This is a genomic window from Methylobacterium nodulans ORS 2060 (genome assembly GCF_000022085.1).
In the GTDB taxonomy this organism is placed as follows: Bacteria; Pseudomonadota; Alphaproteobacteria; order Rhizobiales; family Beijerinckiaceae; genus Methylobacterium; species Methylobacterium nodulans.
This window is the reverse complement of record NC_011894.1, coordinates 5,587,049-5,642,945: the sequence shown is the minus strand read 5'-3', so window position 1 is coordinate 5,642,945 and position 55,897 is coordinate 5,587,049. Positions and strand designations below refer to the sequence as shown.

Annotated in this window: 49 protein-coding genes and 2 pseudogenes (2 of these 51 cut by a window edge); 19 read left to right on the top strand and 32 right to left on the bottom strand. The window is 71.5% G+C overall.

Annotated features, from left to right (window positions below):
* Together cckA and MNOD_RS26170 are read left to right on the top strand one after the other, a co-directional pair.
* Positions 1–2,381: the 3' portion of a cell cycle histidine kinase CckA gene (gene cckA, locus MNOD_RS26175; RefSeq protein ID WP_043752109.1), read on the top strand. 259 nt of this gene lie to the left of the window's left edge; 2,381 of the gene's 2,640 nt are visible here — the last part of the coding sequence; its start codon lies off the left edge, out of view; the stop codon is at positions 2,379–2,381.
* 71 nt (positions 2,382–2,452) lie between these two features.
* On the top strand, positions 2,453–2,929 hold the full coding sequence (locus MNOD_RS26170; protein ID WP_015931979.1) for a MarR family winged helix-turn-helix transcriptional regulator: 477 nt from the start codon (positions 2,453–2,455) through the stop codon (positions 2,927–2,929).
* A 426-nt stretch (positions 2,930–3,355) separates the two neighbouring features.
* Here MNOD_RS26170 and MNOD_RS26165 read toward each other — a convergent pair whose 3' ends face one another.
* Complete coding sequence (locus tag MNOD_RS26165) at positions 3,356–3,583, bottom strand: hypothetical protein (protein ID WP_043749451.1); 228 nt, start codon at positions 3,581–3,583, stop codon at positions 3,356–3,358.
* Complete coding sequence (locus tag MNOD_RS26160; RefSeq protein ID WP_015931977.1) at positions 3,580–3,762, bottom strand: hypothetical protein; 183 nt, start codon at positions 3,760–3,762, stop codon at positions 3,580–3,582. Before MNOD_RS26160 ends, MNOD_RS26165 begins: the two co-directional genes overlap by 4 nt.
* A 346-nt stretch (positions 3,763–4,108) precedes the next feature.
* On the opposite strand from MNOD_RS26160, the gene MNOD_RS26155 reads away from it, so the two are divergent.
* Positions 4,109–6,751, top strand: coding sequence for a putative bifunctional diguanylate cyclase/phosphodiesterase (locus tag MNOD_RS26155; protein ID WP_015931976.1), 2,643 nt, complete (start codon positions 4,109–4,111; stop codon positions 6,749–6,751).
* A gap of 28 nt (positions 6,752–6,779) precedes the next feature.
* On the opposite strand, the gene MNOD_RS26150 is transcribed toward MNOD_RS26155, so the two are convergent.
* The 9 genes and pseudogenes from MNOD_RS26150 to MNOD_RS26110 all read right to left on the bottom strand — a co-directional run bounded on the left by MNOD_RS26150 (position 6,780) and on the right by MNOD_RS26110 (position 15,150).
* Entirely contained in the window at positions 6,780–7,412 is a 633-nt protein-coding gene (locus tag MNOD_RS26150; RefSeq protein WP_015931975.1) for a TetR/AcrR family transcriptional regulator, read from the bottom strand.
* Positions 7,413–7,506: 94 nt separating this feature from the next.
* Positions 7,507–8,856, bottom strand: coding sequence for a phenylacetate--CoA ligase PaaK (gene paaK, locus MNOD_RS26145; RefSeq protein ID WP_015931974.1), 1,350 nt, complete (start codon positions 8,854–8,856; stop codon positions 7,507–7,509).
* Positions 8,857–8,905: 49 nt separating this feature from the next.
* Complete coding sequence (paaI, locus tag MNOD_RS26140) at positions 8,906–9,352, bottom strand: hydroxyphenylacetyl-CoA thioesterase PaaI (protein ID WP_015931973.1); 447 nt, start codon at positions 9,350–9,352, stop codon at positions 8,906–8,908.
* Positions 9,352–10,143: a 2-(1,2-epoxy-1,2-dihydrophenyl)acetyl-CoA isomerase PaaG gene (paaG, locus tag MNOD_RS26135; RefSeq protein ID WP_015931972.1), complete on the bottom strand. Its 792-nt coding sequence runs from the start codon at positions 10,141–10,143 to the stop codon at positions 9,352–9,354. Before paaG ends, paaI begins: the two co-directional genes overlap by 1 nt.
* A gap of 305 nt (positions 10,144–10,448) precedes the next feature.
* The gene (locus tag MNOD_RS26130; protein ID WP_015931971.1) at positions 10,449–10,868 is read right to left on the bottom strand and encodes a flagellar biosynthesis repressor FlbT; all 420 of its coding nucleotides are present in this window, start codon (positions 10,866–10,868) and stop codon (positions 10,449–10,451) included.
* A 306-nt stretch (positions 10,869–11,174) separates the two neighbouring features.
* Positions 11,175–11,426, bottom strand: a pseudogene (locus MNOD_RS26125) (ATP-binding protein); the annotation flags it as partial.
* 154 nt (positions 11,427–11,580) lie between these two features.
* A complete protein-coding gene (locus tag MNOD_RS26120) occupies positions 11,581–12,330 on the bottom strand; it encodes a helix-turn-helix domain-containing protein (RefSeq protein ID WP_015931970.1) in 750 nt (249 codons plus the stop codon).
* 82 nt (positions 12,331–12,412) lie between these two features.
* A pseudogene (locus MNOD_RS43960) lies at positions 12,413–12,976 on the bottom strand (class GN sortase); the annotation flags it as partial.
* On the bottom strand, positions 12,973–15,150 hold the full coding sequence (locus MNOD_RS26110) for a marine proteobacterial sortase target protein (RefSeq protein ID WP_015931969.1): 2,178 nt from the start codon (positions 15,148–15,150) through the stop codon (positions 12,973–12,975). The pseudogene MNOD_RS43960 and the gene MNOD_RS26110, both read right to left, overlap by 4 nt.
* A gap of 737 nt (positions 15,151–15,887) precedes the next feature.
* Here MNOD_RS26110 and msuE point away from each other — a divergent pair.
* The 4 genes from msuE to MNOD_RS26095 are packed head-to-tail and all read left to right on the top strand — an operon-like array spanning position 15,888 to position 18,267.
* On the top strand, positions 15,888–16,472 hold the full coding sequence (gene msuE, locus MNOD_RS26105; protein WP_015931968.1) for an FMN reductase: 585 nt from the start codon (positions 15,888–15,890) through the stop codon (positions 16,470–16,472).
* A complete protein-coding gene (locus tag MNOD_RS50080) occupies positions 16,469–16,600 on the top strand; it encodes a hypothetical protein (protein ID WP_015931967.1) in 132 nt (43 codons plus the stop codon). The genes msuE and MNOD_RS50080 overlap by 4 nt, the downstream gene beginning before the upstream one ends.
* A gap of 10 nt (positions 16,601–16,610) precedes the next feature.
* Positions 16,611–17,399, top strand: coding sequence for an aliphatic sulfonate ABC transporter permease SsuC (gene ssuC / locus MNOD_RS26100; RefSeq protein ID WP_015931966.1), 789 nt, complete (start codon positions 16,611–16,613; stop codon positions 17,397–17,399).
* 31 nt (positions 17,400–17,430) lie between these two features.
* The gene (locus MNOD_RS26095) at positions 17,431–18,267 is read left to right on the top strand and encodes an ATP-binding cassette domain-containing protein (protein ID WP_015931965.1); all 837 of its coding nucleotides are present in this window, start codon (positions 17,431–17,433) and stop codon (positions 18,265–18,267) included.
* 67 nt (positions 18,268–18,334) lie between these two features.
* On the opposite strand, the gene MNOD_RS26090 is transcribed toward MNOD_RS26095, so the two are convergent.
* Positions 18,335–18,874, bottom strand: coding sequence for a hypothetical protein (locus MNOD_RS26090; protein WP_015931964.1), 540 nt, complete (start codon positions 18,872–18,874; stop codon positions 18,335–18,337).
* Positions 18,875–19,003: 129 nt separating this feature from the next.
* Here MNOD_RS26090 and MNOD_RS26085 point away from each other — a divergent pair, with 129 nt between their 5' ends.
* The 3 genes from MNOD_RS26085 to MNOD_RS26075 all read left to right on the top strand — a co-directional run bounded on the left by MNOD_RS26085 (position 19,004) and on the right by MNOD_RS26075 (position 22,060).
* Positions 19,004–20,386, top strand: a complete 1,383-nt coding sequence (locus MNOD_RS26085) for an aminotransferase (protein WP_015931963.1) — start codon at positions 19,004–19,006, stop codon at positions 20,384–20,386.
* A 369-nt stretch (positions 20,387–20,755) separates the two neighbouring features.
* Positions 20,756–20,902 carry a hypothetical protein gene (locus tag MNOD_RS26080; RefSeq protein ID WP_244424562.1) on the top strand — a complete coding sequence of 49 codons (147 nt, stop codon included), beginning with the start codon at positions 20,756–20,758 and terminating at the stop codon, positions 20,900–20,902.
* 237 nt (positions 20,903–21,139) lie between these two features.
* Positions 21,140–22,060: a metallophosphoesterase gene (locus MNOD_RS26075; protein ID WP_015931961.1), complete on the top strand. Its 921-nt coding sequence runs from the start codon at positions 21,140–21,142 to the stop codon at positions 22,058–22,060.
* 16 nt (positions 22,061–22,076) lie between these two features.
* On the opposite strand, the gene MNOD_RS26070 is transcribed toward MNOD_RS26075, so the two are convergent.
* The 8 genes from MNOD_RS26070 to MNOD_RS26030 all read right to left on the bottom strand — a co-directional run bounded on the left by MNOD_RS26070 (position 22,077) and on the right by MNOD_RS26030 (position 34,779).
* Positions 22,077–23,609, bottom strand: a complete 1,533-nt coding sequence (locus tag MNOD_RS26070; RefSeq protein WP_015931960.1) for an acyl-CoA carboxylase subunit beta — start codon at positions 23,607–23,609, stop codon at positions 22,077–22,079.
* Between the two features lie 284 nt (positions 23,610–23,893).
* Positions 23,894–24,784: a glucose-1-phosphate thymidylyltransferase RfbA gene (gene rfbA / locus MNOD_RS26065; protein ID WP_015931959.1), complete on the bottom strand. Its 891-nt coding sequence runs from the start codon at positions 24,782–24,784 to the stop codon at positions 23,894–23,896.
* Positions 24,781–25,692, bottom strand: a complete 912-nt coding sequence (gene rfbD, locus MNOD_RS26060; RefSeq protein ID WP_015931958.1) for a dTDP-4-dehydrorhamnose reductase — start codon at positions 25,690–25,692, stop codon at positions 24,781–24,783. Before rfbD ends, rfbA begins: the two co-directional genes overlap by 4 nt.
* Before the next feature lie 11 nt (positions 25,693–25,703).
* Positions 25,704–26,753: a dTDP-glucose 4,6-dehydratase gene (gene rfbB / locus MNOD_RS26055; protein WP_015931957.1), complete on the bottom strand. Its 1,050-nt coding sequence runs from the start codon at positions 26,751–26,753 to the stop codon at positions 25,704–25,706.
* Between the two features lie 24 nt (positions 26,754–26,777).
* Positions 26,778–27,332, bottom strand: coding sequence for a dTDP-4-dehydrorhamnose 3,5-epimerase (rfbC, locus tag MNOD_RS26050; RefSeq protein ID WP_015931956.1), 555 nt, complete (start codon positions 27,330–27,332; stop codon positions 26,778–26,780).
* A gap of 271 nt (positions 27,333–27,603) precedes the next feature.
* Positions 27,604–30,264: an alanine--tRNA ligase gene (gene alaS / locus MNOD_RS26045; protein WP_015931955.1), complete on the bottom strand. Its 2,661-nt coding sequence runs from the start codon at positions 30,262–30,264 to the stop codon at positions 27,604–27,606.
* A 762-nt stretch (positions 30,265–31,026) separates the two neighbouring features.
* Complete coding sequence (recA, locus tag MNOD_RS26035; protein ID WP_015931953.1) at positions 31,027–32,118, bottom strand: recombinase RecA; 1,092 nt, start codon at positions 32,116–32,118, stop codon at positions 31,027–31,029.
* A 219-nt stretch (positions 32,119–32,337) separates the two neighbouring features.
* A complete protein-coding gene (locus MNOD_RS26030; RefSeq protein ID WP_015931952.1) occupies positions 32,338–34,779 on the bottom strand; it encodes a caspase family protein in 2,442 nt (813 codons plus the stop codon).
* Between the two features lie 141 nt (positions 34,780–34,920).
* On the opposite strand from MNOD_RS26030, the gene MNOD_RS26025 reads away from it, so the two are divergent.
* Positions 34,921–36,171: a NupC/NupG family nucleoside CNT transporter gene (locus tag MNOD_RS26025; RefSeq protein WP_015931951.1), complete on the top strand. Its 1,251-nt coding sequence runs from the start codon at positions 34,921–34,923 to the stop codon at positions 36,169–36,171.
* Positions 36,172–36,483: 312 nt separating this feature from the next.
* Here the strand turns inward: MNOD_RS26025 and MNOD_RS26020 are convergent, their stop codons facing one another.
* The 3 genes from MNOD_RS26020 to MNOD_RS26010 all read right to left on the bottom strand — a co-directional run bounded on the left by MNOD_RS26020 (position 36,484) and on the right by MNOD_RS26010 (position 40,372).
* Positions 36,484–37,857 (bottom strand): DUF3100 domain-containing protein, encoded by a 1,374-nt coding sequence (locus MNOD_RS26020; RefSeq protein WP_015931950.1) that lies wholly within the window; start codon positions 37,855–37,857, stop codon positions 36,484–36,486.
* Positions 37,858–37,952: 95 nt separating this feature from the next.
* Positions 37,953–39,482: an aldehyde dehydrogenase family protein gene (locus tag MNOD_RS26015; protein ID WP_015931949.1), complete on the bottom strand. Its 1,530-nt coding sequence runs from the start codon at positions 39,480–39,482 to the stop codon at positions 37,953–37,955.
* A 14-nt stretch (positions 39,483–39,496) separates the two neighbouring features.
* Positions 39,497–40,372: an NAD(P)-dependent oxidoreductase gene (locus MNOD_RS26010; RefSeq protein ID WP_015931948.1), complete on the bottom strand. Its 876-nt coding sequence runs from the start codon at positions 40,370–40,372 to the stop codon at positions 39,497–39,499.
* A 146-nt stretch (positions 40,373–40,518) separates the two neighbouring features.
* Here MNOD_RS26010 and MNOD_RS26005 point away from each other — a divergent pair, with 146 nt between their 5' ends.
* The gene (locus MNOD_RS26005) at positions 40,519–41,469 is read left to right on the top strand and encodes a LysR family transcriptional regulator (RefSeq protein ID WP_015931947.1); all 951 of its coding nucleotides are present in this window, start codon (positions 40,519–40,521) and stop codon (positions 41,467–41,469) included.
* Between the two features lie 443 nt (positions 41,470–41,912).
* Here MNOD_RS26005 and MNOD_RS26000 read toward each other — a convergent pair whose 3' ends face one another.
* The 4 genes from MNOD_RS26000 to minC form a co-directional block, all read right to left on the bottom strand.
* Entirely contained in the window at positions 41,913–42,449 is a 537-nt protein-coding gene (locus MNOD_RS26000; protein ID WP_015931946.1) for a hypothetical protein, read from the bottom strand.
* Between the two features lie 33 nt (positions 42,450–42,482).
* Positions 42,483–42,752 (bottom strand): cell division topological specificity factor MinE, encoded by a 270-nt coding sequence (gene minE / locus MNOD_RS25995; protein WP_015931945.1) that lies wholly within the window; start codon positions 42,750–42,752, stop codon positions 42,483–42,485.
* Positions 42,749–43,564 carry a septum site-determining protein MinD gene (minD, locus tag MNOD_RS25990; RefSeq protein WP_015929508.1) on the bottom strand — a complete coding sequence of 272 codons (816 nt, stop codon included), beginning with the start codon at positions 43,562–43,564 and terminating at the stop codon, positions 42,749–42,751. The genes minE and minD overlap by 4 nt, the downstream gene beginning before the upstream one ends.
* Positions 43,565–43,674: 110 nt before the next feature.
* Positions 43,675–44,442, bottom strand: a complete 768-nt coding sequence (gene minC, locus MNOD_RS25985) for a septum site-determining protein MinC (RefSeq protein ID WP_043749433.1) — start codon at positions 44,440–44,442, stop codon at positions 43,675–43,677.
* A 497-nt stretch (positions 44,443–44,939) separates the two neighbouring features.
* Here minC and MNOD_RS48260 point away from each other — a divergent pair, with 497 nt between their 5' ends.
* On the top strand, positions 44,940–45,116 hold the full coding sequence (locus MNOD_RS48260; protein WP_015931943.1) for a hypothetical protein: 177 nt from the start codon (positions 44,940–44,942) through the stop codon (positions 45,114–45,116).
* Between the two features lie 99 nt (positions 45,117–45,215).
* On the opposite strand, the gene ftsH is transcribed toward MNOD_RS48260, so the two are convergent.
* The 5 genes from ftsH to MNOD_RS25960 all read right to left on the bottom strand — a co-directional run bounded on the left by ftsH (position 45,216) and on the right by MNOD_RS25960 (position 51,573).
* Positions 45,216–47,138 carry an ATP-dependent zinc metalloprotease FtsH gene (ftsH, locus tag MNOD_RS25980; protein ID WP_015931942.1) on the bottom strand — a complete coding sequence of 641 codons (1,923 nt, stop codon included), beginning with the start codon at positions 47,136–47,138 and terminating at the stop codon, positions 45,216–45,218.
* A gap of 124 nt (positions 47,139–47,262) precedes the next feature.
* Entirely contained in the window at positions 47,263–48,282 is a 1,020-nt protein-coding gene (gene tilS, locus MNOD_RS25975) for a tRNA lysidine(34) synthetase TilS (RefSeq protein WP_015931941.1), read from the bottom strand.
* Entirely contained in the window at positions 48,279–49,193 is a 915-nt protein-coding gene (ybgF, locus tag MNOD_RS25970; protein ID WP_015931940.1) for a tol-pal system protein YbgF, read from the bottom strand. Before ybgF ends, tilS begins: the two co-directional genes overlap by 4 nt.
* 76 nt (positions 49,194–49,269) lie before the next feature.
* The gene (pal, locus tag MNOD_RS25965) at positions 49,270–49,788 is read right to left on the bottom strand and encodes a peptidoglycan-associated lipoprotein Pal (protein ID WP_015931939.1); all 519 of its coding nucleotides are present in this window, start codon (positions 49,786–49,788) and stop codon (positions 49,270–49,272) included.
* 771 nt (positions 49,789–50,559) lie between these two features.
* Positions 50,560–51,573, bottom strand: coding sequence for a WcbI family polysaccharide biosynthesis putative acetyltransferase (locus MNOD_RS25960; protein WP_157091556.1), 1,014 nt, complete (start codon positions 51,571–51,573; stop codon positions 50,560–50,562).
* Between MNOD_RS25960 and MNOD_RS25955 the strand changes: the two genes are divergently transcribed.
* From MNOD_RS25955 to MNOD_RS25935, 6 genes are all read left to right on the top strand, one after another.
* A complete protein-coding gene (locus tag MNOD_RS25955; protein ID WP_015931937.1) occupies positions 51,563–52,615 on the top strand; it encodes a GSCFA domain-containing protein in 1,053 nt (350 codons plus the stop codon). The genes MNOD_RS25960 and MNOD_RS25955 overlap by 11 nt on opposite strands.
* 84 nt (positions 52,616–52,699) lie before the next feature.
* Positions 52,700–52,873 (top strand): hypothetical protein, encoded by a 174-nt coding sequence (locus tag MNOD_RS48255; protein WP_015931936.1) that lies wholly within the window; start codon positions 52,700–52,702, stop codon positions 52,871–52,873.
* A 191-nt stretch (positions 52,874–53,064) separates the two neighbouring features.
* Positions 53,065–53,451 (top strand): DNA-binding transcriptional response regulator, encoded by a 387-nt coding sequence (locus MNOD_RS25950; RefSeq protein ID WP_015931935.1) that lies wholly within the window; start codon positions 53,065–53,067, stop codon positions 53,449–53,451.
* 150 nt (positions 53,452–53,601) lie between these two features.
* A complete protein-coding gene (locus MNOD_RS25945) occupies positions 53,602–54,045 on the top strand; it encodes a Ros/MucR family transcriptional regulator (RefSeq protein WP_015931934.1) in 444 nt (147 codons plus the stop codon).
* A 526-nt stretch (positions 54,046–54,571) separates the two neighbouring features.
* The gene (locus MNOD_RS25940; RefSeq protein ID WP_015931932.1) at positions 54,572–55,258 is read left to right on the top strand and encodes a response regulator transcription factor; all 687 of its coding nucleotides are present in this window, start codon (positions 54,572–54,574) and stop codon (positions 55,256–55,258) included.
* A protein-coding gene (locus MNOD_RS25935) for a sensor histidine kinase (RefSeq protein WP_015931931.1) crosses the window boundary here: on the top strand, positions 55,255–55,897 show its 5' end (the start). 803 nt of this gene lie beyond the right edge of the window; only the first 643 of its 1,446 coding nucleotides appear in the window; its start codon is at positions 55,255–55,257; its stop codon lies beyond the right edge, outside the window. The genes MNOD_RS25940 and MNOD_RS25935 overlap by 4 nt, the downstream gene beginning before the upstream one ends.

Sequence of the window (55,897 nt, the reverse complement as noted above, 5' to 3'; positions counted from 1 at the left end):
TCACCAAGGCGGTGGTGGACGCCGCCCCCGAGGGCATGATCGCCGTCGAGGACGGCACCCGCCCGATCTACGCCAATGCCGCCTATCTGGCGCTTGCGGGCAGCGACGGCTTCTCGAACCTGCGCCTCGTCGAGCGCGTCTTCGTCGGCAGCCCCGATGTCTCCGAGGCGATCTACCGCCTCGCCCAGGCCGCGCGGGAGGGGCGCAGCCTCTCGGAGGAGATCCGCATGGCGCCCCCGCCCGGCGGCGCGCGGGACTTCGCGTGGTACCGCATCGCGGTCCGCCCCCTGCCGCTGCCCCGCCGGCCGGTGGCGCTTTGGAGCGTGAGCGACATCACCCACGAGCGCGAGCGTCAGGAGAACGTCTTCCAGGAACTCCAGCACGCAATCGACTATCTCGATCACGCCCCGGCGGGCTTCCTCTCGGTCGATCCGCGGGGCGCCGTCGTCTACATGAACGCGACCCTCGCCTCCTGGCTCGGCCACGACCTCGCGCAGGTCGGCTCCGGGGGGTTGCGCCTCTCCGAGATCCTGCCGGCCGCCGTCGGCGAGGTGCTGGTCGCCGGCAAGGGCGAGCCGGGCGAGGTGCGCACGGACCATTTCGACCTCGACCTGCGCCGCCGCAACGGTCATCCGCTGCCCGCCCGAATCTACCACCGGGTCGCCTACGGGCAGGATGGCCGGCCCGGCGCTTCGCGCACCCTGGTGCTCAACCGCTCGGCGGGCGAGGAGGCCGACGAGCCCCAGCGCGCCGCCGAGGTGCGCTTCGCCCGCTTCTTCAACACCAGCCCGATCGCGGTGGCGACCCTCGACCCGGCCGGACGGGTCGTGCGGGCGAACGCCTCCTTCGCGCGCCTGTTCGGGACGCTCCCGCGCACCGGCGAGGGCCGCGAGATCGGCCCCTCGGCCCATGACTGCATCGCCGAGCGCGACCGCCAGACCTTCGACGGCGCCTTCCGGCTCGCGGCCGAGGGGCGCGGGGACGTGGCGCCCGTGGAGGTCGGGGTGGCGGCGCCCGGCAACCGCTCGGCCCGGATCTGGCTCAGCCCCGAGGTCCGCGCCGCGGGCGGTCCCGAGGAGGACGCCGCCCGCGAGGCCGTCATCCTCTACGCCCTCGACACCACCGCCCAGCTCCAGCTGCAGCAGCAGATCAACCAAGCCCAGAAGATGGAGATGGTGGGCCAGCTCGCGGGCGGCATCGCGCACGACTTCAACAACGTCCTGCAGGCGATCATCGGCTACTCGGACCTGCTGCTGGCGAGCCACCGGCCGGTGGACCCGGCCTTCCAGGACATCATGCAGATCAAGCAGAACGCGAACCGGGCCGCGAGCCTGGTGCGCCAGCTGCTCGCCTTCTCGCGCCGCCAGACCCTGCGGCCGGAGGTGATCCATCTCGGGGACGCGCTCTCCGACCTGACCCTGCTCCTCAAGCGCCTCCTCGGCGAGCGGGTCGAGCTCGACCTCAAGCACGGGCGCGACCTCTGGCCGGTCAAGGCCGACGTCAATCAGTTCGAGCAGGTGATCGTGAACCTCGCGGTGAATGCCCGCGACGCCATGCCGAATGGCGGGCGCTTGGCTCTGCGCACCGCCAACGTCACGGCGGAGGCCGCGGGCGCGCTCCAGCTCACCGGGCTGCCGGCCGCCGATTACGTGCTGGTCGAGGTGGCGGATACCGGCACCGGCATGACGCCGGAGATCATGGAGAAGATCTTCGAGCCGTTCTTCACCACCAAGGAGGTGAACAAGGGCACGGGGCTCGGCCTCTCGACGGTCTTCGGCATCGTCAAGCAGTCGGGCGGCTACATCGACGTGAAGTCGACATTGGGCGAGGGCACGGTCTTCGGTATCTACCTGCCGCGCTACGTGCCGGTGCCGGAGGCGGAGACGCCGCCGGCCGATCCGGCGCCGGCGGCATCGGTCGCGGCGGCCGCCGCGCCGGCCGGCTCCACGGCTGCGGCTGCTGCTGCGCCGGCTGCCGAGCCGCCGCGCAAGCCGCCCGCCCCGGACCTCACCGGGCGGGGCACGATCCTGCTCGTCGAGGACGAGGATCCGGTGCGGGCCGTCAATGCGCGGGCGCTCGCGGCACGCGGCTACACGGTGCTCGAAGCGGCCTCGGGCGTCGAGGCGCTCTCGATCATCGGCGAGCGCGACACGCCGGTCGATCTCGTCGTCTCCGACGTGGTGATGCCCGAGATGGACGGCCCGACCCTCCTGCGCGAGCTGCGCAAGCGCCATCCCGAGCTCAAGGTGATCTTCGTCTCCGGCTACGCCGAGGACGCCTTCCAGAAGAACCTGCCGGAGGGCGAGGAATTCAACTTCCTGCCCAAGCCCTTCAGCCTCAAGCAGCTCGTCGAGACGGTGAAGACCACGATGGCCGGATAGGCTTTGCGAAACACGGTGGACGTTGGGCCCGGCGCCCTGGCGCCGAGATGGTTCCGATCTAAACTATCCGCATGGTCTCTTCGCCGCCCTCCGCGCCCGCCTCCGCCGAGCCGGATCCGATGCGGATCTGGTTCCGTTTCGTGCGCCTCAACCGGCGCGTCGCCGCCGCAATTGCCGCGGAGCTGAAGGCGCTCGGGCTCTCGATCCCGCAATTCGACGTGCTCTCGACCCTGTCGGAGCGCGAGGGGCTGACCCAGCAGGATCTCGCCGAGCGGCTCTACGTCACCAAGGGCAACGTGTCGGGGCTGATCGACCGGCTGGTGGAGGCCGGGCTCGTGGAGCGCCGTCCGATCCCTGAGGACCGGCGCTCCCACGCCCTGCATCTCACCCCGGCGGGGGGCGCGCTCGCCCGGACGGGCATGGCCGCCCAGACCGCCTATGTGGCCCGCACCCTCGGGACTCTGTCTCCCGCCGACCTCGCCGATCTCGAACGGGTGGTGCTGGCGTGGCGGGCCGTGGCCCGCGCGGACGGCGAGACGCGGCGCTGACCGGCACGGTCGGCGCGGTCGTGTTCGCGGGCGGCGGCCATCGCTGCGACTGGCCGGGCGGCTTCCGGGGTCGCGCGGGGCGCCCGATCGGTTTGCGGATGGTCGGTTCGGAGACCGTTTCGGCCCGAGCGGCGGCTGCGCGAAGCCGACATCTGCTTGGTGGAGCAAGTAACCGGATGTCGGATGGCGGCTTTCGTCCAATCGGGCCCGCCTCCGGCAAACGCAACACACCTCAGCATGAGGGCCGTTGGGGCCTCCACGACCGTCTTGCGGGACTTCGGAAGGGCGTCCTTGGCGTCATTCGACACCAGCTGCGCCTACGCTGAAGGATGAAGCCTCAGGATGCGCGACGCGGAGTGCCGCATCCCAAGAAGTGAATTCGCGATCGAGGCCATCCCACCTCGCGCGGGCGGGATGGCCGGGATTTCAGTGCGACCGGTCGATCCGGTCCGGGGCCTGCCCCATGTTGCTGTGCCGGTGGTGGGCGTCGCGCTCGCCGCCACCGCCCGAGATGTGCGAACGGGAGTCGTTCGTCGGGCTGCCGGGCTGCGGGCCGTGGTGCTCCTCGTGGAGGGGCTCGGTGGCGTCCTGATGGCTGCTGCCGGGACCGCCATGGTGGCGGTTGGTCTGGGGTGCCTTGCTCGACATGCTCATCGGTCCTGCTGGTATCCCTGGTTGGTGGTGTTCACCTTCGAGTTCCCGGCTTGGCCGATCTTGTCGGGATCCTTGGTCTGGCTGCCGCTCTTGCCGAGTTCCGTCGGGGCGCCCTGGGCGCTGCCGGGCCCCTTGTCGGACTGATTGGCGGGCGGGACGGGGGGAGGCTTGGCGGTCATGCTGTGCGTCCTCTTGGTTGTCGCGGCCAACGTCCCCGGACCGCTGCCAGTTCCACCGCCGGCCCGCCGGCGGCGGAATGTGCCCTCGGGAGGCCGGCCTCTCTCGCACCGCAACCGCCTGCAGCCTCGGCAATACCGGTCTTGTCTTCCGCAACGGAAGATCATGCAGCTATTACGTCCCAGCTTGCATCGAATCTGCTCGTGGCAAATCGGCCCCATGTCTGTCTCTCTCTGCCTTTCTGCGGTGAATCACGCTCGGAATTCGAGATGAGGACAAGATCTTTACGAGGCCTTCAGTCCTGAGGCGGTACCGTGAGATCGGCAGCGTGCAATCGGATGGGGGCTCGTGCCCGAACTGGCGGATAGGAGGGATACGGCCGCCCCGGGCCGGCCCGGCAGCGTGCGATCCCCGGTGCGGCGGGCGCCCGGGCCGTGGCGTCGTCTGTCGCGCGCGGCCCGGCGCCTCTGGCGCCGCCTGCGGCCCGATTCGCAGATCGGCGCGCATCTCGCCGGCACCGTTCTCCTCACCGGCGCTCTCACCTTCGCCATCGTCGGCCTCGTGGCGCTTCAGCGCCTGAACCAGGATGCGGCCGAGCGCGCCCGCGCCGTGTCGCTCCTCTCCCGCGAGCAGGTCGCGCGCAAGCTCGACGGGGAGGCCCGCCTCGCCGACGCGCGCCTCGACGGCCTCTTCGACGAGGCGGCGCGGCAGACGCGGTTCCTGGCGCAGCGCCTCGACATCGTGAAGGCGGTGGGCTCGGCCAACAGCGTCGCCCTGCGGGAACTGCTCGCCCCCGCCGCGGTCACGGGCGACCTCGATGCCCTCGTGGTCACCGACCCCCAGGGGATCGTCACCGGATCGAGCAGCGGACCCGACCTGCTCGCCCTGACGGAGGCTGTCGACGCGGCGGAGATCGACCTGGCCATCCGCGACGTGCTGACGGAGAACAGCCGCGTGCGGCGCCGGGCCGTCAGCCGCATGTTCCAGCTGACCGATCCCCTGCGCATCGCGCTCGGGCTGCCGGACGAGCGCAGGATCGGGCAGATCACCGTCGAGCCGGTCTTCGACGATTTCGGCGATGCGGCCGGCGCGCTGGTCGGCCTGCGCATGCTCGGCCCCTCGGAGGGCACCTTCATCCGCTTCTCGGCGCTCACCAAGGTGGGCGTCGCGGTGCTGGCGGGCGGCCGCAGCGTCTCGGAAGCGGGCGAGCCGGTCGCCGGCCTCGTCCCGCGGACCGATCTCGACGAGGACGGGCTGATCGTCTCGGCCGACGGTGCGCGGGTGGCACGCTGCGTGTCGCATGACGGGTCCCTGGCCGTCTGCGCCCATTCGGACGGGGCCGAGGTCGGGGCCGCGGCGCAGGAGATCATGCGGCTCGGCGTGATGCAGACCCGGTCGCTCTTCGCGTGGTTCCTGCTGCTCGCCGCCTGCTCCCTCGGCCTCCTGGTCCTGGTGGTTCTCGGCGCCGTGCGCCGGGTGACGAGCGGCCTGCCGCAGCTCTCCACCGCCGCGAGCGCGGTGGCGCGCGGGGAGCTCGACGTGCCCTTCCGCGCCTCCGGTCTCGGCGAGGTGAGGAGCCTGGGACGGGCCTTCGAGACGATGCTCGCCAACCTGCGCGAGAGCCTCGGACGGGTGCGCCAGCTCGCCTTCTTCGACCCCGTCACGGGCCTCGCCAACCGGGAGAAGATGCGGATCGACGGCACGGCGGCGCTCGCCGGCCGCCGCCAGGACGTCGCCTTCCTGTTCCTCGACCTCGACCGCTTCAAGTCGGTCAACGACACCTTCGGCCATCGGGCCGGCGACGCACTCCTCTGCCAGCTCGCGCTGCGCCTGGCCGGCTTTCTGGAGGAGCGCCGCCAGACCGGCGCCCTCGGCCATTTCTGGCTCGGGCGGATCGGCGGGGACGAGTTCCTGATCGTCGCGAGCGGGCGGCTGACCTGCGAGGGCTTACGCCGCTGCGGCGAGGATCTCATCGCGGCCGTCAGCGAGACCTACACGATCGGCAGCGCCCACATGGCGGTCGGCGCGAGCATCGGCGTCGCGTTCGCGGAGGAGGGCTGCAGCTACGACGACCTCCTGGTCCGGGCGGACATCGCCATGTACGAGGCCAAGCGCCACGGCCGGGGCACTTGCACCTTCTTCACCGCGGAGGCGGCGCAGCGGGTGCAGGAGCGGCTCGGCATCGAGAGCGACCTGCGCTGCGCCCTCAAGGCCCGCGAGTTCGGCGTGCACTACCAGCCCAAAGTGTCGCTGAGGGACGGGCGGGTGGTCGGCGCCGAGGCGCTGGTGCGCTGGCACCACCCCGAGCGCGGGCCGGTCCCGCCCGGAAAATTCATCCCGGTGGCCGAGGAGGCCGGGCTGATCCCGGATATCGGGCTGTTCGTGCTCGAGCGCGCCCTGGAGGAGATCGGCGCCCTCGTGGCGCGTGGGCACGACCTCGCGGTCGCCGTCAACGTCTCGGTGCTGCAGCTCGAAGACCCGACCTTCGCGCGCACCGTGGAGGATCGCCTCGCGGCGGCCGGGATCCCGCCGCGCTGCCTCGAACTGGAGATCACCGAGACGGTGGCGATGCGCGAGTCCGAGATCATCCAGGGCCACATCGCGCGCCTGCGGATGCTCGGCGTGCGCTTCTCGATCGATGATTTCGGAACCGGCTACTCGAACCTCGCCATGCTTGCCCGCTCGCCGATCGACGCCCTGAAGCTCGACCGCTCGCTCGTCGACGGCGTTGCCGGCAGCAACGAGCAGCAGACCATCGTGCGCACCATCCTGTCGCTCGCCGCCTCGCTCGGCTTCGAGACGGTGGTGGAGGGCGTCGAGACCGATGCGGATCTGCGCTTCCTGATCGCGGAGGGCGCGACGACCGCGCAGGGCTACCTGTTCAGCCCGCCGGTGCCGATCGACACCTTCCGGACCTTCCTGGAGCCGGGCCGGCTTCAGGAGCTGTGGGCCCGGTCCGGCGGTGCGGCGCGGCGGCCGCGCTCGGCGTGATCGCGGCACCGGAATCCGACGGCCGGGATCACCCGACGGCGCGCTGGCCGGGCCGGGCGGATTGCGCCGGGGCGAGGCGCGCCGTCCCGTCGACGACGAGGCGAGTGACGAGGTCGGCATAATCCGCCCGCGTCAGGCCGCCGGTCTCGCGGAACCAGGGATAGTGCCAGTTCACCATGCCGAAGAACGACATGGTGACGGGCGTGAGGAGCCGCGTGCCCTTGAGCTGGGGGGCGATGCCGGTGATCGCGTCGGCGAAGAGGCGCACGAGGTCGCGCTCGATCGCCCGCAGCGCCTCCTGGCGGTCGGGCGGCAGCAGCGCGAGGTCGTTGATCTGCACCTTGTGCCGCGCATCCGCGCCCCGATAGGCCTCCAGCAGCGCGCCGACGAGGCGGCGCAGCCGCGGCTCCGCAGCCAGGCCCGGCTCGTCCGCCGCCCCGACCGCCGCCCGCAGAGCCTCCAGGTGGAGGCGCAGCACGTCGAACAGGATTTCGTCCTTGTCGCGGTAGTAATGGTACAGGTTGGCCTTCGACACGCCGCAGGCCTCGGCGATCCGGCTCATCGAGGCGCGGTCGTAGCCGTGGGCGGCGAAGAGTTCCGCCGAGCGGTCGAGGATGATGCGGCGCTTCTCGTCGTAGTCGCTCGCGCGGGTGCGGGCCATGGGGCGGGTCAGGTCCTGGAGCATCTTCCGACGAAGTGGATCCCGGTTCGTCGCAGAAAATGCGGCACAATCAGAAACCTGGAGCAGGGTCCGTTCACGTTGGGACGGACCCTGCTCCAGGTCGGCGGTCGATCACGCGCTTGGCCTTGCCGAGGGAGCGCTCGATGGTCTCGGGGTCCAGCACCTCCACGGCCGCCGTCACGCCGATCGTCTCCTTGATCAGGTGAGCGAGCCGCGCGCCCGCCTCGCGGCGCAGGCCCGCCTCGTCCGCCTCCGGGCGGACCTCCACGGTGACCGTCATCGCGTCGAGGCGGTCCTCGCGCGTGAGCACGATCTGGTAATGGGCCGAGAGGCCCCCGACCCGCAGGATCGCCTCCTCGATCTGGCTGGGGAAGACGTTGACCCCGCGCAGGATCATCATGTCGTCGCTGCGGCCGGTGACCTTGTCCATGCGCCGCATCGCCCGCGCCGTGCCGGGCAGGAGCCGGGTGAGGTCGCGGGTGCGGTAGCGGATCACCGGCATCGCCTCCTTGGTGAGGGAGGTGAGGACGAGCTCGCCCGTCTCGCCGTCCGGCCGCACCGCGCCCGTGCCGGGGTCGATCACCTCGGGGTAGAAGTGATCCTCCCAGACATGCAGCCCGTCCTTGGTCTCGACGCATTCGCTCGCGACGCCCGGGCCGATCACCTCCGACAGGCCGTAGATGTCGACGGCGTGCAGGTCGAAGGCCTCCTCGATCTCCGCCCGCATGGCGTTGGTCCAGGGCTCGGCCCCGAACAGGCCGACCTTGAGCGAGGTCGCCCGCGGGTCGAGGCCCTGCCGGCGGAACTCGTCGAGAATCGCCAGCATGTAGGAGGGCGTCACCATGATGATGTCCGGCTCGAGGTCGCAGATGAGCTGCACCTGCCGCCCGGTCATGCCGCCCGAGACCGGGATCGCCGTGCAGCCGAGGCGCTCCGCACCGTAATGGGCGCCGAGGCCCCCGGTGAAGAGGCCGTAGCCATAGGCGATATGGACCCGCATGCCCGGCCGTCCGCCGGCGGCCCGGATCGAGCGCGCGACGACCTCCGCCCAGAGGTCGAGGTCGCCCTTGGTGTAGCCGACCACCGTCGGCTTGCCGGTGGTGCCCGAGGAGGCGTGGAGCCGCGCGATCCGCTCGCGCGGCACCGCGAACAGGCCGAACGGATAGGTGTCGCGCAAATCCGCCTTGGTGGTGAAGGGGAAGCGAGCCAGGTCGGGCAGGTCGCGGAAATCGGACGGGTGCAGGCCGGCCGCGTCGAACTTGGCGCGGTAATGCGGCACGTTCTCGTAGGCGTGCCGCAGGGTCGCGGCGAGGCGCTCGCGCTGGAGCGCCGCGAGTTCGGCGCGCCCCAGACGTTCCGCGGCGTCGAGATCCTCCGGGCGGGGCTTCAGCTCGGCGAGTTTCCGGGGCGTGACCTGACCCATGGCACCCTCCCTTGAGAGTCGGTCGGTCTCCGCCGACCGGTTTCACGCATCAGTCGCCATCCTGCCGGGAGGCGAGGACCGCCCCGCCGGCGAGGCGCGACTGCCCGCGGAACTCCGCGACGGGCTCGCCGGCCTCGTTGCGCACGGTCACGTCGTAGAGGCCCGAGCGGCCGAAGCGCGCGCGCTCGACGGCATGCGCCGTCAGGATCTCGCCGAGGCGGCCCGGCTGCAGATACGTCACCGCGCAGTGCTGGGCGACGGCGCGCTGGCCGCCGGCGTTGCACGCGAAGGCGAAGGCCGAATCGGCGAGCGCGAAGATGAAGCCGCCGTGGCAGGTGCCGTGGCCGTTCGTCATCTCCTCGCGCACGCGCATCGTCAGCACCGCCTCGCCGGGGCCGACGCGGAGGAGGGCGATCCCCAGCCCCTGGCTGGCCCGATCCTCGGCCCACAGCGCCGCCGCGCAGGCCTCGGCCAGCGCCTGGGGATCGGCCGCCATCACGCCCTCCCGCTGAAGCGGGGCGGCCTCTTCTCCAGGAAGGCGGCGACGCCCTCGGCATAGTCCGGGCTGCGCCCGGCCCGGCCCTGGAGGTCGCGCTCCAGGTCGAGCTGCGCGTCGAGGTCGTTCGTCTCGGCGGCGTCGAGCGCCTGTTTGATGAGGGCGAGCCCGGCGGTCGGCTGCACGGCGAGATGGGCGGCGAGCTGGTGGGCCTCCGCCATCAGGCTCTCGTCCTCCACCGCCCGCCAGATCATCCCCCAGGCCTCGGCCTGCGGCGCCGGGACCGGCTCGGCCAGCAGCGCCAGTGCCCTGGCCCGGGCCCGACCGACGAGGCGGGGCAGGAGCCAGGTCCCGCCCGAATCCGGCACGAGCCCGATCCTGGCGAAGGCCTGGATGAAGCGCGCCGAGCGGGCGGCCAGCACGATGTCGCAGGCGAGCGCGATGTTGGCGCCGGCCCCCGCCGCCACGCCGTTCACCGCGCAGACGACCGGCATCGGCAGGTCGCGCAGCTGCCGCACCAGCGGGTTGTAGAGCGTGTCGAGCGTCGCCGAGAGGTCCGGGATCTCGCCGGCGCGGAAGTCCCGGTCGGAGAGATCCTGCCCAGCGCAGAAGCCGCGGCCCGCTCCCGTGAGGATCAGCGCGCGGCAGGACTCGTCCGCCGCCGCCGCGTCGAGGGCCTGCCGCAAAGCTGCGTGCATCGCCGGATTGAAGGCGTTGAGGCGCTCCGGCCGGTTGAGCGTGATCACCCGATAGCCGTCGCGCGGTTCGTTGAGGACGACCTCGTCCGCCAAGGCGGCCTCCCTGTCCGATCCGGCCTTCGCGGGCCGGTGATTCTATGACCATCCGTACGGTAAATTATTGGGGAGCGCGGGAGCGTGTCAATTTGGTTCGGCTCCGGCAGCCGGGCCGCGCCGACGCTGCGAGGAACCCGAGCCTTGCGGTCGCACTAGAGCCGTGGCCGTTTCGGTTGAAACGGGCACGGCTCTTCAGTCTTTGATTTTTCGCGCTCCCTCACGCCGAACCGGTATCCACTTCGGCGGGGAGCGCTCTAGGCGAGTGCCTGGGTCTCCTCGGCGCATCCGGTTCGGGCAAGGCTCTAGTCGCGCCGGCTCGTCGCCTCAGTCCCGCTTCTCTGAGGATCCTGCTCCCCGCGCATGATCTTGCGCAGCTGCGCCATCGCGCTCTGGTACTTCTCGCGCTCCACGAGGCGCAGGGCCGGCCGCAGCAGCTCGTGATCCGGCAGGCCGGCACCGGCCGCCAGGCAGGCGCGCAGGCCCTCCTGCCATTCCGCTTTGCGCTCCGGCGCGATCAGCATCTGCTGGACGAAGTAGTAGAGCTGCTGGAGGGGGGTTCGCACCTCCTCGGCCTCGATCAGGTGGCTCGGCATCAACAGCACGTCGACCGCCTGGATATCCAGGGTCACGCTGTCGCTCGCCCGCATCAGGGCGCCTTTGAGGAAGAAGCGCGCGCCCTTCTTGATGAAGGCCCGCATCGGCGTCGATTCCGTCCTCTTCATGGATGTCCTATGCCCATCGCGTCAGCGCTTTTAGGCACGGAACCTTGTCCGGGCCTGACCTCCAGGCTGGCGGCAGGGGCCGCCAAGCGATGAGGAAGCGCCATGGGCTGCCCGTCGGCCCAAACCGGGATGGTTTGTTAACCTTGCCCATGCAGTGTCTGGGCATCAGGCGAGCGACGGCACGACGACTGGCGCTCATCCCTAAATTAGCGCGACGAAGCAGGTCTGCATACCTGTAGGCATGATGCCGTTTCGGCGAGTCGGTGCGAGCCCGAGGTCAAACGCGTGGTAGATTGGGCCCCTTGGACCCTGGCCGAGGGGCTTGGTGGTGAAGAACGGGTCGAACGCCCGCGCCACCACCTCCGGGCTCAGGCCCATGCCGGTGTCGCGCACCTCCAGCTTCAGGTAGGCCCCGGGGGCGAGATCCCGCGCGCGGGCCGCCGCCACGTCGAGGCCGCGGTTGGCGGTGGTGATGGTGATGCGCCCGCCCATCGGCATCGCGTCGCGGGCATTGATGCACAGGTTGAGCAGCGAATTCTCGAGCTGGTTGGGGTCGACCGTTCCTTTCGGCTGCGCCGAGACGCACGCCTCGCCGCACCGGCCGCCGCATCACGCCGCCGGGGACCTGTCGCCTGTCCGCAGGCGAGATAGCGCGGTGGCTTGCGGGAGCCAGGAGGGACCGGGCCGGCGGCGGCTCAGCCCGGTGCCGGGCTCATCCCGGCGCGGGAAAGATCACCGCGAAGGCCTCCTCGCAGATCCGCGCGAGATGGCGGCGGCAGGCCGCGTAGGCGGGCAGGTCGGGGGTGATGCGCCCATACGGCGCCTCGCCCCGGTCGGGCACGAGGGCGAGGGGGCAGGCGGCCGGCGTGAGCTGCGCGCCCCTCCCTGCATGCAGCGTCGTGAGGATGCCGTAGAGCTCGCCGTGGATCGTCGGCCGGCCGAGCATGGCGAGGCGCAGCTGCCCCTGCCAGTTCGTCATGAGGTAGATCGTGCCCGACAGGTTCGGCACCGAGACCTCGCCCGTCTGCGCGAAGGGCGCATCGAGCCTGTCCGCCTCGCGGAACACCAGCCGTGCGCCCGCCGGATCCCACAGGATCTCGGTGCGGTAGGCGAAGATCGCCCGGGGATCGCCGAAGGAGGGGCGCAGCGTCAGGTATCGCCCCTCCAGCCAGGTCACCGCCTCGCGCGAATAGGCGCCCAGGCTCTCGGGCGCGTGGCGGGGCGCCTCAGCCGGGTTCCCCGGACCGCGCAAGGAGACGCCGAGGGCCTCCTCCAGGCGGATCAGCGTCGTCAGCGTGAAGGGCCGCCGGCCCGACAGGGCCTTCTCCAGGGTCGAGAGGCTGATGCGGGCCGCGTCCGCCAGCGCCTGCCGGGACATCCGGCGCCGGGCCAGCGCCTCGCGCACCGCCTGGGCGAGCCTGAGACTCTCGCTCTCCGACAGTTCGGTCTCGTGCCCGCTCATCCGGTCCGGCTCCCTGCGGACAGATCCGCACGGAACCGCACAGCTTGGCAAGCCGGGCGGGACTCTCTTCCCCGGCGATCCGTTCTGCCTCGACGAGGAGCCGCAACGGGCCGTGCGCCACCGCGTCGAGGGGCCAGCAGGTGGCGAGCACGAGGCGGCGGCCCGGGGCGGCGGGGTCGATGCCGGAGGCGTCCCAGCGCACTACCCGCGTGCCGGTGACACGGAACCGGAAAGTCTGCCCGTCGCGGCGCGTCACCGCGACGAGGTCGCCGGCCGTCACCTGCCCGAGGCCGCTGAAATGGAGGTCGCGATGCGCCGCATAGACCGCGGTGCCGGGCTCGCCCGCCTCCGGCGTGCCCGCGACATGGCCGGGGCCGAAGGCCAGCGCCTGCCCGCTCGTCCCCGCGAGCGCGATGAGCGGGCGGCCCCGGATCACCAGGCGAGCGACCGGCACCGTGTCGGCTGAGGGCCAGGGGCGCACTGGCCGGCCGCCCTGCGCCAGGCTGAGGGCGAAGGCGCGCTCCAGCAGCACCTGCGCGACCACGGCCTTGACCCGGATCCAGCCGGCCTCGCCGAGGAGCGCGAGGCCGGCCGTCAGGACGAGGGCGGCGGCTGCCGCCCTCGCCCGGCCGAGGCGGCCGGTCACGCGACCCTCCCGGGCCGCCGCAGGATCAGGGCGCTGGCGGCGAGGAGCGACAGGCCGAGCCAGAGCAGGAGCGGGGCGTCGCTCGCGGTCTGCGGCAGGGCGATCCCTGAGGCGGCGGTCGCGAGCGGGGAGGGCACTTGCGCCCGCCGCTCCCGCGCCGGCTGCGCCGGCTGCGCCGCGCCGGAGCGGCCGAACACCGCCTCGAAATCCCAGCCCGCCGGCAGGGTGAGCGGCAGGTCGGCGGCGGTGAGGGGGGTACCAGTCGGCCGGCGCGGCGTGACATCGACCGCGACGAGGCTGGTGAGCCGCGTCATCAGCCGGTGTTCGAGGGCGAGCGACAGGATTACGGCGTCCGCCGCCTCGGCGCTCAGCCGGCCGGTGAGGCGCGCGGTCTCGGCCTCGCCGATCTTCGCGCGGGCCCAGACCTTGGAGATGCCCTGGCCCTCTTCGGCCTGCGCAAGGCGCAGCACCTGCTCCCAGGGGCGGTCGCCGATCCGGCCGCGCAGGGTCAGGGTGCCGGCGGAGCGCCCGAGCCGCGCGGCGAGAACCACCGGCTCGCCCCGGTAGAGGTCGGGCAGCAGGCGCGGCGTCGCCTCGACGCCGGGCTCCGAGAAGCTGGCAGTGAGGTCCGTGACGACCGGGCTCTCGAGCTTGGTGAGCAGTTCGCGCATGCGCTCCGCCACCTGGTCGATCGTCCCGATCGCCGTGTAGCTGCCGCGCCCGAGCTCGGCCGCATAGGTCATCAGATGAGCGTTCGGGGCCGAGCCGATGCCGATCATGAACAGCCGGGAGCGGCCGCGTCCGGCCGCGATCGCCGAAAAGATCTGCTCCTCGTTGCCGATGGCGCCGTCCGTGAGGAAGACGATCTGGCGCACGCGGTCCGTCCGCTCGGGGGTCGGGTCGGCGAGCGCCGCCGTGAGCGGCGCCAGCATCTCGGTGCCGCCGCGGGCTTCGAGCGCCGCGACGAAGCTCCGGGCGACGGCGAGATGCCGCTCGTCCGCCGGCACCGCCTCGGGGAAGAGCTGGTCCATCGTGTTGTCGAAGCGGATCACGTTGAAGCGGTCGGCGGGCGCGAGACGGTCGAGGGCCATCAGCAGGCTCGCCTTGGCCTGCCGCATCGAGGCGCCGGCCATCGAGCCCGAATTGTCGATCACGAAGGTCACGTCGCGCGGGCGGCGCGCCAGATTCTGCCCCTCGGGCGGGGTCACGACGGCCAGCAGGTACTCGTCCGTGCCGACGCGTTCGCGGAAGAGCCCGATGGCCGGCGCGCGGGCCGGGGCGGCCGTCCAGGTGAGCTCGATGTCGCGGTCCGCCGGCACCGGCCCGTCGGCCAGCGTCACGCGGCGGCTCTCCGGCCCGGTCTCCTCGACCCGGATCGGATGCGTCGCGCTCTGCACCGACCCGAGCGGGAAGCCGGCCTGCAGGGTCACGGTGAGCGTGACGGGGTTGGCGGGCGCGTGCTCCGCCGGATCGAGCACCGGGGGCGTGATCCGCGCCCGGTCCGGCACCGGATCGGCGCCTGCGCCCTCGGCGGCCGGTGTCACGGGGGCGGGCGCCGGATTGTAGCGTGGCGCGACCACGAGGGGGATGCGTAGGGCATGGGTGCCGCCCGACAGCCGGACCGGCTGCTGATAGGCGATCTGCACCAGCACGGTCTCGCCGGGGCCGATATTGGCGACGCTGTTGGTGAAGAGGTTCGGGCGCTCCTGCTCGGTCAGGGCTGCGGCGTGCCCCGCCTCGCGGGCGGCCTCGTAGGCTTGCCGTGCGGCGGCGCGCGCGCGGATATCGGCCACGATGACGCGGTCGCCGACGACGAGTGTCATCGCATCGACGGCAGCATCCTCCGGCAGCGGGTAGACGTAGGTGCCCTCGACCCATTGGTCGGTGGTGTTGCGGAAGAGCTGGGTGATTGTGGCGCGGGCGGTCGGGCCGCTCACCGCGACCGCGATGTCGGTCTTCAGACGCGGGGCCTCGACCGGGGCGCTCTGCGGCAGCTTCCCGCGCAGCAGGAGCGCACCGCTGCCGGGCGCGGCCGCGGCCCCGTCGAGGCTGCCGAGCCACGCGACGAGGCCGAGGAGGAGCGGCGCGCACAGGGCGAGCGCGCGGTGCAGGAGGGCGGCGGGCGGGGCGCAGGGCTCCGGCCGCGCCGCCGCGGGGGCGGGCGTGAGGACCATTGGGGAACTCCGGATCAGCCGGCGAAAGGCGCCGGTCGATCCGAAGGCTCGCGCGAGCGGGCTTCCGTCGCCACCGGAAGCTTCACCCTTCTTGCGTGAAATTCCGCAACGCTGCGGGGGGTCTCCGGCGGACCCGTCCAGGTCCGGTGCGCTTCCGTGCGCGACCTTGCGGGCCGGTCGGCTCCAGGCCTGCGGGGGTGAGGCCGTTGAGCGGGGGAAAGGTCGGGTGAGGGCGCCGGGGCGAGAGCCAGAGGCTCGCGAGCATCCCCGGCCGTGCAGGGATGGAAGCGTCCTTGGGTCACCCGCCCGCCGTCGAAGGAATCGTCGTGCTGTTTCCGGCCGTTTCGGGAAAGAGCCTCCTGCACCGACGCCCCCTCCGGAGAAGACCGTCTGCGCTGGCGGAGTGCTCGCCGGATAGTCGAAACAGGCTGGCGAGACCCGCACGGCGTTCGTTAAACCGGATATTCGGCCCGACCGGAGGCTGCGTAACAGCACATCCTGGCGTCGATCGATACACAGTTCGTCCGTCATCGACGCATCATGGATCGGATGGGGATAGAATTCTCTGATGTGGATCGCCAATAGGCGGATTCATCTCTCCGGTTGCGTTCTTTCAAAGGAACATTTCATTGACCGGGAGCGGGTTCTGGCCGAGCATTCCGCCTCGTTCGATGGCTTCCTCACCGGGTGGGCGGCCCGGCGGCGAGGCCGCGCCCCTTACACAGCGGAACTGCTCCATGACGCGTCCGAAACTCGTCGGCTTCAGCGCGAATCTCCAGCGCCCCTCGAAGACCCGTGCCCTCGTCGAGGCGATCGCCGAGGAGACGGCCGCCCGGCTTCCCGTCGAGATCCGCCTATACGACGTGGTCGATGCAGGGCCGGGGCTCGGCTCGGCCTGGTCGCGCGGCGAACTCCCGCTGCCGGCACGCCGGATCGTCGAGGCGATCGAGGAGGCGGACGGGCTGATCGTCGGCTCGCCGGTCTACAAGGGGGCCTATACGGGGCTGTTCAAGCACGTCTTCGACTTCATCGATCCGGCCGCCCTCGTGAACAAGCCCGTCGCCATCGCGGCGACCGGCGGAGGCGCCCGCCACGCGCTCGTGGTCGAGCATGCCTTCCGGCCGCTCTTCGGCTTCTTCTCGGCGCTCGCCGTGCCGACCGCGGTCTACGCCTCCGACCCCGATTTCCGCGACGGCGTGCTCGTCGATGCGGCAGTCCGGGCCCGGGTGGGCGAGGCGGCGAGCCAGCTCGCGGGTCTGCTCGGGCACGCCGCCGCGGCTGCCCTGCCGCCGGCGCAGCGCGCGGCCGGAGCCGGCCGATGAGCGACCGCCACGACCTGTCGGCGACCGTCCGGGAGGCGCGCGACCCCGGTGCCGCGACCCTCGGGCCGATCCCCCGACCGATCCGCAGCGCGGATGCGGTCCGGACCCGTCCCGTCCAGTACGGCTGAGACCCTCTCCATGTCGCGTTCCCCCACCATCCTCGACACGGCGTCCGCCCGCCTCGCGCCCTGGCTCCTTCCCGCCGTGGTCCTCGTCGGCTGGCAGGCGGCGAGCTCCCTCGGCCTCGTCTCGACCCGGTTCATGCCCGCGCCCCTCGACGTGGTCGCGGCGGGCTGGCGGCTCGGCCGCACGGGCGAGCTCTGGACGAATCTCTGGGTCAGCTTCCTGCGTGCCGCCACCGGCTTCCTGATCGGCGGCGGCATCGGCTTCGTGCTCGGCCTCGCCAACGGCCTGTCGCGCGTTGCCGACCGGCTCACCGACACGACGGTGCAGATGATCCGCAACGTGCCGCACCTGTCGCTGATCCCCCTCGTCATCCTGTGGTTCGGCATCGGCGAGGAGGCGAAGCTGTTCCTGGTGGCGCTCGGCGTGTTCTTCCCGATCTACGCCAACACGCTGCACGGCATCCGCTCGGTCGATCCGCAGCTCATCGAGATGGGCCGGGTCTATGGGCTGTCGCGGGCGAGCCTGTTCTGGCGCGTGGTGCTGCCGGGGGCGCTGCCCTCGATCTTCGTGGGCCTGCGCTACGCGCTCGGCATCATGTGGCTGACCCTGATCGTCGCCGAGACGATCTCGGCCTCCTCGGGCCTCGGCTACATGGCGATGCAGGCGCGCGAGTTCATGCTGGTCGACGTCGTCGTCCTGGCCATCCTGATTTACGCCGTGCTGGGCAAGGTCGCGGATGCGCTGACGCGCCAGCTCGAACACGTCTGCCTGGCCTGGAACCCGGCCTACCGGGCCGCGTGATCCCCCCTCATCCCTCAAGCGACGAGCGATCATGACCGCCACCGCCCTGCGCCGCTATGACGAGGCGGCCCTGTCCCCGGCGAGCCCCCGCCGGGCCGCCGAGCCGGACCGGGCCTCCGCAACCGGCATCGCCGTGACCCTGCGCGGCCTGTCGAAAGCCTTCGACGGCCATCAGGTCATCCGCGGCCTCGACCTGCACATCCCGGCCGGCCAGTTCGTGGCCGTCGTCGGCCGCTCGGGCTGCGGCAAGAGCACGCTGCTGCGCCTGGTGCTCGGCCTCGACGCGCCGAGCGAGGGGCGCATCGCCCTCGAGGCGGCAGGCCGCGAGACGCGGGATCCCCGCCGCCTCAAGCGGATCATGTTCCAGGAGCCGCGCCTCCTGCCCTGGGCGCGGGTGATCGACAACGTCGCGGTCGGGCTCGGCGAGGAGGGCACGCGGCCCGAGCGGCGCGAGCGGGCCAAGGCCGCGCTCGCCGAGGTGGGCCTGTCCGAGAAGGCGGGGCAATGGCCCGCCACCCTCTCGGGGGGCCAGCGCCAGCGCGTGGCGCTCGCCCGCGCCCTCGTCAGCCGCCCAGGGCTGCTCGCCCTGGACGAGCCCCTCGGCGCCCTCGACGCGCTCACCCGCATCGGCATGCAGGACCTGATCGAGCGGATCTGGCGGGCGCAGGGCTTCACGGCCCTCCTCGTCACGCACGACGTCACGGAGGCGGTGGCGCTCGCCGACCGCATCCTCGTCGTCGAGGGGGGCCGCATCGCGCTCGACCTGCGCGTCGAGGTTCCCCGTCCGCGCCGCCGGGGCGACCCGGACCTCGCCGCTCTCGAAGGCCGCATCCTCGAGCATCTGCTGGGCGAGCGCGCCCCGGCCTGAGCGTCGCCTGCCGGGCCCCGCCGCAAGGATCCTGGCGGCCCGCGATCTGTCGTCCCGACCCCGGGCCTCAGGCCGCGGCGCGCACCTTCTCGACCTCGATCACGATCCCTGAGGGCGTCAGCCGCTCGCGGGCGACGAGGCGGTCGCCGGGCTCGAACACCCCGAGCGGCACGTCGCGGTCGGGAAGGACCACGGTCGCGTGCTTGTTCACGAAGACCAGGACGTGCCGCTTCTGCGCCAGCGAGGCCTGCGCCCAGCGCTTGAGCTGCGCGTAGTAGGGGGCGCGGCGCCACGCCCCGGCCTGGCCCGGATCGACCTGCACGTTCAGGAAGCGGGTCACCGGATCGAGGGTGAGGACCATCTTGGCCCGGTCCGGCTTCCATTCGGGCCCGAGCCAGCCTTCCGTCATCCACAGGCAATGGAAGGCCCGGCAATGGTCCGGCCGCTCGGCATGGATGGCGCAGCCCCGCCCCGCCAGGGCGTGGCGGCACCACGTGCCGGCGACGCTCTCCACCGCCGGAACGTCGAAGACCTTGCAGCACAGAGTGCAGGCGCCGCAGGCGCGGCCGGGGGCGGGTTCGGAGACGATCTTGGCCGGGTCGATCATGCGGGAAGAGGGCGTATGCGCGGAGCTGCCTTGGTGCCGGGGCATGGCGCCGCTAGTGTGACGAAGAGCCGGTTTTTCCGAGGACGGGCCGCCCCGGCCCGCCGGGCTTCCCAGGAAAGCGCTGACACGATGCTCTCGAACCTCGCCGCCCGCGACGTCGAAACCCTGATCCACCCCTACACCAATCTCGCGCAGTTCCGCGAATCGGGGCCGCTGGTGCTGGAGCGCGGCCATGGCGTGTGGGTCTACGACACCGACGGGCGCCCCTATATCGAGGGCATGGCGGGGCTGTGGTGCACCGCGCTCGGCTACTCGAACGAGGAGCTGGTCGAGGCCGCCCGCGAGCAGATGGCGCGGCTGCCCTTCTCGCATCTCTTCTCCGGTCGCAGCCACGACCCGGCGATCGAGCTCGGCGAGCTTCTCAAGGAACTGGCGCCGATCCCGGTCTCGAAGGTGTTCTTCACCTCCTCCGGCTCGGAGGCGAACGACACCCAGGTCAAGCTGACCTGGTACCTCAACAACGCGCTCGGCCGGCCGCGCAAGAAGAAGATCATCTCGCACACCAAGGGCTATCACGGCGTCACCGTCGCCTCGGCCTCGCTCACCGGCCTGACGGCCAACCACGCCGACTGGGACCTGCCCCTGCCGGGCTTCCTGCACGCCACCTGCCCGCATCACTACCGCAACGCGCAGCCGGGCGAGAGCGAGGAGGCGTTCTCCGCCCGCCTCGCCGCCGAGCTCGACGCCCTCATCCAGCGGGAGGACCCGGACACGGTGGCGGCGTTCATCGCCGAGCCGGTGATGGGAGCGGGCGGCGCGATCGTGCCGCCGAAGGGCTATTTCGCGGCGATTGAGCCCGTCCTCGCGGCTTACGATATCCGCTTCATCGCCGACGAGGTGATCTGCGGCTTCGGGCGGCTCGGGACGTGGTTCGGCGCCGAGACCATGGCGATGCGCCCGCAGAGCCTGTCCTTCGCCAAGGCCGTGACCTCCGCCTACATGCCGCTCGGCGGCCTCACCGTGGAGGAGCCGCTCTATCAGGCGATGCTCGAGGAGAGCCGCAAGATCGGCAGCTTCGGGCATGGCACGACCTATTCGGGGCACCCGGTCGCCTGCGCGGTCGCCATCAAGACGCTGGAGATCTACCGGCGCGACCGGCTGGTCGAGGCGGCGGCCGAGAAGGCGCCGCACTTCCAGCGCCGGCTCGAAGCCCTCGCCGAGCATCCTCTCGTCGGCGAGGCGCGCGGCGTCGGCCTGATCGGCGGCCTGGAGATCGTGGCCGACAAGGCGACGAAGCGCCAGTACGACCCGAAGGCGGGCGTGGCCGCCCGCTGCGTCGCCTTCGCTCAGGGGGAGGGGCTGATCGTGCGCTTCCTCGCGGGCGACCGGATCGCGGTCTGCCCGCCCCTCGTCATCGTCCCCGACGAGATCGATGCGCTGTTCGACCGCCTGACCCGTGCCCTCGACCGCACCGCGGACTGGATCCGGCAGGAGGGGCTGACCGCCGTCTGATCCGGTTTTTCGGTTGATTCCTTCCGAGACGAGTCCACGACCCCTCTCCCACTCGGGAGAGGAGATCCCGCGCGTCCTTGTCTCGGAACAGATCGATCAGAAGCCGTATGACCGTCATCCGCCGGCTGATTCCGCGGTCCGGCCGAATCGTTCCCGGCCGGACCGCGTTCATCTCTCGTCCATCTCTGGGGCAGGGCGCGCCCGCGTCTTGTCACCACCGAGCCTCAATGGCGCCCGACCGGCGTCCCGATCGGCCGCTTTATCGGGCGGACCGGCCGCCCGAGGGCCGAGGTGACGAGAGGATCGAACGTGATGGTGTCCCAAGGGCAGAGCCCGACTGCCACAGCCCAGCGTCGTCCGGAGGCTGGCGTGACGGCAGGTTTCCGCCCCCTGGCCCTGCCGGCCCTCGCGGCGGCGACCCGGTCCGCCAGGAAGAAGACCGAGACGATCGCGGCGAACAAGACGCCTGCGGCGAAGCGGCCGGCGATCCTGCACGAGAACGACATCGTCGAGTGATTCCGGCGGGCTTTGTCGATGCCCGTCGGTTGCGGTCTCGTATGGCTGCCGAGCCTCAGGCTTGGCATGGACCATGCGAGCTGGCCCAGCGGCCCGATGCGTCAGCATCTGGGCCGTTGGTTGACGTGCTGCCCGTCCGGCGTTGAGGGAATCTTAACGCCTGCGCGGATCCCCTCTCCGGCACCCGCCCTCGGCGGGTGCTCACCTGAAACCAGCCGCCGGCGAGGATTCGCGTCGATGCTGATCATGCCGAGCCGGCGCCAGGTCCTGGCGGGGGCCGCGGGACTGGCGGCCCTGGGCAGCTCCACGGGCGCCTACGCCTTTGCGGTCGAGCCGGGATGGCGCCTCGCGGTCACCGCCTACGCGCCGCGGCCCACGAACTGGCCCGACGGCCTGAAGCTCAGGATTGCTGCGCTCGCCGATTTCCACATCGGCGAGCCCTGGATGTCGCTCGCGCGGGTCGAGGAGATCGTGGCGGCGACGAACGCCCTCGATCCCGACCTGATCCTGCTTCTTGGCGATTATCCGGGCACACGGCCGGTCGCCGTCCGGCGGGTGCCGCTGGCCGATTTCGCCCGGCGCGTCGCGGCCCTGCGCGCGCCGCTCGGCGTCCATGCCATTCTGGGCAATCACGACTGGTGGGACGATGCAGCTGCGCAGGCGAACCGCCGCGGTCCGGTCGAGGCCCGGCGTGTCCTGGAGGCGCAGGGCATCCCGGTGCTGGAGAATGCGGCCCTCCGGCTCATGCAGGATGGCCGGCCATTCTGGCTCGCCGGGCTCGCCGACCAGGAGCCCTTCCTGCCGCAGGGCACTCGGCGGAGCCTCGCCGATCTTCCGGCCACCCTCGCGCGGGTGACGGACGACGCGCCCGTGATCCTGCTGGCGCACGAGCCCGACATCTTCCCCAAGGTTCCCGGCCGCGTTGCGCTCACGCTCGCGGGCCACACCCATGGCGGGCAGGTGCGGATCCTCGGCTATTCGCCGGTCACGCCCTCGCGCTACGGCCAGCGCTACGTCTATGGCCACGTGGTCGAGAACGGCCGCCACCTCATCGTCTCCGGCGGCCTCGGCCTCAGCCGGATCCCGGTGCGCTTCGGCGTCCCGCCCGAGATCGTGCTGATCGACCTCGGGGGCAGGCCGGCCGGCGCCCACGCGTGAACGCCGGGTCCCGCTCTCACAGCGGGATGTTGTCGTGCTTCTTCCAGGGCTGCTCGCTCTCCTTGGTGCGCAGCATGGCGAGCGCCCGCGCCACCCGGCGGCGGGTGGAGTGCGGCATGATCACCTCGTCGATGTAGCCGCGCTCGGCCGCCACGAAGGGCGACATGAAGCGCTCCTCGTACTCGGCGGTGCGGGCCGCGATCTTGTCGGGATCGCCCATGTCCTGGCGGAAGATGATCTCGACCGCGCCCTTGGCGCCCATCACGGCGATCTGCGCGCTCGGCCAGGCATAGTTCACGTCGCCGCCGATATGCTTCGAGGCCATGACATCGTAGGCGCCGCCGAACGCCTTGCGGGTGATCACCGTGACGAGCGGCACCGTCGCCTGGCTGTAGGCGAAGAGCAGCTTCGCCCCGTGCTTGATGAGGCCGCCATATTCCTGCGCGGTGCCCGGCAGGAAGCCCGGCACGTCCACGAAGGTCACGATCGGGATGCCGAAGGCGTCGCAGAAGCGCACGAAGCGCGCGGCCTTGCGGGAGGCATCCGAGTCGAGCACGCCCGCCAGCACCATCGGCTGGTTGGCGACGAGGCCGACCGTGCGGCCCTCGATGCGCCCGAAGCCCGTGATGATGTTCTTCGCGAAGGCCGCCTGGATCTCGAAGAAGTCGCCCTCGTCGACCACCCGCCGGATCAGCTCGCCCATGTCGTAGGGCTTGTTCGGGTTGTCCGGGATCAGGGTGTCGAGGCTGCGGTCGAGGCGCAGCGGATCGTCGAAGCTCTCGATCTCCGGCACGCCTTCGAGGTTGTTCGCCGGCAGGAAGTCCATCAGGCGCCGGATCTGCAGCAGCGCCTCGACATCGTTCTCGTAGGAGCCGTCCGCGATCGAGGACTTGGTGGTGTGGACCTTGGCGCCGCCGAGCTCCTCGGCGGTGACCACCTCGTTGGTGACGGTCTTGACCACGTCCGGGCCGGTCACGAACATGTAGCTCGTGTCGCGCACCATGAAGATGAAGTCGGTCATGGCCGGCGAGTAGACGTCGCCGCCCGCGCACGGCCCCATGATCACCGAGATCTGCGGGATCACCCCGGAGGCGAGCACGTTGCGCTTGAACACCTCGCCGTAGCCGCCGAGCGCCGCCACACCCTCCTGGATGCGCGCGCCGCCGGCGTCGAACAGGCCGATGATCGGCGCCCGCATCTTCAGCGCCATGTCCTGCACCTTCACGATCTTGGCCGCATGCGTCTCGGACAGCGAGCCGCCGAAGACCGTGAAGTCCTTGGAGAAGATGAAGACCGTGCGGCCGTTGATGGTGCCCCAGCCCGTGATGACGCCGTCGCCCGGGATCTTCTGGCTCTCCATCCCGAAATCGTTCGAGCGGTGCTGCACGAACATGTCGAACTCCTCGAACGAGCCGGTGTCGAGGAGGAGTTCGATGCGCTCCCGGGCCGTGAGCTTGCCGCGCTTATGCTGCGCCGCCACACGGCTCTCGCCGCCGCCGAGCCGGGCCTGCGCGCGCCGCTGGTCCAGCCGTTCGAGGATGTCCTTCATGGTGCCTGCCGCCTGTGTTCGTCCGGCGCCCTCAGCCTGCTAGGCTTGGCGGTATCGGGAAAGGCGGCTCTAGCACGCAGCCGCGGCACCGCAAAACCAGCCGGAAGGAGGAGCCGGGGCCGCGGGCCGTTGGTATACCAACGGCCCAAGATGCTACCGCGCATGCTCACGCATCGGGCTGTTGACCCATCTCGAATGGTCGACGCCAAGCCAAAGGCTTTGTGGAGAGGCTTGCGACAATTCGAGAACGGAACCAACGGTCCTTTTCAAGGACCGTTGGTATATCACAGCGATGCGTGCCTCGTGCGCTCCTCGCGGCCGAGGCGCAGCAGGTACTGGCCGTAGCTGGTCTTGGCGAAGAGCTGGCCGCGCGCCATGACCTGCTCGCGGGAGATGAAGCCCTGCAGATAGGCGATCTCCTCCAGGCAGGCCACCTGCATCCCCTGCCGGTGCTGGATCACCCGCACGAACTCGCCCGCCTCCAGAAGGTTGTCGTGCGTGCCGGTGTCCAGCCACGCATAGCCGCGCGACATGCATTCCACCTGCAGCTGCCCGCGCTCCAGATAGGCCTGGTTCACATCCGTGATCTCGAGCTCGCCGCGCGCCGAGGGTTTCACCGCCGCGGCGATGTCCAGCACCTGGTTGTCGTAGAAGTACAGGCCCGTCACCGCCCAGGTCGATTCCGGCACCTTCGGCTTCTCGACCAGCTTCGTCGGCCGCCCCGCCGCATCCAGGTTGACCACGCCGTAGGCTTCCGGATGGTCGACATGATAGGCGAACACCGTCGCGCCCGTCTCGCGCGCGCGGGCCCGCCGCACCAGCTCCTGCAGGCCCGCTCCGAAGAACAGGTTGTCGCCCAGGATCAGCGCGACCGCGTCGCTGCCGACGAACTCGCGGCCGATCAGGAAGGCCTGGGCCAGGCCCTCGGGCTTGGGCTGCAGCGCGTAGGAGAAGCGCACCCCGAACTGCTCGCCCGTGCCGAACAGCCGCTTGTAATTGTCGAGATGCTCGGGGCTCGAGATGATCAGGATGTCGCGGATCCCGGCCAGCATCAGCACCGAGACCGGATAGTAGATCATCGGCTTGTCGTAGACTGGCAGCAGCTGCTTGTTGATCGCCAGCGTCGCCGGATGCAGCCTTGTGCCGGATCCGCCGGCGAGCACGATGCCTTTCATGATGGTCTCCTGGAGGCCGGCGTCACCGGGCCGATCAAGCGATCGAGAATGTCGTCGAGCGCCGCCGGCCAGGGCCGCGGCACGATGCCGAAGTCGCGCGTGAGCGAGGCGGTCGACAGCTCGGAATTGGCCGGGCGCCGGGCAGGGGTCGGAAAGGCCGAACTCGGGATCGGCTCCACCGGCACCGCGCGGGCGCCGCGGGCCTGCGCGCCCGCCATGATGGCCCGGGCGAAGCCGCACCAGGTAGTGGCACCCGCATTGACGCAATGATAGGTGCCGGTCGGCGCCGCCGGATCCTCGGCGAGCCGCAGCGCAATCGTGGCCAGCGCCGCCGCGAGATCGGCGGCGGCGGTCGGGCAGCCCCGCTGGTCGTCCACCACCCTGAGGCCGTCGCGCTCGCCGGCGAGCCGCAGCATCGTCTTGACGAAGTTGCCCCGGTGCGGGCTGACCACCCAGGCGGTGCGCACCACCGCGTGGCGCGGGTTGCCGGTGCGCACCGCCAGCTCGCCGGCCGCCTTGCTGGCCCCGTACACGCTGGTCGGCTGCACCGGCGCCTCGGGCAGGTAGGCGCCCGCGCCGGTCCCGTCGAAGACGTAATCCGTCGAGACCTGCACGAGCGGGATGCCCGCCCGTGCGGTGGCGGCGGCGAGATAAGCCGGGGCCAGCGCGTTGAGGCGCCACGCCGCCCCGATCTCGCTCTCGGCCTTGTCCACTGCCGTGTAGGCGGCGGTGTTGATCACCGCCGCATAGGAGCGCTCGGTAAGCGCGGCCGCAACCGCCGTCTCGTCGGTGATGTCGAGGGCCTCGCGGGCGGGGGCGTGGATCGCCACGTCCGCCGGCCAGGCGTGAAGCTGCAGCTCGGTGCCGACCTGGCCGCCACCGCCCAGAATCAGGATTGCTCGGCTCATGCGCGCCCCGCTCAGCCGGTCAGCCCGAGGCGCTCGCCGGTGTAGCGGCCCTCCCGGATCGGCTGCCACCAATCCTTGTTGTCGAGGTACCACCGCACCGTGTCCTCCAGGGCCTGCTCGAAGCTGCGCGTCGGGCGCCAGCCCAGCTCGCGCTCGGCCTTGCCCGGATCAATGGCGTAGCGCCGGTCATGGCCCGGCCGGTCGGTCACGAAGGTGATCAGCCGCTCGTGCGGGCCGGCCTCCGGCCGCAGCCGGTCGAAGATCGCGCACAGCGTCTTCACCACCTCCAGGTTGCTGCGCACCGCGCGCCCGCCCAGCAGGTAGGTCTCGCCGATCCGGCCCCCCTCCAGCACGGCGACGAGGCCGCGGGCGTGGTCCTCCACATGGATCCAGTCGCGCTCGTTCTGGCCGTCGCCGTAGACCGGCAGCGGCTTGCCCTCGAGCGCGTTGAGGATCATCAGCGGGATCAGCTTCTCGGGGAAGTGGCGCGGCCCGTAATTGTTCGAGCAGTTGGTGACCAGCACCGGCAGGCCGTAGGTCTCGTGCCAGGCCCGCGCCAGGTGGTCGGAGGCGGCCTTCGAGGCCGAGTAGGGCGAGCGCGGATCGTAGCGGCTCTCCTCGGTGAAGAAGCCGCCCGGCGGCAGCGAGCCGTAGACCTCGTCGGTGGAGACGTGCAGGAAGCGGAAGGCCTGCTTCGCCCCGTCCGACAGGCGGGTGGAGTGGGCGCGGGCGGCTTCCAGCATCACCTGGGTGCCGACCACGTTGGTGCGGATGAAGGCGGCCGGCCCGGTGATCGAGCGGTCGACATGGCTCTCGGCCGCCAGATGCATCACCGCCTGCGGCTGGAACTCCTCGAACAGGGCATTCACCCGCTCAGGGTCGCAGATGTCGGCCTCGGCGAAGCGGTGGCGCGGGTCATCCCGCAGCGGCTGCAGCGAGAGGGGGTTGGCCGCATAGGTGAGCGCGTCGAGGGTGAGGACGTCATGGCCGCGCTCCTGGACCAGATGCAGGACCAGGGCCGAGCCGATGAAGCCGCAGCCGCCCGTGACGAGGATGCGCATGACGAGAGGATCTCCGGTGAGGCGTCAGAACAGGGCCGGCAGGTCGGATAGGCGCGGCGCCGCCCGGTCCTTGTCGGACAGGACCGCCGCCTCGGCGGAGACGGGCCAGTCGATGCCGAGGGCGGGATCGTTCCAGAGCAGGTTGCCGTCATGCTCGCGGTTGTAATAGCCGCCGGCGACCTTGTAGGCGACCATGGTGTTCGGCTCCAGCGTGCAGAAGGCATGGCCGAAGCCGATGGGAATGTAGAGCTGGTGGCCGGCCTCGGCATCGAGGCGCACGGCGACGTGGCGGCCATAGCTGGGGGAGGCGCGGCGGAGATCCACGGCGACGTCGAGGATGGCGCCGGCGAGCACGCGCACCAGCTTGGCCTGGGCGTGCGGATGGGTCTGGAAGTGGATGCCGCGCACGGTGCCCGGATGGGCGGAGAAGGACTGGTTGTCCTGGATGAACGGAGCGGTGATGCCGGCCTGGGCCAGGATGTCGGCCCGGAAGGTCTCGGAGAACCAGCCGCGCTCGTCGCCGAACCGCTTCGGGATGACGAGCTTCACCTCCGGGATGGCCTGATCCACGACCTGCATGCGCGACACTCTCCCTCTGCTCGGGCGCCGGCTTCACTCCGCCACATCGACGCCCCGCTAGGCTACGATCATGGCGTCATCGCGTCCGCGAGCGCGGTGATCTTCAAGCACCGGCCGGCCCCGTACGTCCTCTGGATTGGTATGACAAGCTGCCGGTGACTCTCCGGCCGAGGATTTGGCTCCCGTTGTGGCCTGAGAGACCACAGCAATAGAGGCGGGCATTCGAAGTCTATCGTCGATGCCCGCCTGATCTTGGGGTGCGGCGGCCCGATCAGGCGGCCGCGAGGGCCGCCTGGATCGCGTCGAGCGCGGCCTGCGCCGCCGCGCCGTCCGGGCCGCCCGCCTGGGCCATGTCGCGCCGGCCGCCGCCGCCCTTGCCGCCGAGGCGCTCCGATCCCGCGCGCACGAGGGCGACCGCGTCGAAACGGTCGGTGAGATCGTCCGTCACGCCGACGACGAGGCCGGCCTTGCCGTCCTGCGCCACGCCGACGATCGCCACGATCCCTGAGCCGAGGCGCTTCTTCCCCTCATCCGCGAGGCTCTTGAGGTCGCGCATCTCCACGCCTTGCACGGCGCGTGCCATGAGCTTGACGCCCCCGACCTCGCGCACCGGATCCTCGCCGGCGCTGCCGCCGCCCATGGCGAGCTTGCGCCGGGCCTCGGCCAGCTCCCGCTCCAGGCGGCGCCGGTCCTCGATCAGGGCGGCGAGGCGCTCGGGCGCCTCCGCGGGCGGAACCTTCAGGAGGCCCGCCATGGCGGCAAGCCGGCGGCTCTCCTCGGCGAGATGGCGGCGCGCCGCATCCCCGGTCATGGCCTCGATGCGGCGCACGCCGGAGGCGACCGCGCTCTCGCCCACCACCGTGATGACGCCGATCTCCCCCGTGCGCGCCACGTGGGTGCCGCCGCAGAGCTCCACCGAGAAGGCCTTGGGCCGTCCGTCCGCGCTGCTCTCCTCGCCCATCGACACGACCCGCACCTCGTCGCCGTATTTCTCGCCGAACAGGGCGCGGGCGCCGGTCGCGATCGCGTCGTCGACGGCCATCAGCTTCGTCACCACGGGCCCGTTCTGCAGGAGGACGCGGTTGGCCATGTCCTCGACTGCCGCGACCTCGTCGTCGTTCATCGGCTTCGGGTGGCTGAAGTCGAAGCGCAGCCGCTCCGGCGAGACGAGCGAGCCCTTCTGGGCGACGTGGTCGCCGAGGACCTGCCGCAGGGCCTCGTGCAGGAGATGCGTGGCCGAGTGATGGGCGCGGATCGCCGCGCGGCGCTCGTGATCCACCTGCAGCTCGATCGCTTGCCCCGTCGCGAGCCGCCCCTCCTCGACCATGACGTGATGGACGAAGAGGTCGCCGAGCTTCTTCTCGGTGTCGGTGACCCGCACGCGCAGGCCCGGGGCCGTGACGGTGCCGGTATCGCCGACCTGGCCGCCCGATTCGCCGTAGAACGGCGTCTGGCTCACCACGAGGAGGCCCTCCTCGCCGGCCCCGATCGCCTCGACCTCGGCACCGCCCTTTACCAGGGCCGTGACGACACCCTCCGCGGTCTCGGCCTCGTAGCCGAGGAACTCGGTGGCACCGACGCGCTCGCGCAAGGAGAACCAGAGGGTCTCGGTCGCGGCCTCGCCGGAGCCCGCCCAGGCGGCGCGCGCGGCCGCGCGCTGGCGCTCCATGGCCGCCTTGAAGCTCTCCGTGTCGACGCCGATGCCGCGGGACTTGAGCGCGTCCTGCGTGAGGTCGAGGGGGAAACCGTAGGTGTCGTAGAGCGTGAAGGCGGTCTCGCCCGAGAGCTTCTGCCCTGCCGAGAGGTCGCGGGTCTCGGCGTCGAGGATCGAGAGGCCGCGCTCCAGGGTGCGGCGGAAGCGGGTCTCCTCCAGCCGCAGGGTCTCGGTGATCAGCGCCTCGGCCCGCTCCAGCTCCGGATAGGCCTGGCCCATCTCGCGCACCAGCGTGGGCACGAGGCGGTACATCATCGGGTCGCGCGCTCCGAGGAGCTGGGCGTGGCGCATGGCGCGCCGCATGATCCGGCGCAGCACGTAGCCCCTTCCCTCGTTGCCGGGCAGCACGCCGTCGGCGACCAGGAAGGACGAGGCGCGCAGGTGGTCGGCGATGACCCGGTAGGAGGCGGTCTGGGGCCCCTCGGGCGCGCGGCCGACCTGATGAGCCACCGCGTCGATCAGGCTGCGGAACAGGTCGGTGTCGTAGTTGCTCTTCACGCCCTGGAGAATCGCCGCGATACGCTCCAGGCCCATGCCGGTGTCGATCGAGGGCCGCGGCAGGTCGACCCGGTTGCCCGGCTCGATCTGCTCGTACTGCATGAAGACGAGATTCCAGAATTCGAGGAAGCGGTCGCCGTCCTCGTCCGGGCTGCCGGGCGGGCCGCCCCACAGCTCCGGACCCTGGTCGATGAAGATCTCCGAGCAGGGGCCGCAGGGGCCGGTATCGCCCATCTGCCAGAAATTGTCGGAGGTGCCGATGCGGATGATGCGGTCGTCCGAGAAGCCCGCGATCTTGCGCCACAGGGTGGCCGCGTCCTCGTCCTCCGCATAGACCGTGACCAGCAGGCGGTCCTTGTCGAGCCCGAACTCCTTCGTCACGAGGTTCCAGGCAAGCTCGATCGCCAGCGGCTTGAAGTAGTCGCCGAACGAGAAATTGCCGAGCATCTCGAAGAAAGTGTGGTGGCGCGCCGTGTAGCCGACATTGTCGAGGTCGTTGTGCTTGCCGCCCGCCCGGACGCATTTCTGCGCCGTGGTGGCGCGCTGGTAGAGCCGCTTCTCGACGCCGGTGAAGACGTTCTTGAACTGCACCATGCCGGCGTTCGTGAACATCAGGGTGGGGTCGTTGCGCGGCACCAGCGGCGAGGAGGGCACGATCTCGTGGCCGTGCTTGGCGAAGTAGTCGAGGAAGGTCGACCGGATCTCGTTGACGCCGCTCATCGGGTGAAGACTCGTGCGGTTAGGTGACGGGCGAGAAAGGCTCCGCCCGGGAGTGCCGCTCACGGAACGCCCGCCCGGCCGAGCCTTGAGGCGGATTCGGCGTCGGGCGTTGCGTGAGAAGCACGGAAGGGCTCGCGCCCGCTGTCTTAGTCACGCCGCCCCCCCGTGTCGAGGCGGCCGGCGCCCCGATGTCCGCCGGTGCGGCCAAGTTGCCGGTCCTGCTGGGGATTTGCCCACGAGGCCGACCGGCCGGGCGGACCCCGAGGGATGAAACCGGTGGGCTGAGCGCTCCCTCCCGGGGCAGCGAACCCTGATCCTCGTGCTGAGGTGCTGGCGATCGCAGATCGCACTGGCGATCGAAGATCGCACAGGCTGCCTCGAAGTACGCCTGACCGGTGATCCCATCCACCAGAGCCTTGGACCAGCGGTCCGGGGTGCGTGCCGGCTGATGCCGGCCAGAGGGCCGGCTGCCGGTGCGATCTTCGATCGCTGCCACCTCAGCATGAGGAGCGGGGCCGGCTTCCACGCATGTCAGCTTCGATTGAGGCCGATCGACGTCCGGTTCCTCGCCCATTCGGCGTTGCTCGCCGGGCTGACCCAGCGGGGCAGATTGGCCTGGGCCGCCGGCAACCGGGAAACGCAAACCCCGGCCCGGGGCCGGCTGGAACGGGCCTCGAAGCCGATGGGGCGTCAGGCCGAACGGCAACGGCCGCCGCGGGAGACCGCGGCGGCCGTGATCACGCTCCGGTGGGATGCGCGGTGTCAGGCCGCGCCCTCGTCGTAATCCTCCGCGGTCGGAACCGCGTTCTCCAGGATCTTGTCGGCGACGAGGCCCATGTTCTGGCGGATCGCCGCCTCGATGCGGCCGGCGATGTCGGGGTTGTCGCGCAGGAAGCCCTTCGCGTTCTCGCGGCCCTGACCCAGGCGCTGGCTGTCATAGGAGAACCACGCGCCCGACTTCTCGACGATGCCGGCCTTGACGCCGAGATCGATGAGCTCGCCGACCTTCGACACGCCCTCGCCGAACATGATGTCGAACTCGACCTGCTTGAACGGCGGCGCCACCTTGTTCTTGACCACCTTGACCCGCACGCTGTTGCCGATCGGCTCGTCGCGGTCCTTCAGGGTCGAGACGCGGCGGATGTCGAGGCGCACCGAGGCGTAGAACTTGAGCGCGTTGCCGCCCGTGGTGGTCTCGGGGCTGCCGTACATCACGCCGATCTTCATCCGGATCTGGTTGATGAAGATCACCATGCAGTTCGAGCGCGAGATCGAGCCGGTGAGCTTGCGCAGGGCTTGGCTCATCAGGCGAGCCTGAAGGCCGGGCTGCTGGTCGCCCATCTCGCCCTCGATCTCGGCGCGCGGCGTGAGGGCTGCGACCGAATCGACCACGAGCACGTCGATCGCGCCCGAGCGCACCAGCGTGTCGGTGATTTCCAGCGCCTGCTCGCCCGTGTCGGGCTGCGAGATCAGGAGATCGTCGAGGTTCACCCCGAGCTTGCGGGCATAGACCGGATCGAGCGCATGCTCGGCATCCACGAAGGCGCAGACGCCGCCCTTCTTCTGCGCCTCCGCTATCGTGTGGAGCGCCAGCGTCGTCTTGCCCGAGGATTCCGGGCCGTAGATCTCGATCACCCGCCCGCGCGGCAGGCCGCCGACGCCGAGCGCGATGTCGAGCCCGAGCGACCCGGTGGAGATGGTCTCGACCTCCTGCACCTTGTCGCCTTTGCCCAGGCGCATGATCGAGCCCTTGCCGAAGGCGCGCTCGATCTGGGCGAGCGCGGCATCGATCGCCTTCGACTTGTCTTTGTCCATGGTCGGGTTTTCCACCAGTCGCAGCGAGGACTGAGCCATCTGAACGGTCCTTATGGCACGGGGGAGGCGGGATTCTCAATGCGCGCGGCCCTCCGTATGTACTTGTTTTGTTCTCGTCCTGCAAGAGCGCCTGGGGAGAAGTGCGGGATGAGGGACGGTGTGGCGGGCGCGCCGCGTAAGGTTCGGAACCGGGTCCCGGACGAGGGCGTGACGGGGCCCGGCGGGGCCGGATCGCGCGCGATCCGGCCGGTGTCTCGGTCAGCGACAGGGCGGCTGGCCCGGATGACCGCAGGGCCGTCCTCCGCCCCCGGGCGCCGGATGCGGCCCCGGCGCCGGCCGTGGCGCCACCGGCTGCTGGCGCTGCTGCATCATCTGCTGGCGCTGGGCCGCCAGCTGTTGCTGCTGCCGGGCCGCGGCCTGTTGCTGCATCATCTGCTGCTGACGCGCGGCGGCCTGGGCCGCCTGCTGCTGCATCATCTGCTGCCGGTGCGCGGCGGCTTGGGCGGCCAGCTGCTGTTGCCGGGCCGCCGCCTGCACGGCCTGCTGCTGGCGCTGCTGCATCATCATCTGCTGCTGGCGCTGGGCCGCGGCGCGCTGTGCCTGGGCGGCCTGCTCCTGCTGGAGCTGCTGGCGGCGGGCGATCTCCGCCTGCGGATGCGCGGCGGGTGCGGCCGGGGGCCGGGCGAGGGCTGGTCCGGGCGGATTCGGGGGCGGTGCGGCCGGGATGGGCCGGCCCGGACCATGCGGCTGCGCACCCTGCCGCGGGGCGGTCTGAGCCGGTCGAGGCTGGGCCGGGGGAGCGCCCGGCGCCGCCTCGCCCGGGCCGGGGACCGGCCGGATGGCCTGCCGGGCGGGTGAGGGGAGGGGCTGGCCCGCTGCCGGGCCGGGCGCTGCCGTCGACGCGGCCGCGGGACCCTGCGGCCGCAGGGCCGGCTGGGGAGCGGCGGGAGCCGGACGGCCGGCTTGCTGGCCTGGCGGGATCGCGCCGGGGACGGGCAGAGCCTGTCCCGGCGCAGCCGGGCCGTTCGGTCGTCCGGCCTGCTGGGGCACCGGTTGGCCTTGAGGTCCGAATCGGCCCGGCTGCGCGCCGGGAGCCGGACCCGGCACTCTCTGGCCCGTCGCCGGGGACGCCGGGCCGGCGGGCAGGCTCGGGCGAAGGGCAGCCTTCTGGGACACAGAGGGCGGCAGCGCCACCCGGGCCACCGCCGCGCCGATCGCCGCTCCGGCGACGCCCGCCGCGATCGTGCTGCCGGAGAGGCCCGCACGGGCCGGCGCGGCATTGGCGGCGTTGATCCGCTCGATCGCGGCGGCGTCATGGAGATGCTCGTAGATTACATTGCCGGGCGGCGCGGCGACGACCTGCGGCGGGCGGATATAGGCCGGGACCGGCACGAAGGCGGGCACCGGCAGGACGTATTCCTCCACCACGGGCGGAGGCGGCGGCAGATCCGCGATGAAGGCGGGCCGCGGCGGGAGGTAGACCGGGGGCGGCGGCAGGTCGTAGGCCGGATCGTCGAGGACGAGGGCGGGCCGCTCCAGATAGACCACCTCCTCGGGCGGGGGCGGCGGCACGTCGTAGGCGAGGGCGGCGAAATGCGGCGGCGGTTCGGCCGCGGCGGCGAGCTGCCGCAGGCGCCGGCGCGCATCCCAGGCGTGCGGACCCCGCGGATAACGGCCGAGATAGGACCAATAGGCGTCCGGCGTGTCGGCGAGCCGCGAGCGGCGCCAAGTCACCGCCTCGCGCCGCGCCGCGACGATCGCCCGCACGCGGTTGGCGAGCGGGTCCTGCGGGTAGGCGCCGAGGAACTCCTCGTAGCCAGCGAGCGTGTCGCGCGCGATGCAGCGCGCGAAGGCCTCCTGCGGCCCGATCTCGGCGAGCGGCCGCCGGTCCGCGGCCGGGCCGGCCTGCCGGGCGAGGGGAGGCGCGTCCGGCGCCCGCTCGAAGAACACGAACGGCGCCTCGATGCGGGCGCTGTGCCAGGGCAGCTCGGCCCCACCCGTGGTCTCACTCACCCGCAGCCGGACCCGCTCGAAGAGGTCGCCCGGATTCAGGCCGCCCTCGCGCATCATCTCGACGAGCGCGCGCGCATAGGCGCCGTAAGGGCCCGTCTCGTCCGGGCCGACGGTGCCGGGCGCGGCGTTGAAGGCGACGAGCGATCCCGGCTCCGCCTCGCTGAGGGCGAGGCCGCCCGCGAGCGGATCGCCCTCGATCCGGAAGGGCGCCTTGCGGGCGGCATCGAGCACCAGGAACCGCGCCCGGAGCGGCAGCGCCGCGAGGCGCCTGGCATAATCCGAGACCCGCAGGGTCCGCAGCGGTACGTCGGAGGCCGTGGCGATGCGCGCATCCACAGGCGCGAAATAGTTCTCGCCTTCGAGCTGGAGGCCATAGCCCGAGAGATAGACGAAGGCGACGGCCTCGGGCCCGGCCGCGGCGGCCTTGTCGGTGAAGTCCCGCAGGGCCCGGCGCAGGCCGTCCTCGTCGAGATCGCGGGCCCCGACCACATCGAAGCCTGCCGCCTGCAGCGTCTGCGCGACGAGGCCGGCATCGTTGGCCGCCGTGGGCAGCGCGCCTGCCGCGTAGGCGCCGTTGCCGATCACCAGGGCAATCCGCGTCTCGGCCGGCGCCGCAAGGGGGGCGGCGAGCGGCAGCACCACGGCTGCGGCCAGCATCAGCAAGACGATCCGTACGGCCTGCGGCATTCCGCGTCCTCCCTGCGGTGGCGGGCACCTTGTCCGTGCAGTACGGGCGGGCCTGCGTGAACTCCGCCTGAATGGTCGGGCCGGTTCATGTCGCTCCGCCGGCATCCCTCTTGCTGGCGGAGGCCGTCATAGAGAACCCGGATGGCCGACAGGATCCTTCACTTCGTGCTCAGCCTCGCCGTTCTCCTCGGCGTCGCGGTGCTGTTCTCCACCAACTGGCGGGCGATCCGGCCGCGGGTCGTGCTCTCGGCGCTCGCCGTGCAGGTGCTGCTCGGGGCGGCGGTCCTGTTCGTGCCGGCCGGGCGGCGCATCCTCGGCGCCGCCGCGGAGGCGGTCGGCGCGGTGCTGGCCTATGGCGACCGGGGCGCGGCCTTCCTGTTCGGGGGCCTCGTCGAGCCGAAGATGGTCGAGCTGTTCGGCCATGGCGGCTTCGTGCTCGCCTTCCGGGTGCTGCCGCAGATCGTCTACGTCTCGGCGCTGATCGGGGTGCTCTACCATCTCGGCCTCATGCAGGCGCTCGCCCGCGGGATCGGGGCGGCGCTCCGGCGCTTGCTCGGCACCTCGCGGATCGAGACCTTTTCCGCCGTGATCACCATCGCCATCGGTCAGAGCGAGATCGCGGTCGCTCTGCGCCCCTTCCTGCCGCTGCTCACGGGGTCCGAGCTCTTCGCCGTGATGTCGAGCGGCGCGGCCTCCACGGCGGGCTCGATCCTGGCGGGCTACGCGGCTCTCGGCGTGCCGATGGACTATCTCCTCGCCGCCTCCGTGATGGCGATCCCGGGCGGCCTCCTCTACGCCAAGATCCTGGTCCCCTCGACGGAGCCGAGCCGGGTCAAGACGATGCGGGCCGAATTCGGCGAGCGGCGTGCGGTCAACCTCATCGAGGCGGCGGCGGAGGGCACCCAGAAGGGGCTCGCCGTGGCGGTGGCGGTCGGTGCCATGCTGATCGCCTTCGTGGGCCTGATCGCGCTTGCCAACGGCCTCGTCGCCTGGGGCGGGAGGCTCGTCGGAGCGCCGGACGCCTCCATCGACGGGCTCCTCGGCGCCGGCCTCAGCCCGCTCGCCTGGATCCTCGGCGTGCCCTGGGAGCAGGCCGGCACGGTGGGGGCCGCCATCGGCCAGAAGATCGCCTTCAACGAGTTCCTGGCCTACGCGAATCTCTCCCCGGTGCTGAAGAGCGGTGCCCTGGGCGCGCGCACCACGGCGATCCTCTGCTTCGCGCTCTGCGGCTTCGCGAATCTCGCCTCGATCGCGATCCAGCTCGCGAGCTTCGGCAGCCTCGTGCCGGAGCGTCGCTCCGAGGTCGCCGCCTACGGCCTCCGGGCGATCCTGGCGGGCAGCCTGTCGAACTTCACGAGCGCGGCCGTCGCGGGATTATTCATTGGTGAATGAGTTCGCCACCGGCTGCGCCGACCCTGACGGGTGAAATCGGCCGCAAGGCCCCCCAATGGCAGCCGCCCCGCTCCTCATGATGCTGAGGTGCTGGCGATCGCAGATCGCGCAGGCTGCCTCGAAGCACCCCTGACCGGTGCTCCCATCCACCAGAGCCTTGGACCAGCGTTCCAGGGTGCTTCGAGGGCCGGCTCCGCCGGCCACCTCAGCATGAGGAGCGGGGCGGCTTCCACGCACGTCAGTCTCAATTTAGGCCGACGGGCCGCGCGGAAGCCCCTCTCCCGCGCGGCCCGAGACGGTTCCGCCACGCCGTCAAACCGGCGGGTGCAGCCAGAACTGTGCGATCAGGGCGGCGCCCAGGAAGGTCCCGGCATTGGCCATGAACGACACCACCACGATGCGCCAGCCGAGCTGCCGGAAGGCCGGCACGTCCTTGGCGATCGACAGGCCCGCGAAGGCGAGGATCGGCGTCGCCAGGGCCAGGAAGTTGATCTTGCCCGTAAGCGCGGCGACCTCCGCCGAGAACGGCATGCCCGGATAGGTCAGCGCCATCCCGATGAGCGAGGTCCAGACCACGGCGGGCAGCCGGCGGGCGGTCAGGCGGTAGAGGCTCCAGCCGATCACGACGACGCCCACGATGATCGCCGCGCCGAGCAGGACCGCGCCGTCGGGCCGCGTGCCGTAGGTCAGCGCGTTGCCGACGAGGCCGAAGGAAGCGGCGGCGAGCCACGCGAGCAGCAAAGCGCTGGAGCCGAGGGCGGGTGCCTCCTCGGGCAGGCTCGCCGCGGCCGGCGCCGGGGCGGCCTCCGCCCGGCCGCGCCCGCGGCCGAGGATCGGCTCGAGCACGCCATAGGCCCAGACCGTGAAGGGCAGCGACAGGAACAGCGTGAAGTAGGTGCCGATGGTGGTGGTGATGAGGTTGCTCGCGGCCGCGAAGGTCGCGACGTCCTTGGCGACCTCCGGGCTCTGCTGCGCCGCGATGGCGCCGGAGGCCGCCGCCATCATGCTGCCAGAGCCCACCCCGGCGCCCATGGCGAGGGCGAGCGGATTGAACACCCCGAGGCTCGCGATCAGCCCGGCGAGGAGGGCGATGAAGACCGCCCCGAAGACCGTGCCGGTGAGATACTCGGCGAGCACGCCGCGTCCCTCGGGAGAGGCCATGCCGTAGCGCTCGCCGATGATCGCGAGGCTCGGCTCGCGTCCGACCGAGAAGGTGGCGCCGATCGCCTCCCGCTTGATGCCGAGCAGCAGCGCCACCGGCAGGCCGAACACCATCGTGCCGAAGAAGTGGCCGAATTCCTGGAACACCAGCGCCCAGCCGGCGCCCAGGATCTTGGGCAGCGAGCCCCCGACCATCAGCCCGAGCTTGGCGATGAACAGAAGCAGCGCCGGCTGCAGGATCGCCGCGGCCTGATGCTGGAGCGGCGTCGTGACCCGCAGCGGCGCGGGCAGCCGCCCGGCCGCGAGACCGAGGGCGCCGCCCATCAGCAGCGCCCAGAGCAGCGGCAGCAGGATGATCTTGCCGTGCCCGATCGGGATGGCGACGTTGCCGATCAGTTCGGCCAGCACCACCACGACGAGGGCCAGGGCGAACAGCTTCAGGGTGCCCCAGGGCGACGTGCGGCCGGACGTGGCCGGCGGATCGAGGGCCGGTACGGTCTCGCGCGCAAGGGTTCCGCTCATCATCGCAGGGTCTCCGGTTCGGGGTCGCGGCGGAGGCGGGGCCGGACCGGAGGTGCCGCCGCCCCCGGGCCGGTCTTGAGAATCCGGGGCAGGGGGGATCAGGCGCCGACGCCGGGGGCGTAGCCGAACGAGGCGGCGGGCGCCGCGGCGGTCTCGACCCAGACGCTCTTGACCTGCGTGTATTCGTGCAGGGCCTCGACCCCGCTCGAGCGGCCGTAGCCGCTGCGGCCATAGCCGCCGAAGGGCGAGGCGACGTGGATGGTCTTGTAGGCGTTGATCCAGAACGTCCCGGCCCGCACCGCGGCGGCCACCCGGTGGGCACGCCCGACGTCGCGGGTCCAGACCGCGCCCGCGAGGCCGAACTCGGAATCGTTGGCGATCGCCACCGCCTCCGCCTCGGTGTCGAAGGGGATCGCCGTGACGACGGGGCCGAAGATCTCGGTGCGGGCGCAATCCATCGCGTTGGTGGCCTCAGCGAGCACGGTCGGGCGGACGAAATAGCCGCCCTCGCCGGGCGTGCCGTCGCTGCCGGCCGCGAGCCTCGCGCCCTGGTCGAGGCCGCTGCGGATCATCGCCAGCACGTGCCGGTACTGGGCCGCGTTGTTGATCGGGCCGACCTCGGTCTCGGGATCGAGGGGATCGCCGACGCGGATGCGCGCCGCGCCCTCGGCCACCATGGCGACGAACCGGTCATAGACCGGGCGCTCGACGAGGAGACGCGAGCCCGCGACGCAGGACTGGCCGGCGCCCGCGAAGATCGCCGCCTGCGCGCCGAGGCAGGCCCGCTCCAGGTCGGCATCGGCGAACACGATGTTGGCGGACTTGCCGCCGAGTTCGAGCAGGCAGGGCACGAGGCGGCGCGCCGCGGCCTCGGCGATGCGCGCACCCGTCGCCGGCGAGCCGACGAACACCACCTTGGCCACGGCGGGCTCGGCGATCGCCGCCTGGCCGGTGGTGTGGCCGTAGCCGGCGAGCACGTTGACGACGCCCGCCGGCAGGCCCGCCCGCTCGGCCAGGGCCGCCACGGCGAGCGAGGTGAGGGGGGTGAGTTCCGAGGGCTTGAGCAGGACGGCGTTGCCGGCGGCGAGCGCCGGCGCGAGCTGCCAGCCGCAGGTGAAGACCGGGGCGTTCCAGGGCGTGATCTGGAGCACCACCCCCATCGGCTCGCGGCGCGTGTAGTTCAGGTGGCTCGTCGGCACCGGAATCACGTCGCCGTGCAGCTTGTCGGCCCAGCCCGCGTAGTACTCGAACATCTCGGCGACCTTGGTCGCCTCGACGCGGCAGTCGCGCAGGGGCTTGCCGGCGGTCAGGGCCTCCAGGCGCGCGAGCGGCTCGATCTCGGCCCGGATCGCCCGGGCGATCTCCTGCATCACCCGGCCGCGGGCCGCGCCCGTGAGGGCGGCCCAGCGCGCCTGTCCGGCGACCGCCGCCCGGGCGGCCTCGGCGACTCGCGCCGGGCCCGCATCCGGGTAGGCGGCGAGGGTCCGGCCGCTCGCCGGATCGACGAGGGTCACGGTCTCGCCGGTGCCGGGCACGAGGCGCCCGTCGATCCACGAGCCGATGCCCGTCATCTCGGGGAAGAACGGGCGCAGCAGGGCAGCGAGGGCCTGCGGGCGGGTCTCGGGCATGGCGGATCCTCCGGTCAGCGGGCGGAATCGAGCTGAAGCGCGACGATGCGGTTGAAGTCCTCGGCGTCCGGCACCGCCTCGGCGCTGTCGCGCCACAGCCGGGCCACTTCCGCCGAGACCGGCAGATCGAGGCCGAGCGCGCCGATCAGGCTCTCGGCCAGGCGCACGTCCTTGCGCATCAGCTTCATGGTGAAGCCGGAATCGAAGGCGCCGGTCAGCACCCAGGTCGGGAAGTTCACCTGGGTCACGCCGCTGCGGCCCGATCCGGCATTGATCCCGGCCAGGAGCCGCTCGGGGGCGACGCCCGCCTCGCGCGCCATCCGCACCGCCTCGGCGGCGGTGAGGAGATGGGCGGCGCACAGGAGGTTGTTGGCGATCTTGGTGACATGGCCGGCCCCGACCCCGCCGACATGCACGCGGGTCGCGCTCATCGCGGCCAGCACCGGCTCGGCCCGGGCGACCGCCTCGTCGCTGCCGCCGATCACCATGGTGAGGGTCGCCGTATGCGCCCCCTTGGGGCCGCCGCTCACCGGGGCGTCGACGAGGTCGATCCCGGCGGGCGCGAGCGCCGCAGCCACGCGGCGGGTGGTGTCCGGATGGGAGGTCGAGGTGTCGATGACGAGGAGGCCCGGCCGCGCGCCCTTGAGCGGGCCCTCCGGCCCCAGCACCACCGCGTCGACGATCTCGGCGGTGGGCAGCGAGAGCACGACCGCGTCGCAGGAGGCCCAGATCTCGCGGGCCGAGGCGACCACCTCGATGCCCTCGCCCCTCAGGGCGTCGCGGGCCGCCGCCGCCGCATCGGTGCCGAGCACCGCGAAGCCCCGGCGCGCCAGGGAGAGGGCCATGCCGCGCCCCATATTGCCGAGGCCGATGACGCCGATGGTTCGCATGTGGGATCTCCGGCCGCCTGCGGCGCCTCCCGCGCCGCCTTCTCAAGATCCGGAGAGTGCCGTGCAGGTGCGTTGAGCAGAACGACACTGGCAGGTATTTTGCGTTGACTTGCCGGCAACGCACCCGGCGGTCCGAGCCTGCTCGGATGCGGTCACGGGAGGGGACCATTCACAGCCTCGACGAGCGCGGCCTGCGCTATCTCGCCACGGCGGTGAGCTGCGGCTCGGTCCGCGCCGCCGCCGACAAGCTCAACATCAACGCCTCTGCGGTGAGCCGGCAGCTCGCCCAGATGGAGGCGGCGCTCGCCACGCCGCTGGTCGAGCGGCACCGGCGCGGCGTGCGGCCGACGCTCGCGGGTAGCCTGCTCCTCGACTATTACCGGCGGCAGACGTCCGACCGGGACGACACCCTGGCCAAGCTCCTGGAGCTGAAGGATCTGCGGCGCGGGCACATCGACGTGGTGCTCGGCGAGGGCTTCGTCGGCGACCTGATGTCCGGTGTCCTGCAGGGCTTCTGGTCGCGCTATCCCGACCTGACGATGACCCTCGACCTCGCCGCGACCAACGACGTCATCCGGCGGGTGATCGAGGACGAGGCGCATGTCGGCCTCGTGTACAATCCGCCGCCGGAGCCCCGCATCCGCACGCATCTGGCGATGCCGCACCCGATCCGGGTGGTGGTGCGCCCGGATCATCCGCTCGCCGCGAGCCCTGGCCCGCTGAGCCTGCGCGACCTTGCGGGCCACCGCCTCGGCATGATGCATCCGGCCTACGGCATCCGGCAGATCATCGCCGGGGCCGAGCGGACCGAGGGCGTGCGGCTCGGCGCGGCCCTGATCACCAGCTCGATCTCGGTCCTCAAGCAGTTCGTGGCCGCGGCGGACGGCGTCACGCTGCTGCCGGCCTTCTGCGCCGCGCCCGAGATCGCAGCCGGCACCCTGTGCGCTCTGCCCCTTGCGGATCCGGATCTGAACGCCGTCGAGGCCCAGATCGTGACGCGGCTCGGACGCCAGCTTCCGACCGCGGCCGCGCGGTTCCTCCAGCACCTCGCCCGCGCCATGTCCTCGGACCCGCCGGGCGCACGCCTGGGGCGGTGATGCCAACGGCCCAGGCTTCTGCCGCAGCGGGTGCTGACACATCGGGCCGTTGACCCATCTCGAATGGTCGAGGTCGAGCCGGAGGCTTTGTTGAAGAGGCTTGGCGAAAATCCGAGATCGGAACCAACGGTCATTGAAATTGACCGTTGGAATGAGTTCACCACCGGCCTTTGCCGCCCCTGGCGGATGACACCGCGGCTGACTGACCGCCCCTCCCTCCGATGGCACCCTCAACCGTCCTCATGCTGAGGTGCGAGCGTCAGCGAGCCTCGAAGCACGCCTGACCGCTGGTCCGAGGCTCTGGTGGATGGGATGACCGCTCAGGGGTGCTTCGAGGCAGCCTACGGCTGCACCTCAGCATGAGGAGCGGGGCGGCTTCCACCCAGGTCAGGTTCGATTGAGACGGCGGGGATCCGCGGCTCCGGGCTCCGCGGCGGCCGCGCTTAAGGGGCCGGACCCCCGTCCGGCGGCGCGTCGGGCGGAGGCGGGACGTGGTCGGTCCGCCACTGGGTGAACAGGCTCTGGAGAACCGCGACCGTGTCGCGCACGGCCTTGGCCTCGTCCTCGACCGAGACGCCCTCCGAGACGGAGTTGCGGGTGGCGAGCAGCGCGCGTTCCTCGATCTCGGCCAGGCGCTCGGGAAAGTCGGGCCGCTCGGCGAGCAGGCTCAGGCAATCGCCCATGGCGGTGGCGAGGGTCGTGGCGAGGAGCCCCGCGGTGGCGACGTCGCCGACCGAGGCCTCGTAGGGCTCGGGCGCCTCCTCGTCCTCGTCGTCAGCCTCGGCGGCCGCCTGCAAGCCCTCGACCAGGGCCTCGACGAGTTCGACGACCGTATCCTCCGGCAGGGCGAGGCGGACCACCGGCTCGGGCTCTTCGGAGATGAACCCGGCGGCCCCCAGCGTCAGCTGGAGGATGCCGGGTCTGCGCAGGCTCAGGCCCAGCAGGGCGTTGGCATAGAACGTCGGAGCGTCGGACGGCATCCGGGACCTTTCGAGCGGCGGGGTGCGGGCGCGTCAGGCGCCCGCGAGACCCGGACTCTTGTAGGCCGGAAGGTCGATGTCGATCCCGAGCGTCGAGACGCCGCCGCGGCGGTCGAGGTTGACGCGGACCTTCTCGCCGTCCACCGCCATGTGCTTGGCGACGGCGGCCATGATGTCCTCGCGCAGGAGCGCGATCAGGTCGCGCCGCCCGAACAGGGCCCGTTCCTGGGCGAGCAGCGTCTTGAGGCGGTCCCGCGCCGCGGGCGCGGATCCTCTGCGGTTGCGGAAGCCGAGGCGCTTCATGCGGCCCTCCGGGAGAGGAGGCGGTTGAGGAAGGACTTGCGCTCGGTGGGGACGGTCATGGCGACGGTCTCGCCCTTGAGGCGGCGGGCGGCATCCGCATAGGCGCGGGCGGGGGCGCTGGCCGGGTTGTTGAGCGTCACCGGGCTGCCGATGTTGGAGGCCTTGAGCACCTCCTCGCTCTCGGGCACCACGGCCAGGAGCGGGATGGAGAGGATCTCCAGCACGTCGTCGATCTTGAGCATCTCGCCGCGCTCGGCCCGGGCGGGGTCGTAGCGGGTCAGGATCAGGTGCTTGTCCAGGCTCTGGCCGGCCTCGGCCCGGGCGGTCTTGGCGTCGAGCAGGCCGATGATGCGGTCGGAGTCGCGCACCGAGGAGACCTCGGGGTTGGTCACCACCACCGCCACGTCGGCATGGCGCATGGCCAGGGTGGCGCCGCGCTCGATGCCGGCGGGGCTGTCGCAGATCACCCAGTCGAAGCGCTCGCGCAGCTCGCCGATCACGCGCGCCACGCCGGCATCGCTGAGCGCGTCCTTGTCGCGGGTCTGGGAGGCGGGCAGCAGCGACAGGCTGTCCAGGCGCTTGTCGCGGATCAGGGCCTGGGCCAGCTTGGCGTCGCCCTGGACCACGTTGATCAGGTCGTAGACCACCCGCCGCTCGGCCCCCATCACCAGGTCGAGGTTGCGCAGGCCCACGTCGAAATCGACCACGCAGACATTCTGCCCCGCCTGCGCCAGGGCGGCGCCCAGGGCCGCGGTGGTCGTGGTCTTCCCCACCCCGCCCTTGCCCGATGTCACAACCAGAACCTTCGCCATCGCGTTTTCCCCCAGCTTCGTCCTCGTGATGCGGGCTGCCGCGCGTCCGGCTGGCCGCGGCGCCGAGCCTGTGATCGGGTGGCGCCGGCGGCCGGGGCCGCCGGCCCCTGTCAGTCGAGTGCCGCCATGCGGATCGCGTCGCGCTCCAGCCAGACCTGGACCGGCTTGCCGCGCAGGCCCGGATCGGTGGTCTCCGCGGTGCGGAAGAGTCCGTCGATGCCGAGCAGCTCGGGCTGGAACTTGCGGCAGTAGATGCGCGCGCCGCGATTGCCGCCCGCCCCCGCGATGGCCCGGCCGCGCAGTGCCCCGTAGACGTGGATCGACCCGCCCGCGAGGATCTCGGCACCCGAGGAGACCGAGCCCATGACGGTGACGTCCCCGTCCGGGTGGTAGATGGTCTGGCCCGAGCGCAGCGGCGTCTCCAGCACCAGGGAGCTCAGCTTCGGCTTCTCGGGCTCGGGCGGCGGGGCCATCTCGGCGGGCCGGCCGCCGCTCAGGCGCGGCGGCATGGCCGGGGTGGTCCAACCCGGGTCGGCCTTCTCGATGCCCATGATCCGGATGCCGCGCCGGTCGAGCTCGGCGAGGAGACGGGACAGGTCGGGCGTTGCCGCCTCCGCGGGCGCGGTCGCGTCCGGGTCGGCCCCGGTCTCGCCCGCCTGTTCCTCCGGCCCGGCGGCGGAGGGCGCCGGGGCGGGCTGCGCCAGCCCGGCGACGTCCAGAATCACGGGCCGCTCGGCGAACAGCGTGGGCGAGCGCAGGACGAGGGCGTCCAGCTGCGCGAACCAATCGTCGAGGGGTCTCTCGGGTGCGAGGACGAGCGCCCGGAAGGAGCGGCCGCGCAGCGGGAGGGAGGGACGGGTGTGGCTGGTGCTGGTCACGGTGCTTGACGAGTTGTTACCCAACCCCATCAAGCGCGCGTCATGGTTACCGGCTGGTTAACACCTTTCGACCGGAATCACGATTCCGCAGCGATTGTTAACATGCGCTGCATTCGTCCGGTCGGTGGCGGCCACGATCGGTCCGGCCGCTATCCTTTGTTGCGTTCAAGTGACAATCCCCATTTCGCAAGCCGTTCAGCAATCATCCTCATCGCCTTTTAAGGGGAGACATGACAAGGAAGCCCTGCTGCTCCTCGCGGTCCCCGACGCCATGCTGCCCGCCCCCGATTCTGTCCTGCTCCAGTACCGCGAAGTCCGGGCGGTTCTGGTGAGTTCCGGCTTGTTCTTCATCCTGCTGTTCTGCTCAGCTTGGCTGATATCCTGATCTCGCCGGCAAGCTTGACTGACAAAGATCTGGATCAACTCGCTCGTCAAAGCGTTGCCAGGGGATTGCGCCGGCATCGGGCCGGCGCCTCGTGCTGGAGACGATGCGCAGGATGAGGAAGATCGCGACACTTGGTGCCGTCCTGATGCTCATCGCGGGGCCGGTCCTCGCGCAGGGCCGCCCGGCCGGAAGCTCGGCCGGCGCGGCGGGCAATGCGACGGAGAACAACAAGCCGACCTCCGGGACCGCCGGGGGTGGCGCGGGCGGCGCGGGCGGGGGCGGCAAGTAGGCGCCGCCGCAGGACCGAGCCGGCGCTGGCACAGCCATCGCCACGAAAAAGGGCGGCGGGATCGCTCCCGCCGCCCTTCTCTTTGGTCCGATTCGTCGGTCAGGCCTGAGGCTGGGGCTCGTAGCCGCCGTCGCTCTCCCGCGGCCGGCCGCGGCCGGCGGAGGGCACCGGCGAGCCGCGCGCCGGCGTCGGCGGGTAGTCGCCCGTGTCGCGGACCGGCGGCTTGCCGTCGAGAAGGTCGCGGATCTCGTCGCCGCTCAGCGTCTCGTATTCGAGCAGGCCGCGGGCCAGCGCCTCGAGGTCGTCGCGGTGCTCGCTGAGGATGCGGCGGGCATCCTGCAGGCCGGTCTCGACGAGGCGGCGCACCTCGGCGTCGATCTTCTGCGCGGTCGCCTCCGACACGTTCTGCTGCCGGTTGACCTGCATGCCGAGGAAGACCTCGTCGTTGTTCTCGCCATAGGCGACGGTGCCGAGCTCGGGGGAGAAGCCCCAGCGGGTCACCATCATGCGGGCGAGACGGGTCGCCTGCTCGATGTCCGACTGGGCGCCCGAGGTGACCTTGTCATGCCCGAAGATCATCTCCTCGGCGACGCGCCCGCCCATCATGATCGCGAGCCGCGAGGTCATCTGCTCGAAGGACATCGACAGCTTGTCGCGCTCCGGCAGCTGCATGACCATGCCGAGGGCCCGGCCGCGCGGGATGATCGTCGCCTTGTGGACCGGATCGGTGGCGGGCACGTTCAGCGCCACGATGGCATGGCCGCCCTCGTGATAGGCCGTGAGCCGCTTCTCGTCGTCGGTCATGACGAGGGTGCGCCGCTCGGCCCCCATCATCACCTTGTCCTTTGAGTCCTCGAACTCGTGCATGGTGACGATGCGCTTGCCGCGCCGGGCGGCGAGCAGCGCCGCCTCGTTGACGAGGTTCATCAGGTCCGCGCCCGAGAAGCCGGGCGTGCCGCGGGCGATGACCTTGAGGTCGACGTCCGGCGCCAGCGGCACCTTGCGGACATGGACGCGCAGGATGCGCTCGCGCCCGATCACGTCCGGGTTCGGGACGATGATCTGACGGTCGAAGCGGCCCGGGCGCAGCAGCGCCGGGTCGAGCACGTCCGGCCGGTTCGTGGCCGCGATGATGATGATGCCCTCGTTCGCCTCGAAGCCGTCCATCTCCACGAGGAGCTGGTTGAGGGTCTGCTCGCGCTCGTCGTTGCCGCCGCCGAGGCCCGCACCGCGATGGCGGCCGACCGCATCGATTTCGTCGATGAAGATGATGCAGGGGGCGTTCTTCTTCGCCTGATCGAACATGTCGCGCACGCGCGAGGCGCCCACGCCCACGAACATCTCGACGAAGTCGGAGCCCGAGATGGTGAAGAACGGCACGTTCGCCTCGCCCGCGACGGCGCGGGCGATCAGGGTCTTACCCGTGCCGGGCGGGCCGACGAGCAGCACGCCGCGCGGGATGCGCCCGCCGAGCCGCTGGAACTTCTGGGGATCGCGCAGGAACTCGACGATCTCCTGCAGGTCCTCCTTGGCCTCGTCGACGCCCGCCACGTCCTCGAAGGTGACGCGGCCATGCGCCTCGGTGAGGAGCTTCGCCTTCGACTTCCCGAAGCCCATGGCGCGGCCGGCGCCCGACTGCATCTGGCGCGAGAGGAAGATCCAGGCCCCGATGAAGACCAGGATCGGCAGCCAGTTCACGAGGAGCGCGATGAACCACGGGGTGTTGTCCGAGGGCGGCCGGGCCGTGATGGTCACGCCCTTGCTCTGGAGCTTCGATACCAGCGACGGGTCGCTTGGCGCGTAGGTCGTGAACGTGCCGCCGCCCGTATAGGTGCCGCTGACCTCCTGCCCCGAGATCACGACGCTCTGGATGCGGCCCGCATCGGCGTCGTTGAGGAGCTGGCTGTAGGCGATCTCGCTGCCGCCGGAGCGGTGACCCGGATTCTGGAACAGGGTCACGAGCGCGAGCACGAGCAGGAAGATGACCACCCACAGGGCGAAATTGCGGAAGTTGGGGTTCATCGAAAAGGCATTCCCTGTGGAGCGCGGCGCCACGCAGGCGTGCAGGGATGGCTGCCGACACTCGGACCCCAATGTAGGCGCCGCCACCCCCCTTGCCAAGTAAATCGCCCGGGAGGGGCAGAGCCTAACCCGCCCGGCGCGGTGGTTCGGGGCTCAGCGACAGGGATCCGCCGGACAGGTGGAGGAGGGCGCCGCCCAGCGTGCAGCGCAGGCGTCCTCCGGCGGCGATCGCTGGCAGGAGACGCCCGAACAGCACGTCTTCGAGGCGTTCGAGGCGCGCCGGCCGGGCGTTCCCGCCCACCACGGTGGCAATCGCCCGCGCCAGCACGCGCAGGGCCACGGCCTCGGGCAGGACGGCGAGTCCCCTCGCGTCGAGCATCATCCCTCCGGGCCGCGCCCCCGGACGGGCGAGGGCGTCGAGCGCCGCATCGGCGGCAGCGGCGAGCGCCGCCTCGTTTCGCCGCAGGCGCTCGGCGAGACGCGCGAGCCGCGCCGCCGTCAGACCCTCCGCGGCGAGATGCGGCATCACCCGGCGCAGGCGTCCCCGGGCGAAGCGGGCATCGGCGTTGCCGGGATCGACCACGAAGGGCCAGCCTTCCGCCGCGCAGGTCGCCACGAGGCGCGCCTTCGGCAGGTCGAGGAAGGGCCGCACGAGGGCAAGGCCGCCGAGGTGCCGCACGGGCTCGATCCCTCCGAGCCCCGCCGGGCCCGAGCCGGCGCAGAGCCGCATCAGCACGGTCTCGGCCTGATCGTCGAGGGTGTGGGCGGTGAGGAGGGCGGCCGCGCCCTGCTCCCGGGCGAGGTCGAGGAGCAGCCGGTAGCGGGCCGCGCGGGCCGCCTCCTGCAGGCGGGTGCGGGGTTTGGGGCCGGTCCAGGCGAGGATGCGGTGCGGCAGGCCGAGGCGCCCGGCAAGCCGTGCTACGGCCTCGGCCTCGGCGGCGGCCTCGGGCCGCAGGCCATGATCGACGGTCGCCACCATCACCGGCACAAGAGGTGGAAGCCGCGCCGCGCCGCCCATCAGGGCCGTCGAATCCGGTCCGCCCGACACGGCCAGCACCACGCCGCCCGCGGCTCCGGGGCCGAGCCACCGGTCGAGCCGGCGCGCGAACTCCTCCCGGTCGAGCGGCCGGGCCGCCTCCGTCACGCGGCGCAGCGCGCCCGCTTCTGCTCGCGGTCGACGCCCTGCTTCACGGCGGCGGAGGCCTGCGGGAACTTACGCTCCAGCTCGGCGAGGGTCGCGCAGGCCTGCTCGCGGGCGCCAAGCGCGTTGAGGGAGGCGCCGAGCTTCAGCATGGCCTCGGGCGCCTTGCGGGAGCGGGCATAGTCGGTCGAGACCTTCAGGAACTGCTCGGCGGCCTCGCGGGTGCGGTTGCGCTGCAGGTAGGTCTCGCCGAGCCAGTAGGTGGCGTCCGGCACCAGCGCGTCGCGCGGATGCGACTGGATGAACTGGCGCAGGCTCATCTCGGCCTGCTCGTACTGGCGCTGCAGCACGTACGCATAGGCCATCTCGTAATCTGCCTTCGCGTCGCCGGTTCCGGTGGCCGCCACGCTCTCGCGCGGGCGGACCGGGCCTGAGGGCGCGCGGCTCGGCGGCGTGATGTCGACGGGCTCGCCGTAGGGCGGCACCGTCTCCTCCAGCGCGGCGGTGGGGGGCGCCAGGGTCGCGGTGGTGTTCGGGGTCGCAGGAGCCGCCGCGACCGCCCGCGCCGTGGAGGGCGTCGTGGCGCCGAGCGGCTGCGGCGCCCCGGGAGCGCCGGGCGACTGGCTCGGATCGAAGGCGTCGCTGCGCTTCGCGGGCTTGGAAGCGGCCGCGGGCGGCGAGGGGCGGGCGCCCTTGCCCTCCTGGAAGCGGTACTCGACGTCCTCCTGGAACTTGCGCAGCTGCTCCTTCAGCTGCCGGTTCTCGTACTGGAGGGTCTCGATCTGGCCCGCCATCTGGCGGGACTGGTTCTCCAGGCGGTTGAGCCGCACGACGAGGTCGGCGGCGTCCTGCGCCCTCCCGGGCAGCGTCGTGGCGAGAAGGAGACCGGAGACGAGAATCAGGCGGCGGAGCATGGCGGCACGTTGGGCAGGCGCAGCGGGACGCCGCGATAGCAGATCAGCCCCGTCGCGGCAAAAATGGGGCGGGTGCTCAAGAGCTCGCGCCGCCATCGAGCACGGTGACGGCCCGGCGGTTCTGCGACCAGCAGGAGATGTCGTTGCAGACCGCGACCGGCCGCTCCTTGCCGTACGATACGGTGCGCATCCGCGAGCCCGCGATGCCCCGCGAGGCGAGATAGTCCCGCACCGTCTGGGCGCGGCGGGCGCCGAGCGAGAAGTTGTATTCGCGGGTGCCGCGCTCGTCGGCATGGCCTTCGATCAGGAAGGTGTAGTGCGGATAGCGCGACAGCCACTGGGCCTGCTTGTCGAGGGTCGCGGTCGCGGTCGGGGTGAGGTCCGTCGAGTCGGTCTCGAAAAACACCCGGTCGCCGACATTCACGACGAAGTCCTGGGCGCTGCCGGGCGTGGCGGCTCCGCCGGCGCCGCCGCCGGCCGCGTAGGCGGAGGCGTCCGCGAGGTCCTTGTTCGACGAGCAGGCGGCGATCGACAGGGCGAGACCGACCGCGACGGCGGCCCTGAGCACGCGCGACGAGGCGAGCGGCAGCGACATCGATGGGTACTCCTCTGGCGGGGCCGACCACCACCCCGCCGCGACTTCGCGACATCCTCTAGGTCGCGGGCGGTTAAGCGAAGGTTCCGTCAACCTTGACGAGGCCTTGCGGCGAGGGCCCGCAGGATGCGTGGCCTCGGAAACCGTCCGCGAAGGTTAATCAGTCGTCAATTGCGGCCACGCTGCGGCGCGGCTGGATGCCGGGGGCGGGAAGTTCCCGTGTGTTGCAGTGCAGCAACGCTGTTGCCCCGCGGCAGGGCGCTGCCCGGCGGCCGGGTGCCGGTGCATTCCCTCACGCGCGATGATGCGACCGCAGACCGGATTACAGGGTCTCTACCCCATCCCGGATTCTCCGCTCCTTCCCGCTCTCCCTTTCCCGGATCTCCTTCCGCTGACGCTGCATGCGCCCGGGACAGGGAGAGCGGGCGCGCCGATCCTCGATCGTCTCCGGCGTCAGGCAGACGGCGTCGCGTGGGCTGACGCGGTCTCGATCGAACCTGACCTGCGTGGAAGCCGCCCGCTCCTCAGTTTCGATTGAGGGCCGGTGGGATTGCCCCAGAAGGCAGCGCTTGGTCAGCCGGTTTCATCCGTCAGGGTCAGCGCAGCTGATGGTGACTCATCATCAACGGCCCCGGCTGCCGCATCGGGCCGTCGACCCATCTCGACTTGTCAACGCCAAGCCACAGGCTTTGTTGAAGAGGCTTGGCGACAATTCCTTGGCGACAATCTCAAGACCGGAGCCAACGGGCCTTGACCCAAGACCCGTTGACATCAGGCCCCGTCGAACAGGTCCCGCACCCCCGCATCCGCCGCCCAGGCCTCCAGCCGCACGCCCGAGAGCCGGGCGCGCGGCATCGCCCGGTACATCCGGAAGGAGGCGGCCACGAAGGCGGGCAGGTCGTAGAGGGCCGGCAGGGCCGGGCCGCTTGCCTTCGCCTTGAACAGATAGGAGCCCGACACGCCATAGCGCTCCGCGACCGGCGGGTAGACCGGCCAGACCACGTCGCGCACGAGATCGTCGGTGAGATAGGTCTCCGGGTCGATGTCGCGGACCGGCAGGCCCGCCTCCAGCAGGAGCCGCCGGCCGATATCCCCGAGCACGAAGAGCTTCGGGTGGTTGACGTTGAGCATGAAGCAGCCCCGCCGGCTCCAGAGCAGGAACTCCCGGTCGAGGGAAAAACCCTCCTCCGCCGCGGCCGCGCGCATCGCCCTTGCGGCGCCGTCCCAGACGTCGAGATAGCCGAGCCGCGCGAAGACCTCCTCGCGGAACAGCCCGAGCGTGCGGGCCTCGTCGAGGCCCCGCAGGAACGCGAAGGCGGCGATGGCCGAGTGGTAGAGGCCGAGCGGCGAGGGGGCGAGCGCCGCGTCCTCGCCGACATAGATCGTGTCCGGATGGAACCCCGAGAAGACCAGCGTCGGGAACAGGCGAAGCTGCGGGAGCTGCGCCCGCAGCGCCGAGACGCCGCCCGGGAGCGTGGCCTCGGCGAAGGCCTGGGAGAGGACGAGGTCGTAGCCCCGCAACTCGGCGGCCAGGGCCGCGGCATCCGGAACGGCGCGGCGGAGGCGGCCCACCGGCAGCAGCCTGACCCGGCTGTCCGGGCAGAGCAGGCCGAGCACGGCCGCAAGGCCCCGTCCCTGGCAGTTGCCGATCACCGCGATGGCGGGCCCGGCGCCCGAACCGGGCCCGGAGCGGCGCTCCCGCCATGGTGCGGCCCAGGATCGGAGCGAGAACAGGGTGCGGGCGAGGGGCCGCGGAGGCGAGACGAGGATCGAAATGGCGCACAATCCCTATGCGGACCTGCCGGACGAGCGGTTCTGGCGCCGGGCCGTTGCGGGCGTCCCGCCCTTCGCGCTCGACCCGCGGCCCGCCGCCCCGTTCCCGATCGCCCCGACCGACCGGGTGGCGACCGCGGGCAGCTGCTTCGCCCAGCGGGTCGCCCAGGCCCTGCGGGACGCAGGGTACCACTACTACATCACGGAGGCCGCGCCACCCGGCCTCGCGCCGGAGGAGGCCGAGGCGCGCCAGTACGGCACCTATTCGGCGCGCTACGGCAATCTCTACACCCCCCGCCAGTTCGTGCAGCTCTTCGACCGCGCCTACGGGGCCTTCGTGCCCGCGCTCCAGGCCTGGCCGCGGGAGGACGGGCGGTTCGTCGATCCGTTCCGCCCGACGATCGAGCCTGCGGGCTTCGCCGACCCGGAGGCGGTGGCCGCGTCGCGCGCGGCGCATCTCGCCCGGGTCCGGGCTTTGTTCGAGAGCCTCGACGTCTTCGTGCTGACGCTCGGCCAGACCGAGGGCTGGCGTCACCGGGAGGACGGCGCCGCCCTGCCGCTCGCCCCCGGGGTGGCGGGCGGCATCTACGACCCGGACGCCTATATGCTCGTCAATGCCGGGGCCGCGGAGGCGACCGCGGATCTGCGCGGCTTCCTCGACCGCCTGCGCGGCGTTAATCCGGCCGCGCGGGTCATCGTCACGGTCTCGCCGGTGCCGATGATCGCCACCGGCATCGCCCGCCACGTCCTCGTGTCGAACACCTACACCAAGGCGGTGCTGCGGGTCGCCGCCGAGGAGGCGATCGCGGGCGACGCGCAGGCCGTGTACTTCCCCTCCTACGAGATCGTCACCGGCGGACAGAACGCGGCCCGCTACTACGCCGAGGATCAGCGCTCGGTCACGCCCGCGGGAATCCGCCACGTCATGCGCTGCTTTCTCGCCGCCTTCACGCCGGGCGGCGCGGCGCCGCCCGAGGCCGTGACCGGGGCCGAATTCGCCCGGACCCGGGGGGTGGTCTGCGACGAGGAGGAGATCGAGCGCAGCCTCGCCTGACCCGGTTCGGGGGCTGCGGCGGGATCTTCCGGCCGTGCCGGGCGATGTCTGTCCGCAGAGCCCCCGGCGGAAGGAGCCCGTCCCGTGAATCTGGAAGAGCCCGTGCGCAAGGCCATTCTGGCGGAGCTGGAGCGGCAGGCCGCGTCAGGACGCCTCACCCTCGACAAGTCCGGGTCGGGGCCGATTCGGCTCGATGGCCGCATCGATGTCGACGAACTCGTGATGGCCGTGCTGGGCGCCCTCGCGGGCGGGCCCTGAGCCTCGCCCAGCCGCCGACAATCGCCGTCATCCCTCTGCGCGCCCCGAGCGCATCGTGCGGGGATGGCGGCTTTGCGTGCGTCATCACACGGTCTTCATCCGCTGCTGTGGCTAATCCGGAAGCTCTGTCGCCGGATGCGGGACGCATACCGGCCGGGAGGGCGCGACGCGGCGCCCCGGAGACCCCACACATGGCCAGCCAGGAAGGGGCCGCGATGGCACCCGACGCACGCTTCTTCTACCGCAGGGTGCTGCTGCTGACGCCCGATCCGTGGCTGCGCGCGCGGCTCTGCGGGACGCTCGAGGAACTCGGCTGTCTCGTCCAGCCCTTTGCGTGCGAGGCCGAGGCGCTGACCTGGGCGCAGGACGAGATCGCCGACCTGGCGATGATCGACAGCCTGTCGGGAACCGGGCACGGCATCGCCCTCGCGGCGCAGCTGCGTCACGAGGGCGTCCCGGCCGTGTTCTTCGACGGGTTCGACGCCGAGCGCGGCCTGCTCAGCGCCGAGCCCCCCAGGCATCCGGGACTGCCTCGCCGCACCCCGCTGTCCGAGGTTCTCGAGGCCTGCTTGACCTGAGGGCAAATAAATTGCCCGCGACATGACGCAAAGGAGGGTGGCATCAAGATTTTGTGATCGCGTCCGCCGGAAACATTGTTACGGTCATTCAAGCCGTGATAACTTGACCTTCCCCGGCGGACACCCGCCTTCGGCAAGGCCACATATCTCATGACTTCCACGTTTCCGAACGCCGGCAAGCTCGCCGTGCTGACGGCTGATATCGCGACTGCCTATCTGAGCCGGAACCACCTGCAGAGCGGCGAGCTGCCCCGCCTGATCGGCGAGATCCACGCGGCGTTGCACAGCGCCGCGCAGGGGACGACCGCTCCGTCCGGTCCTCCGAAGCCGACACCCGCCGAGATCCGCCGCTCAATCACCTACGACGCGCTGATCAGCTTCGAGGACGGCAAACCCTACAAGACCCTTCGCCGCCATCTCACGCGGCTCGGCCTGACGCCGGAGGCCTATCGGGAGAAATGGGGCCTGCCGCCCGACTACCCGATGACCTGCGCCGATTACTCGAAGCGGCGCTCGGAACTCGCCCGCGCCCTGACTCTCGGTCTTCCGATCGTCAAGACGCCGGCACGCGAGCTCAGCCTCGCCGAGGCCTAGAGCATTTTCCGACGAAGTGGATCCCGGTTCGTCGCAGACAATGCGGCACAATCAAAAACCTGGAGCAGGATCCGTTCATGGTGGAACGGATCCTGCTCCAGGGCCTGCCTTACCGGAATGTCATGTTCCGGAGACGCAGGCGTAAGCCGCGCCGGCGCATCACTGGGGATGTCGCCGGGCGTGGTCGGGACCTCTCATCCCCCGGGCTCCACCGCCCCGGCCCCGAGGGCCGGACCGTCGGATCCATCGTCGCCCCCCAGGACGATCCGCCGGTCTCAGCCGCGGCAGGTCGGGCGCTTCGCTGCCCGGCCTGCCGTCCTTAAGCGAGGCGAACCCGACGTGCCGATCGCCGCGCCCCCGGCCGGCACGTCGGGGCGGGCCTAGGCAGGCTTGCGTCGGCATGCCGACGCAAGCCTGCCTAGGCTTTTGCTATGTCGCAGGTTTTTGACGGAAAACCGCAAGGCACTTGTCCGAAACCTGCTTAAGCGGCAGGCGGTGTGCCCGAGTTGGGATAGTATCGCGTCCCATGCGTCTCCTGATCATCGAGGACGACCGCGAGGCGGCGTCCTATCTCTCGAAAGCTTTTCGCGAGGCCGGCCACGTGGCGGATCTCGCCGCCGACGGGCTCGACGGCTATGCGCTCGCCCGCGAGGGGGATTACGACGTGCTCGTGGTCGACCGCATGCTGCCGAAGCTCGACGGACTCTCGCTGATCCGGTCGCTGCGCGAGCAGGGCGTCGAGACGCCGGTCCTGATCCTCTCGGCGCTGGGGCAGGTCGACGACCGGGTGAAGGGCCTGCGGGCCGGGGGCGACGACTACCTGCCGAAGCCCTATGCCTTCTCGGAACTCCTCGCCCGGATCGAGGTTCTGGCGCGCCGCCGCGGGGGAGGGGCGGGCGAGCCGACCGCCTACCGGGTCGGCGACCTCGAACTCGACCGGCTGTCGCACCGCGTCACCCGCGGAGGCCAGGAGATCGTGCTCCAGCCGCGCGAGTTCCGCCTGCTCGAATACCTGATGCGCCATGCCGGGCAGGTCGTGACCCGCACGATGCTGCTCGAACACGTCTGGGACTACCACTTCGATCCGCAGACCAACGTCATCGACGTCCATGTCTCGCGCCTGCGCGCCAAGGTGGACAAGGGGTTCGAGCGGCCGATGATCCACACGGTACGGGGTGCCGGCTACATGGTCCGGGCCGGCGGCGAGGGGTGAGCGCGCGCGCGCCCGTCGCGGAGGGCGTGCCGGCGCGCCTCGGCACGCTGTTTCGCACCACCGCGTTCAAGCTCTCGCTCGCTTATCTGCTGGTCTTCGCGGCCTTCGCGTTCTTCGCGCTCGGCTATGTCGCCTGGAACGCCCGACAGGTGCTCGATGACCAGATCGTCTCCACCATCGAGGCGGAGATCAGTGGCCTGTCCGAGCAATACGCGGCGGGCGGCATCCGCCGCCTCGTCAGCGTGGTCGAGCGGCGCGCCCGCGAACCCGGCGCCTCGCTCTATCTCGTGACCACGCCGGCCGGCGAGCACGTGGTCGGCAACGTCGAGTCGCTGCCGCCGGGCCTCCTGGCGGAGCCGGGCCAGACCGAGACGGCCTATGGCCGCGGCACCGACGGCGACCGGCTCGACCACCGGGCGATCGTGCGCATCTTCACCCTGCCGGGGGGCTTCCGCCTCCTGGTCGGGCGCGACGTCGAGGAGCGCGACCGCCTGCGCGCGGTGATCGCGCGCGCCTTCGCATGGTCGCTGATGCTCGTGGTGGGGCTCGGCTTCGTCGGCAGCCTGTTCATCGCGCAACGCGTCCTCAAGCGCGTCGACGCCATGACGGAAATCACCCGCGGCATCATGGCGGGCGACC

What these genes read in the sequence shown, in the direction of transcription:
- MNOD_RS26020 (WP_015931950.1), bottom strand. Translation starts at nt 37,857, where the DNA reads ATGATGAGCGGAACCCTTGCGCGCGAGACCGTACCGGCCCTCGATCCG.
- MNOD_RS26010 (WP_015931948.1), bottom strand. Translation starts at nt 40,372, where the DNA reads ATGCGAACCATCGGCGTCATCGGCCTCGGCAATATGGGGCGCGGCATG.
- MNOD_RS26070 (WP_015931960.1), bottom strand. Translation starts at nt 23,609, where the DNA reads ATGAAGGACATCCTCGAACGGCTGGACCAGCGGCGCGCGCAGGCCCGG.
- paaI (WP_015931973.1), bottom strand. Translation starts at nt 9,352, where the DNA reads ATGGCGGCCGATCCCCAGGCGCTGGCCGAGGCCTGCGCGGCGGCGCTG.
- MNOD_RS26000 (WP_015931946.1), bottom strand. Translation starts at nt 42,449, where the DNA reads ATGCCGTCCGACGCTCCGACGTTCTATGCCAACGCCCTGCTGGGCCTG.
- ftsH (WP_015931942.1), bottom strand. Translation starts at nt 47,138, where the DNA reads ATGAACCCCAACTTCCGCAATTTCGCCCTGTGGGTGGTCATCTTCCTG.
- MNOD_RS26110 (WP_015931969.1), bottom strand. Translation starts at nt 15,150, where the DNA reads ATGGTCCTCACGCCCGCCCCCGCGGCGGCGCGGCCGGAGCCCTGCGCC.
- MNOD_RS25950 (WP_015931935.1), top strand. Translation starts at nt 53,065, where the DNA reads ATGGCCAGCCAGGAAGGGGCCGCGATGGCACCCGACGCACGCTTCTTC.
- MNOD_RS26120 (WP_015931970.1), bottom strand. Translation starts at nt 12,330, where the DNA reads ATGAGCGGGCACGAGACCGAACTGTCGGAGAGCGAGAGTCTCAGGCTC.
- pal (WP_015931939.1), bottom strand. Translation starts at nt 49,788, where the DNA reads ATGTCGCTGCCGCTCGCCTCGTCGCGCGTGCTCAGGGCCGCCGTCGCG.
- MNOD_RS26015 (WP_015931949.1), bottom strand. Translation starts at nt 39,482, where the DNA reads ATGCCCGAGACCCGCCCGCAGGCCCTCGCTGCCCTGCTGCGCCCGTTC.
- MNOD_RS26150 (WP_015931975.1), bottom strand. Translation starts at nt 7,412, where the DNA reads ATGGCCCGCACCCGCGCGAGCGACTACGACGAGAAGCGCCGCATCATC.
- MNOD_RS26160 (WP_015931977.1), bottom strand. Translation starts at nt 3,762, where the DNA reads ATGACCGCCAAGCCTCCCCCCGTCCCGCCCGCCAATCAGTCCGACAAG.
- MNOD_RS26165 (WP_043749451.1), bottom strand. Translation starts at nt 3,583, where the DNA reads ATGAGCATGTCGAGCAAGGCACCCCAGACCAACCGCCACCATGGCGGT.
- MNOD_RS26170 (WP_015931979.1), top strand. Translation starts at nt 2,453, where the DNA reads ATGGTCTCTTCGCCGCCCTCCGCGCCCGCCTCCGCCGAGCCGGATCCG.
- rfbA (WP_015931959.1), bottom strand. Translation starts at nt 24,784, where the DNA reads ATGAAAGGCATCGTGCTCGCCGGCGGATCCGGCACAAGGCTGCATCCG.
- MNOD_RS26090 (WP_015931964.1), bottom strand. Translation starts at nt 18,874, where the DNA reads ATGATCGACCCGGCCAAGATCGTCTCCGAACCCGCCCCCGGCCGCGCC.
- rfbD (WP_015931958.1), bottom strand. Translation starts at nt 25,692, where the DNA reads ATGAGCCGAGCAATCCTGATTCTGGGCGGTGGCGGCCAGGTCGGCACC.
- alaS (WP_015931955.1), bottom strand. Translation starts at nt 30,264, where the DNA reads ATGAGCGGCGTCAACGAGATCCGGTCGACCTTCCTCGACTACTTCGCC.
- MNOD_RS50080 (WP_015931967.1), top strand. Translation starts at nt 16,469, where the DNA reads ATGAGCGACCGCCACGACCTGTCGGCGACCGTCCGGGAGGCGCGCGAC.
- paaK (WP_015931974.1), bottom strand. Translation starts at nt 8,856, where the DNA reads ATGGGTCAGGTCACGCCCCGGAAACTCGCCGAGCTGAAGCCCCGCCCG.
- MNOD_RS25945 (WP_015931934.1), top strand. Translation starts at nt 53,602, where the DNA reads ATGACTTCCACGTTTCCGAACGCCGGCAAGCTCGCCGTGCTGACGGCT.
- minE (WP_015931945.1), bottom strand. Translation starts at nt 42,752, where the DNA reads ATGAAGCGCCTCGGCTTCCGCAACCGCAGAGGATCCGCGCCCGCGGCG.
- rfbC (WP_015931956.1), bottom strand. Translation starts at nt 27,332, where the DNA reads ATGCAGGTCGTGGATCAGGCCATCCCGGAGGTGAAGCTCGTCATCCCG.
- MNOD_RS26005 (WP_015931947.1), top strand. Translation starts at nt 40,519, where the DNA reads ATGCGGTCACGGGAGGGGACCATTCACAGCCTCGACGAGCGCGGCCTG.
- MNOD_RS48260 (WP_015931943.1), top strand. Translation starts at nt 44,940, where the DNA reads ATGAGGAAGATCGCGACACTTGGTGCCGTCCTGATGCTCATCGCGGGG.
- MNOD_RS26075 (WP_015931961.1), top strand. Translation starts at nt 21,140, where the DNA reads ATGCTGATCATGCCGAGCCGGCGCCAGGTCCTGGCGGGGGCCGCGGGA.
- ssuC (WP_015931966.1), top strand. Translation starts at nt 16,611, where the DNA reads ATGTCGCGTTCCCCCACCATCCTCGACACGGCGTCCGCCCGCCTCGCG.
- MNOD_RS25955 (WP_015931937.1), top strand. Translation starts at nt 51,563, where the DNA reads ATGGCGCACAATCCCTATGCGGACCTGCCGGACGAGCGGTTCTGGCGC.
- MNOD_RS26130 (WP_015931971.1), bottom strand. Translation starts at nt 10,868, where the DNA reads ATGAAGAGGACGGAATCGACGCCGATGCGGGCCTTCATCAAGAAGGGC.
- ybgF (WP_015931940.1), bottom strand. Translation starts at nt 49,193, where the DNA reads ATGCTCCGCCGCCTGATTCTCGTCTCCGGTCTCCTTCTCGCCACGACG.
- MNOD_RS26030 (WP_015931952.1), bottom strand. Translation starts at nt 34,779, where the DNA reads ATGCCGCAGGCCGTACGGATCGTCTTGCTGATGCTGGCCGCAGCCGTG.
- MNOD_RS26025 (WP_015931951.1), top strand. Translation starts at nt 34,921, where the DNA reads ATGGCCGACAGGATCCTTCACTTCGTGCTCAGCCTCGCCGTTCTCCTC.
- MNOD_RS25940 (WP_015931932.1), top strand. Translation starts at nt 54,572, where the DNA reads ATGCGTCTCCTGATCATCGAGGACGACCGCGAGGCGGCGTCCTATCTC.
- msuE (WP_015931968.1), top strand. Translation starts at nt 15,888, where the DNA reads ATGACGCGTCCGAAACTCGTCGGCTTCAGCGCGAATCTCCAGCGCCCC.
- minD (WP_015929508.1), bottom strand. Translation starts at nt 43,564, where the DNA reads ATGGCGAAGGTTCTGGTTGTGACATCGGGCAAGGGCGGGGTGGGGAAG.
- MNOD_RS26095 (WP_015931965.1), top strand. Translation starts at nt 17,431, where the DNA reads ATGACCGCCACCGCCCTGCGCCGCTATGACGAGGCGGCCCTGTCCCCG.
- rfbB (WP_015931957.1), bottom strand. Translation starts at nt 26,753, where the DNA reads ATGCGCATCCTCGTCACGGGCGGCTGCGGCTTCATCGGCTCGGCCCTG.
- MNOD_RS26085 (WP_015931963.1), top strand. Translation starts at nt 19,004, where the DNA reads ATGCTCTCGAACCTCGCCGCCCGCGACGTCGAAACCCTGATCCACCCC.
- recA (WP_015931953.1), bottom strand. Translation starts at nt 32,118, where the DNA reads ATGGCTCAGTCCTCGCTGCGACTGGTGGAAAACCCGACCATGGACAAA.